This is a genomic window from Paenibacillus sp. LHD-38 (genome assembly GCF_031157315.1).
GTDB lineage: Bacteria > Bacillota > Bacilli > Paenibacillales > Paenibacillaceae > Pristimantibacillus.
Map to the genome: position 1 here is coordinate 115344 of NZ_JAVIFU010000002.1, position 56586 is coordinate 171929.

Here is a 56586-nt window from a genome sequence, read left to right on the forward strand (position 1 = left end):
ACGGGTGTAATGGGGATGCTCCAGCAGGCCCGTGCTGTAAGAATCCGTTACGGCTGAAGTCTCGTTCCCGAGCACCCCTGGAAGCAGCCTTACAACGCTATCTATAAGAACCATAGCCGGAATTTCTCCACCGGTAAGCACGTAATCTCCAATTGAAATCTCGTCGGTCACGAGATGCTCTCGAATACGCTCGTCATAACCCTCATAGTGGCCGCAGATGAGAACCAAATGCTTCTCTTGGGATAGTTCCTCTGCTTTCTGCTGCGTAAACTGCGCGCCTTGAGGACAGAGCAGAATGACACGGGGCTTTACGTCATTATCGAGTTTAAGATCCTCAACGGCAGCAAAAACAGGCTCTGGCTTCAATACCATGCCGCCTCCGCCACCGTATGGATAATCATCAACCGTATTGTGTTTATTGCCTGAATATGCTCGGAAGTTGATCGCTTGAAGGGAAACAATCCCTTTTTCTTTCGCTTTTCCCAGAATACTGGCGTTAAACACGCCATCGAACATTTCCGGAAACAGCGTTAGTACATCTATCTTCATCAGTTAAATCAATCCTTCCATCAAATGGACCGTCACGATTTTCTCTTTCTTGTCTACATTTAACAGGACATCGTCTATGACAGGCAGCAGAAGCTGCTTGCCAGAGCCTTTTGGACGGTCAACGACCCAAACATCATTGGCGCCAGGGCTTAAAATTTCGGAGATAACGCCCAGCTCTTCACCTTCATCAGAAATAACGCGGCAGCCAATTATTTCATGATAGTAATATTCGCCTTCGTCAAGCTCCAGCTGCTTGTCCTCCGACACCTTAAGCACCCAGCCTTTATATTTCTCGACTTGATTAATATCAGTGAAGCCTTCCAGCTTCAATATGTATACGTTTTTATTCGCTCGTGAGTTAATTATTTTCACTTCTAGCGAAGCTCCGGATTCCTCGTTCAGCATAAGCAGTTTGCTTCCTGCAGCGAAACGATCCTCTGCGAAATCCGTTTGCGATAGAATTTTCAGCTCGCCTCGAATACCGTGCGTATTAACAACCTTCCCGACTGTAAACCATTTCTCGTTCATGACAACCAGCCCTTCATAATGTGTATTGCCTTATTATACATGCAAAAACGGCATCGTTCCATGTTGGAGAACGAAGCCGCTATAATGAGCATAAGAATCGCCGTTAAAAGCTCATTTCACGGTGTTATATAAGCAGATTTATAAGTGAGATTATAAATTCTTATATAATGAAAAAAAGGCTAGGACATTCATCCTAACCTTCTCCCGTACGTGCATCATGACATAATGTCGACGATGACGCGCTTTTGCGATTTGACGGAAGCAGAAGTCACTACCGTACGCATAGCTTTCGCTATGCGTCCCTGTTTACCGATGATTTTACCGATATCCTCGGGGTGAACCGAAAGCTCGTATATCGTGCCACGGTCATCATCCTTCACATTGATTTGCACCTGTTCAGGATGATCAACCAATGCCTTCGCTATGACAAGAATCAATTCTTTCATCTCAAGGCCCTCCGCTATTCAACAGTTATTTCTGTTGCCGAAGCTCATGGAACTTTTTAAGAACACCAGCTTTGGAAAGCAAGTCGCGAACTGTATCAGAAGCTTGCGCTCCTGTTTGCAGCCATTTCAACGCTTTTTCTTCATCGATCTTAACTTGAGCCGGTTGTGCAACCGGGTTGTAAGTGCCGATCTCTTCGATAAAACGTCCGTCACGCGGCGAACGGGAATCCGAAACTACTACGCGGTAGAAAGGAGCTTTGTGAGCACCAATTCTTTTCAAACGAATACGTACTGCCATGAAAATTCACCTCCTTCAAAGAGTAAACGATTATTAAAACGGGAACTTCATATTTTTGCTGAGCATGCCCTTCAGGCCTTTCTTGCCGCCCTTCGGTCCTTTCGGCCCCATCATCGATGAGAATTGCTTCATCATTTTCTTCATGTCATCAAACTGCTTAATAAGGCGGTTAACCTCGACAATCGTCGTGCCGCTTCCTGCAGCAACACGCTTGCGGCGACTATGATTAAGCAGCTCGGGCTTTTGCTTCTCCTCTTTCGTCATGGAGCGAACAATAGCCTCGACACGGCCGATCTGTTTCTCATCGACCTTCATATCCTTCATACCCTTCATCTTGTTCATGCCGGGGAGCATATCCATGATTTGATCGAGCGGTCCAAGGTTGCGAACCTGCTCCATCTGCTCAAGAAAATCATCGAACGTAAATTCTGCTGTGCGCATTTTACGTTCCATTTCTTTCGCTTTGTCCGCATCGATATTCGATTGTGCCTTCTCAATCAGCGATAGCATGTCGCCCATGCCGAGTATACGAGAAGCCATACGCTCAGGATGGAACGGCTCCAAGGAGTCGATTTTCTCACCCATCGCTGCGAATTTAATTGGGCAGCCTGTTACGGCTTTGACGGAAAGCGCCGCGCCACCGCGAGTATCGCCGTCAAGCTTCGTCAATACGACTCCCGTAAGAGCAAGCTGCTCGTGAAAGCTTTGTGCTACGTTTACGGCATCTTGCCCCGTCATCGCATCCACAACGAGCAGTACTTCATCCGGCTTCGTAACCTGATGGATTTGCTTCAGCTCTTCCATCAGCTCTTCATCGATATGCAAGCGGCCGGCTGTATCGATAATGACGTAATCATTTCCGTTCTCTTTGGCATGCTGCAGTCCCGCACGCGCAATTTCTACAGGTGATGTCTGATCACCGAGCGAGAAGACCGGCGCATTGATTTGTTCACCAAGCACTTGAAGCTGTTTGATCGCAGCGGGACGGTAAATGTCACACGCGATTAGTAGCGGTTTGTTGTTGCTTTTCTGCAATAGCTTGGCCAGCTTTCCGGTCGTTGTTGTCTTACCAGCGCCCTGCAAGCCTGCCATCATAATAACGGTCGGAGGCTTGTTAGCCTTTGCCAGCTTACTTTGCGTACCGCCCATCAGCTCGGTCAGCTCTTTATTTACGATATCGATGACGACCATGCCGGGCGTGAAGCTCTTGGATACATCCAAGCCAATAGCCCGTTCCTTCACCTTCGCGATAAAGTCTTTCACGACTTTAAAGTTAACGTCCGCCTCAAGAAGCGCCAAACGCACCTCGCGCATTGCTTCGCTAACATCTTCCTCGGAAACCTTGCCTTTGCCCCTCAGCTTGCTGAACACATTTTGAAGCCGACTCGATAAGCTCTCAAATGCTGCCATGTACCGTCACCTCCATTCTTTATGTATTATTCGGCTAATTTAAATTGTGCTATAACATTCATGAGTACCTGCCTATCCTGCTCGGCAATGGCAAGCTCATTCACGCTGTTTACAAGCTGCACGGTTAATTGTTGAAGTGAATCATGTCTAACAAGTAAGCCTAGCTTGCTCTCGTAGCTCTCCAGCACCTGCTCAGCACGCTTTATATGCTCGTACACGGCTTGTCGGCTAATCCCGAACTCGGCTGCAATTTCCCCAAGGGAGAAATCATCATGAAAATAATATTTGAGAAACGTCCGCTGCTTCTCAGTCAAGAGCGGCTCGTAAAAGTCGAACAACAAGTTTATTCGGGTTGTTTTGGATAAGGCATCTGGTTCATTTGCTTTCATCCCCTCAGCCCCTCCTGGTATTTAGCTTGTTTCGCCGACAAGGTAAACACCTTTACACCTGACAACGTCTTTTATAATACATGACGCCATAGGCTGCTGTCAAGCATTTCCCCTTGTCACCTTTACGAACGGTTCTGACTGTCTGCTGCTTTTGCTCAAATCGGCATTATTCCGCCTTTTTTTCCGTTTCCTCTGCGTCCTCGCGTTGAATCAATCCCGCAAACAACGCATGGATAAATTGCTCTGAATCAAACTGCTGAAGGTCGCCCATCTTCTCGCCTAATCCAACCAGCTTCACCGGTAAGCTCAGCTCATTTCGAATCGCAATAACGATACCGCCCTTAGCCGTACCGTCCAGCTTCGTCAGAACAAGGCCGGTAACGCCGCTCTTCTCTCCGAACAGCTTAGCCTGGCTAAGCGCGTTTTGACCAGTCGTCGCATCAAGCACCAGCAGAACCTCATGCGGTGCTTCCGGCAGCTCGCGCTGAATCACGCGAAAAATCTTGTTGAGCTCTTCCATCAAGTTCGTTTTATTTTGAAGTCTTCCCGCTGTATCGCATAAGAGTACGTCTACACCGCGCTGCTTAGCCGCTTGCACTGCATCGAACATAACGGCTGCGGGATCTGAGCCAGATTGCTGCTTGATTACATCCACGCCAACCCGCTGACCCCATACCTCCAACTGCTCGATCGCTCCTGCACGGAACGTGTCGCCTGCCGCCAAAAGCACGCTTTTGCCCTCGCTCTTGAACTTGTGGGCAAGCTTTCCGATTGTCGTCGTTTTGCCGACACCGTTAACGCCAACGAACAAAATAACGGTGATACCGCTAGGTGCCATGCGCAAGCCGGAATGATCGTCACCCTTCATAAGGTTTATCAACTTTTCTGATAAGATTGGCTGCAAGTCAGATGCATCCTCGATCTTACGTTTTTTGACTTCGACACGGAGATCGTCAATTAGCTGCATAACCGTGTTGACACCAACATCCGCGCCGATTAGAATTTCTTCCAGCTCCTCGTAGAACTGTTCGTCAATTTTTTTGCGACGCGTAATAAGCTCTTCAACCTTTTCTACAAACGCCGTACGCGTCTTCGTCAAACCTTCTTTGAAAATATTCGTTACCGCTTCTGTTTTCGTCGCGATGCTTTCCTTCAGCTTCTTAAAAAAACTCATCGTTTCCACTCCCATCCTCACATTGCCGGCTTTTCTTTTCTTTATGCCGATACCGGCTCTTCATCCTCTAGGCGTACGGACACCAGCTTCGATACGCCGCCTTCCTCCATGGTAACACCGTACAGCACATCCGCTTCTTCCATCGTGCCCTTGCGATGCGTCACGACGATAAATTGTGTCAGCTCAGAGAACTCGCGTAAATATTGCGCGAAACGCGATACGTTCGCTTCATCGAGAGCTGCCTCAACCTCATCGAGCACGCAGAACGGAACCGGTTTTACCTGCAAAATCGCAAACAGCAAAGCAATTGCCGTCAAAGCGCGTTCTCCGCCGGAGAGCAGCTGCAGGTTTTGCAGCTTTTTGCCTGGCGGCTGAGCAACAATATCGATGCCTGTGTCCAGAACTCGGTCCGGCTCTACGAGCACCAGATCCGCCCTTCCGCCACCGAACAGCTTCGCGAATACGACGACAAAATGACCGCGTATCGCTTCAAAGGTCGCTCTAAAACGCTTCGACATCTCATCATCCATTTCGCGGATGACCTGATAAAGCGTCGTTTTCGCCTCGATCAAGTCATTTTTCTGCTCGGACAGAAATTCAAATCGTTCGCTGACTCGCTCGTACTCCTCGATTGCGCCTAGGTTTACATCGCCAAGTGAAGTAATTTGGCGCTTAATGTCCCTGACCTCATTTTGTGTACCCAGAATATCCTCTGGAATCGGATACTCTTCCTTAGCAAGCTCATAGCTCAGCTCATACTCCTCGCTAAGCTTGCGAAGCAAATTATCCAGCTCCACATCGAGCCGGTTCGCGGCAATTTCCGTTTGCCGCATTTGCTCTTCGACTTGTCTTAGCTGAGCGCGCTGCTCCTTCGTCTCACTCTCGCCAAGATCGAGCTCCGCAATACGCTGCGCGCGCGCAGAACGTTTCAAATCCGTTTGTTCCGCGCATTCTTGTTTCTTTATGCGCAGATGATTAAGCTGTTCAATTTGCTGAACCGACTCATTCGCGTGTCTAGCGATCTCTTCTTCCTGCTGCGCAGCCAAAGAGCGTAAACCTTCCAGTTCCTGCTTCGCCCGACCAATCTCTGCGCGAACCCGTGCCGATTGATCCTCGAACGAAAGCTTTTCCTGATCTGTCTTCGCAGCTGCGATCTTAATGTCGGTAAGCTGGCCTTGCAGCTCCTCTTTTGCCGATTCGCTCGCTTTGCGACGCTCCTCCGCCATACGAATCGCTTCCTGCAGCCTTGCCTCGTCCACGACAAGCTGCTCTAAACGCAGTTCAGCCGCCGCTGCCGTTGCTTGAACATCCTTCTGCTCGGATAAATGCGAGTTGCGATCAGCAGAATATAACTGTCGCTGCTCATCCAGATGCTTCGCTTCATTGTGAAGCTGCTGAAGCTCAGCCCGGATTTGCTGTTCTTCGATACGGCTTTTCTCTCCTTCCGCACGCAGCTCTTCAATGTTATGAGTACGGATGGAATGCTCCTTGCGCAGATCGCTTAGCTTATTTCGCAGCTGTTCAACCATCCTGCGCGCATCGGCAATTTCTTGATCCAGCGCATCAATCTGACGTTGACGGCCAAGCAAGCTGGCTCCCTTCTTCTGCAAGCTGCCTCCTGTCATTGAACCGCCGGCATTAACGACATCCCCTTCCAGGGTGACAACGCGGTAGCGGTACTGACACTTCGATGCGATTCGGTTCGCCTGTTCAAGCGTTTCAGCAAGCAAAACATTGCCGAGTAAGCTGTTTACAATCGCGGAATACCGGGCATCAGTGCTCACTAAGTCAGCGGCAACGCCCACGAATCCTTCAACGGATTCCGCAGTGCGCTTATCATGCTCTGGCACCTGCCTGCTGCGAATAACGTCAAGCGGCAGGAACGTAGCCCGGCCAAGCTGGCGCTGCTTCAGGAACGCAATTGCGGTACGAGCCGTTTTCTCGTCTTCCATGACGATATGCTGCAAGGCCCCGCCAAGGGCAGTTTCAACGGCAGTCTCAATTCTTTCCGGCACGCGAACGAGCTCTGCGACCGCACCATGGACTCCGCTAATGCCGCTATTCCCGCGTCTCGAAGCTTTGAGCACCTCTTTAACACCCTGCATAAAGCCGTCCAACGCATCCTGCATTTCCTTCATCGTGTCGCGCCTCGAAATATGGCTGTCGAGCTTTTGCTCCCACTTGCGAATCGCTAACGTAACTTCTTCCAGGCTTTGCGAAATCGTTCGTGTTTTCTCCGACTCGGTAAGCGTTTTGCTTCTAGCCTGTTCTAAGCGAGCCAGCGTCGCTTCAAGCGCCGTTGCAAGCTCCGAACGTCTCTCGTCCAATTTCGTTTGCTGCTCCAGCCACTTGGTTTCATCCTCGCTTATCCGTTCCATCCGACGTTGCAGCGTTTCTTGCTGTTGAGCCGCGTAACGAATTTCGTTCCGATGCTGCGCCATTGCGCTTAGCACTTCTAACAGCTCGCTCTTCAGTGTTTCCTCTGCATCAGCGACAGCGCCGCCAGCGACGCCTAATAAGCGCGCCTCCTCTTCCGATATCTTAGAGCGAAGATCAGCCAGCTGAAGCTGAAGCGCCGCTGCACGGCTGCGGAATTCTGCTTCCTCCTGCGTCATCGTAACGATTCGGGCGTCCTGCGCTGCAACCGATTCCTCAAGCTTTTGCTTGTTTTGTTCCAAATTGCGCTTGCGCTCCTTCAGAACCTCGCCATAACCCTCACATTTTTCAAAATCCTCGCTTATTTGAAGCATTGCCTCATGCAGCTGGTCGAGCACCAATTCCAAATCACGAAGCTGCTGACGATCTTTCTCTAAATGGGCATCATGCTTGCTGACTACAGTGGAAAGCTGAAGCTGTTCCTGCTGCAAGCGCTCAAGCTTACCGCTTGCTTCGGTCCATGAACCGTGAATCTGTTCAATGTTATGTACGTACATTGAAATTTCTTTCGTTTTCAGCTGCTCCTTAAGCGCCTTGAAATGAATCGCTTTCTCTGACTGCTTGCGAAGCGGCCCAACCTGATCATCCAGCTCCGTAACAAGGTCGTGAATACGCAGCAAATTTTGCTCAGTTTCGTCGAGCTTCCTCTGTGCTTCGCGTTTACGCGACTTGTATTTGACAATACCGGAGGCTTCTTCAAAAATCCCCCGCCTATCCTCCGAGCGCGTGCTTAAAATTTCTTCGATTCGGCCTTGTCCAATAATAGAGTAGGCTTCTTTACCGATACCGGTGTCCATAAATAGCTCGGTAATATCTTTTAGCCTGCATGGCTGCTTATTTATCAAATATTCGCTATCGCCGCTCCGATGTACGCGTCTTGTTACGGTAACCTCGTTATATTCCAGAGGCAGCGCATTATCCGCATTATCAAGGGTGAGCGAAACCTCGCTGTAGTTCACAGCTTTACGGGAATCGCTTCCCGCAAAAATAATATCCTCCATCTTGCCGCCGCGCAGGCTCTTCGCGCTTTGCTCCCCGAGTACCCAGCGTATGCCGTCAGAGATATTACTTTTACCGCTGCCGTTCGGACCTACTACCGCCGTGATGCCGGTTACAAATTCCATTTCAGTCCGATCAGCAAAAGACTTAAAGCCTGATAATTCTATCCGTTTCAGAAACATGTCTTGGTTTTCACCTCACCCCTCATTGTACCACATTTTATGGGCCTTGATAACCATTTCAGCCGCTAATTGCGACCTAAGAGCGTTAGTCATACGCCTTCAAACAACACAACATGCAGCTATTTTCAAAATATAGGATTTATAGTATTTAAAAGGTGTAATTTTCGTTAGTCATATACTAAAAAAAGAGAGCATCCCTTAGGCACGATGGCCGTACGGATACTCTCTTCGTTAATTAAGCTTGTTCCTGCGACAGCGTGCGCCATGCTTCCGCGGCAGCACGCTGCTCAGCTTCCTTCTTAGTTCTTCCGCTGCCAACGCCAAAGCGCTCTTCACCGAGATAGACCTCAACGACAAACTCACGGTCATGCGCAGGTCCGCGTTCTTCGATTATCCGATACTCGACTGCGCCAAGCCCATGATGCTGAGAACGCTCCTGAAGCTTGGATTTGGAATCCTTAACCAGAAGACCGTAATCATTAGATTCAACAAAAGGAAACATATGCTCGTTTAAAAAAGCTCTAGTCTGCTCAATCCCTGCATCCAGGAATATTGCACCGACAAACGATTCGAACAAGTCGGCTAGCAGCGCTTGGCGCTGCCTGCCTCCAAGCTGTTCCTCACCTCGCCCCAGCAATACATGCGAACCTAGCTCTAACCGTTCCGCAAACTGCGCTAAAGACGGCTCGCAGACGATTGATGCACGCATTCTCGTAAGTTCACCCTCAGGCCGCTGCGGGTATGTCGCAAACAAATATTCCGAAACCAGCAGTTGAAGAACGGCATCACCCAAAAATTCCAAACGCTCATTATCCTGAGCAGACCCGCGCTTATGTTCGTTTACATAGGAGGTGTGGGTGAAAGCCTGCTTGAGCAGCTTCGTCCGCTTAAAGCTGAGCTGCAGCCGCTGCTGCAGCTCATAGAAGGAATCACGCTTCATAAACTTTCATCACGATCGATGCATTATGACCGCCAAAGCCAAATGAGTTGGACAATGCCGTTCTCACATTTGCTTCGCGCGGTTTGTTCGGAACATAATCGAGATCACATTCCGGATCTTGATTATCCAAATTGATAGTCGGAGCAATGATGCCGTTTTTGAGCGTCAAGCCGAGTATAACCGCTTCTACGCCTCCAGCAGCGCCAAGCAAATGACCTGTCATCGATTTTGTCGAGCTGACCGCTACTTTATAAGCATGGTCTCCAAGCGCTTTCTTAATCGCCTTCGTCTCGGAGCGATCACCCACCGGCGTGGATGTGCCATGTGCATTGATGTAGTCGATGTCAGATGCTTCGACTCCAGCATCCTTAAGCGCCTTTACCATGCAGCGAGCAGCGCCGTCCGGATCTGGCTCAGTCATGTGGTGAGCGTCGCCGCTCATGCCGTAACCGATGACCTCAGCGTAAATTTTTGCACCGCGCGCTTGTGCATGCTCAAGCGATTCCAGTACTAGAACGCCGGCACCCTCACCCATTACAAAGCCGTCGCGATCAATATCAAATGGACGACTTGCCTTTTCGGGTTCATTGTTTCGAACGGACATGGCCCGCATGGAGCAGAAGCCCGCCATTCCCGTAGGTCTGATCGTCGCTTCGGCGCCGCCGGCAATCATCACATCGGCATCGCCGCGTTGGATTAATTTGAACGAATCACCGATGGAATGCGTTCCTGTCGCACAAGCGGTAACCGCCGTGCTGTTCGGTCCTTTAGCACCTGTAAGCATCGACACTTGGCCGGAAGCCATGTTAGCGATCATCATCGGTATGAAGAATGGGCTCACGCGCTTAGGGCCTTTTTCCAGCAGGATATTATGCTGATCCTCCCAAGTGCCAAGTCCGCCTATCCCGGAGCCGACCATAACGCCAACGCGTTCGGGATCGGCATTTTGACCAATTTGCAAATCCGCATCTTTAACCGCCAATTGGCTGGCTACTGCCGCAAATTGCACAAAGCGGTCCATTCTCCGTGCTTCCTTTTTATCTAAACCGTAATCCTCGGGATTGAAGTTTTTAACTTCTGCCGCAATATAAGTTGGGTAATCGGAGAAATCGAAAGCCTCAACAACCGATACGCCCGACTTTCCTTCCAGCAGGTTACCCCAGAATTGCTCCAAATCGGAACCTAGCGAAGTAATAACTCCCATACCAGTAACAACAACTCTTTGTTTCATTCGATTCACCTCTGTATCCAGCAGTATTGATGAGCGCGTGGCATCATCTCGTTATTCTAAAGCCATGGTGCTGTAATTCGTATACCCTGCTTATATTTCTCGGTAAATACAAGCAATGCCGTTCAAGGACGGTGAGCCTTTACACTTGAAATATAAGGAGGTATAAATTCATTGCGCTTGGAGCCATTTACCTTGTGTATGTAAAAGCTGTGACGCCTGCATAATTGATTTTACGAAAACGGTCTAGATGGAGAGAAGTCCCGTTTATTAAAAACGGGACTTGTCCTTCTTACGTATGAGATTGTATGTATTTAACTACTTCTCCCACAGTGGTGATAGTCTCTGCGTCTTCATCAGAGATTTCCATATCAAACTCGTCTTCTAGCTCCATGACCAATTCAACGACATCAAGAGAGTCAGCGCCGAGGTCATCTTTAAATGAAGCTTCTAGTGTAACTTCCGCTTCGTCAACGCCTAGTCGGTCGATGACGATACGTTTTACGCGATCTACTACTTCGGACATCCGGTTCACCTCCTCCATGGTATTATACGAGAATTAAAGATAAAATGCCATACGTAACCGTTTTAATTCCGTATCAGGGAATTATTTGGCGTTACATATACATGCCGCCGTCCACATGAATCGTCTGTCCAGTCATATAGGCTGAGGCATCAGAAGCAAGAAAACGGACCGCATTTGCGATGTCGCTCGGATCACCGAGACGGGCAAGCGGAATTTGACCAGATAAGGATTGGCGCATTTCTTCCGGCAGCTTGTCCGTCATTTCGGTTTGAATAAATCCTGGGGCAACACAGTTAACTGTAATGCCACGGGACGCAAGCTCGCGTGCACTAGCCTTAGTCAAACCAATTACGCCAGCTTTCGCTGCGACATAGTTAGCTTGCCCAGGATTTCCGAGCACACCAACGACCGAAGAAATATTGATGATGCGTCCGGAACGCTGCTTCATCATGGTGCGAGTGACCGCTTTAATGCCATTGAATACACCTTTGAGGTTTGTCTCAATGACTTGGTCAAACTCGTCTTCCTTCATACGCATGATTAAATTATCTCTTGTAATACCCGCATTATTCACTAAAATGTCAACCGTGCCGAATTGTTCGATGACTTCCTTGACCATCGCTTCAAATTCATCTGTTTTGCCAACATTTGCTTTAATGATAATTGCGCGTCTCCCGAGTGCTTCAACGGCTTCCGCCGTTTCAGCTGCCGCCGCCTCGCTGCCGGAGTAATTGATGGCAACATCTGCTCCAGCCTCAGCTAGCGCAATGGCAATCGATCTGCCGATTCCCCTCGACGCACCCGTTACGAGAGCTTTCTTGCCTTCCAAGCTAGCAAACATGGTATCCCCTCCATCCTAAAATTCATTCACCTGCAGCGCTTCAAGCGCAGAGATACTGTTTATTGAAATGACACGAAGATTTTTGTCGACTTTCTTAATCAAGCCGGCAAGCACCGTTCCAGAACCGATTTCTACAAAGGTATCAACACCCTGTTCGATTAGGTAACGAACGCTGTCTTCCCATAGAACAGGAGAATAAACCTGCTCCACGAGCAAATTGCGAATTTCGTCGGCTGAATTAACAGCCTTTGCGGTTACGTTAGCTACAACCGGAACGCTTGCGTCGAGCATTGCGATGCCAGCCAGTGTGGTTTGAAGATTGTCGGCTGCCGGCTTCATGAGAGACGAGTGGAACGGACCGCTTACTTCAAGCGGAATAACCCGTTTTGCACCAGCCTCTTCCTTGCCGCGCTGAACAACCGCTTCTACGCCCGCCGCAGTGCCCGATACGACAATTTGTCCGGGACAATTCACATTTGCAAGCTCAACTGCCGTACCTTCCGCCGTAATCGATGCGCATAGCGCAGCCAGGGTTTCACGCTCTGCACCCAGCACGGCAGCCATTGCGCCTTGACCGCTTGGAACGGCCTGCTCCATGAATTGTCCGCGTGCGCGAACCGTTCGCACGGCATCCTCGAATGAAAGAACACCCGCTGCAACAAGGGCGCTGTACTCTCCGAGACTGTGACCAGCTACATAATCCGGTTTCAATCCTCGAACCTGCAAGGCTTCTAACAGAGCAACGCTAACGGTAAGCAGCGCAGGCTGTGTATTGGCTGTTTGCTTCAGTACCTCATCTGGTCCCTCAAAAATAATATTACTTAAGGAAAAACCAAGCGCTCGATCCGCCTGTTCAAAAATCAAGCGTGAATGATCGAAAGTTTCGAATACATCCTTACCCATTCCGACAGCCTGTGCGCCTTGTCCTGGAAAAACAAATGCAATTTTACTCAAACGCGTTCCCTCCTTAACATTTATTACCATACAAGAACGGAAGCGCCCCATGTCAAACCGCCGCCAAAACCAACAAGCACGATGCGGTCGCCTTCCTTCACGCGGCCCTGCTCGACTGCTTCCGCAAGAGCAACCGGAATGGAAGCCGAAGACATATTTCCGTATTTATCAAGATTGATCATTGCTTTATCTTCTGACAGGCTCAGCCTGTTTAACGCGGACTGGATAATACGAATGTTCGCTTGATGCGGCACGAGAAGATCGACCTCTTCCTTCGCTATTCCCGCCTTCAGCAAAGCCTCTTCAGCAACGCTGCCCATAATTCTTACCGCGAACTTGAATACATCATTACCGGCCATCTGGATATAGTGCTGTTTGGTTTGAATGCTCTCTTCCGTTGCCGGTACGCGTGAGCCGCCTCCATTTACTTTAAGCAGTTCTCCTCCGCTGCCGTCTGCGCCGAGCTCAAACGACTGGAATCCGCGGCCCTCTTCAACTTGTCCTAGTACGACTGCGCCTGCACCGTCACCGAACAGAATGCAAGTATTGCGGTCTGTGTAATCAGTAATGCGCGACAGCGTTTCAGCCCCCACAACGAGTACGTTCTTGTACATGCCGCTAGCAATCATGCTCGAGCCTGTCGCAAGCCCGTAAATAAAACCGGAGCACGCAGCAGACAAATCAAATGCCGCAGCTTTCTTCGCGCCCAGCTTATCCTGAAGCAGGCATGCCGTCGATGGAAAAAACATATCGGGCGTTATCGTCGCTACGATTATTAGATCAATATCTTCCGCTGTTAGACCGGCCGCGGCAATTGCTTCACGCGATGCGTGCAGCGCAAGATCAGACGTCGCTTCCTCAGCAGCAGCAAGGCGGCGTTCTTTGATGCCAGTGCGCGTTACGATCCACTCGTCATTTGTTTCTACCATCGCTTCGAGCTCTTTGTTCGATAAGATACGTTCAGGAACGTATTTGCCCGTTCCGATAATCCCTACAGGATGTAACCCCATTTCGCACACTCACTTCCCGTTTATTTCTGCTGAAATCGTTTCAATCAGCTGGCCTTGAATCGCGCTTCTTGCTTGTCTTACCGCATTTTTTACGGCAAGCGCATCCGATGATCCGTGGCATTTCACAACAAGCCCGTTTAGCCCTAGAAGCGGCGCTCCGCCATGCTCCTTATAGTCCATTCTTTTCTTCAAGGGCCGCAGCTTAGGCAGCATAATCGCCGCAGCCAGCTTCGTCAGTAACGATTGGCTAAAGGCATCTTTAAGCGATGTAAAAATCGTTCCCGCCGCGCCTTCCATCGCCTTCAGCATAATATTGCCGGCAAAGCCGTCGCATACGAGCACATCGCAATTGCGGTTAAGAACATCCCTTGCTTCGACATTGCCAATAAAATGAACAGGCGCTTGCTCCAGTAAAGCATAGGCAGCTTTAGCCATTTCGTTACCCTTCATCGCTTCAGTTCCGACGTTCAAGAGCCCAACCCTTGGATTCTCAAGCCCGTGCACCTTAGCCCGGTAGATACTGCCCATAATAGCATATTGAAGCAAATGCTCCGGTTTGGCATCCATGTTCGCTCCCAAATCAAGCGTTAGAATACCGACATCATCCATTGTAGGCATCATAGGCGCAAGCGCCGGTCTCTCAATGCCATCCATTCTTCCGACTACAAGCAAGCCAGTGGCCATCAAAGCGCCGGTATTGCCTGCCGAGAGCATTGCGTCCGCTTGTTTCTCGCGAACGAGCTGTCCGGCAACAACCATGGACGCTCCTTTCTTGCGGCGCACTGCCTTTACCGGCTCATCATCAGGACCGATAACCTCATCCGCATGACAAATCGTCACGTTAGCAGGTTTCTGCCCTTTCATGAGCGGTTCAATCACAGACGTATCACCAACGAGCAGCAGCTCCGTATCCGGCCACTCCAGCGCCGCGTCAAGCGCCCCTTGCACAATTAGGCCAGGAGCATTATCCCCGCCCATAGCGTCAATAGCGATCCGCACGTTCGTCTCCTCCTTCTGTATCTGAATCTCCCGCGGACCGATAAATCACAAAGTTTCCTTGGAACACCATTTCATCGCCCACATACGTGAAGATTTCTACCTTTGCTTTGCTTCGTTCTCCCGAAATGGAGCGAACATAGGCCTTAGCGATGCACTTTTCTCCAAGCTTAACGGGACGAATGAATCTAATATCAGCTGTTACAGTAAGTGCAATTTCGTCATCTATAATAGCAACGGCAAGTGAATTTGCTTGGGCAAACACATGATGGCCGCGTGCAATGCCAGTCCTCGAGAACACATGCTCTTCCCGAATCTCAAACACCGAGATACCGCTCTTGTCCAGCTCCAAATCGACAATATCACCGATAACCTCATGCAAAGGCAGCGATCGAACAGAGTCGTAGGAGCGTTCGGCCATTAGCTTCAGGCGTTCTCTCAGCTCCGGTATTCCAAGTTCCATGCGGTCAAGGCGAATCGTCTGGATGCTTACTTTGAGCAGTCGCGTGAGCTCCCGATCGTTTATAAAAGGATTTTCATCAATATATCGGGCAAGCTGCTGATGCCGCTGCCGTTTGGGCATTCGTTCGATGTTCGGCACCACCTTCTACCTTAGAGTAACGGTTAGACCTCATTTACGCACCGCGGACTCCAAGGGTCATCAGTACGATTAGTATATGTATGTTGCTTGATATTATCACCTGGTACTAATTAAGTATATTAAAAAATGCGCCCGAGCGCAATGTTGCATCATAAAAATAGCACTCCATCAAATGATGAAGTGCTACCTCTGACATCAATTCACTATTGGGAAATGATCTCTTTTGTTTTGTAATATCCACAAACTTTGCATACGTGGTGAGCCAATTTCAGCTCGCCGCATTGCTCACATTTCACCATGCCCGGTACTGCAAGTTTGAAATGCGTACGACGTTTATCACGGCGAGTCTTGGATGTTCTACGCTGAGGTACTGCCATATTTAACACCTCCTTCAAAAAATCAATCGGCACTACGCTTATTCCTTAAATAGATCCTTTAGCGCCGCAAAACGGACATCAATCTTCTCCGTTGAGCAGCTGCATGTGTGCTCATTTAAGTTCTGTCCGCAAGTTTGACAGAGACCCTTACAATCATTGCTGCAAAGCGGTGCAAAAGGCATGAACAACTGAAGCGCTTCTTCCACATAAGGCCTCAAGTCCAGTCTGTCCGCATCTACTTCAATGAAGTCACTCTCTTCCTCTTCCATATCCTCATCGCGATCTACGTCAGACGCAGCCCTCTTGAATACTTCCGAGAAACGAATAACCGTATGATCCTTCACCGGTTCTAGGCAACGCGAGCAGGCGAGTTCGAGGTCAATGGCAAGTTTGCCATCCACTTCAATGAAGCCTTCGTGCCCAGTCACCTGAAGCATTACATGAAGAGGTCCCGTACGATAAACATCTTGGCGTCCTTTAAAGAGGTCACTAACATCCAACTCTTCGTCGATTGTCGTTTTCAACCCTTTGGACATTGTTTCTTGAATATGAAACTGCATCAGATCACCCCAAACAAACAAAGATTATTATATCTATCAGACTACTGTTTTGTCAACATTTTCACACTGTTTTTCCTTAATGCTTTAAGCAGGCTGTGATTGAGCTTGTTCTCTATGCTATAGTTAAACCACCAACATTTAACAGAGAGAGGATCCAAACGAATGCGTACAGTCGGACTTATTGTCGAGTACAATCCTTTTCATAACGGACATTTGTATCATTTGCAACAATCGCGAAAAATAACGCAAGCCGACGCAGTCGTTGCCGTTATGAGCGGCAATTTCCTGCAGCGCGGCGAGCCTGCCCTGCTCGACAAATGGTCTCGGACACGAATGGCGCTTGAAGGCGGCTGCGATCTCGTTATCGAACTGCCCGTCGCATACGCCACGCAAGCTGCCGAATGGTTTGCTTACGGTGCTGTGTCCTTGCTTGAGGCTACAGGTGTCGTTGACAGTTTCTGCTTCGGAACGGAGAACGGCGAGCTTGAGCCGCTGCTCTTGGCTGCAGATATCGTAGCACATGAGCCCCCTGCCTTCAAAGCTTTATTAAAACAGCTTATGCAAACGGGAATAAGTTACCCCAGCGCATACAGCAGTGCCATTACTGCTTATTTAGCAGATTTGGGACATGCTTCTGCTGCAAATTTCCCGTTTGCGCTGCCGAACCACACGTTAGGCCTCCATTATTTGCTTGCCTTAAAACGGCTGCAGGGCCAAATGGCGCCTTACACCATCACTCGCGAGAAAGCGCAATATAATCAGGAAACACCGTCAGACAGCCAGATCGCTAGCGCGACTGCCATTCGTAAGCTGCTGCTCGAACAACGCTCGCTTGAAGACGCGCGCGCATACGTTCCTGAGACTACGCTGCGTATCCTGAAGGAGGAATGGTCTTCAGGCCGCTGCCCGATCAGTTGGCAGCCCTTCACCAACGCCTTGCTTCATGCGATCGTAACCCGCTCGCCAAATGAACTGGCGGATTTTCATGAGATTAACGAAGGCTTGGAACACCGCATCCGCAATGCACTGCCCAGCCTTGGCTCTAGAAGCTTCGACGACCTGCTGGCAGCATTGAAAACCAAGCGCTACACGCGGACAAAGCTGCAACGGTCACTTCTCGCTATCCTGCTCGGACATCGCAAAGAAGATTTCAGCGCGGATAAGCTCGCTGCGGGTGTTGAATATATAAGAGTGCTTGGTTTTACCGAAAAAGGCAAGCATTTATTGCGCCGCATGCGAAATTCGGCCAAACTTCCCGTGCTGCTTAGCGCTGCAAGACCTCCAAAACCGTTTCGATTCCTCGAGCTTGACACGCAGGCCAGCAGTGTTTATATGCTTGGCGTTCCAGGAGTTGAGAATGTCCAATCGATGTTCCGGGATTTTACGGATAGACCGGTCGTAATTGAATCTGCGTTGAAGTAAAAATCTGCATGGCCGCTACTTCCCTGCCTCTGCCTGGAAGATTCCGACCTGTTCCACAGCTTCCTGGAGCGAAGATACGCTTACAACCTTTGTCGAGGAGCCAAGCGATTTCACTTTCGCCTCGGCTTCCTCGAAATTGTCAGCAGGCACCAGAAACAGCTGGGCGCCTTCTTCGCTTGCGATGACTATTTTTTGCTTAATGCCGCCGATCGCCCCAACCTTGCCATCAACCGTAAGGGTACCCGTTGCCGCGATGCGGCTGCCGCCCGATAAATCACCCTCCGTAAGCAAATCCAGAGCTTGCAGCGCAAAGACAAGTCCAGCCGACGGGCCTCCGATCTCATCGGCCGTTATGGTAATCCGCTTATCACGATACGCCGGCTCCAGCTCGTGCAGCTCCGTTATACTCCGTATGCCGAGCGCATCCAAAAGCTGCACGTTTGTCTTCACTGAAACAAAGCGATCCGCCGAAACGACTGCTTGACGTTGCTTACCGTTTCTTACAATATCGAAAGAAACGGATTCAGCAGCACCGCTAATCCCTAGCAGCGATTGAAGCAATTCATTTGTGCTGCGTGAAGGTTTTTCACCATGGATCCCTAGCAGCAAGTCACCTGCCTGAAAGGATACTTCACCTGCAGCCGCATCAGTTAGAACGTCGGAGACAACCATGCCATTCGGCTTGCTCTCATAGGGCACACCGGCAAAACGATACGCTGCTTCAATAGCATTATTTTGCGACCCCTGCATGATCACTTGCTGCCTTTCTGCATATTGCTCCTTCGTATATCCCCTAAGCACATCCCGTTTTGGGTGCACCTCTTTATTCGAGTTCAACATAGCCGAGATGGCATTCAGCAAGTTCGGCTCCGTTAGCTTCACTGCTGTGAGCAAGAAATCGCCATCACCAAGCTCGTCTCCCGCTTCAATCGCCAGCATCGGCTTAACAGGGACTGCAATTCCAGGCTCATAAACCACATAAGGCGTTGGAGCATATAACAGCACCCACATCAAAGCTGAAGTCGCTGCAACGACCATCGCTATTCTGCGCAAATCTGTTCGTTGCTTTCGCATCCGCCACTCCCCGATCAAGCAATTTATTCATTTCTTATTGAGTTCTCAGTCCTGCTGTCCTGCCGGGCAAAACATGACACTTGGTCTATCCAAGGACAAACATGCGTACTAATTAACGTATACGATTGTCCATTTCTTCATGACATTCGTCTGTCTGCGAACAATGTAACCCTACACTTATTTTCCCAATAAAATAAAGGAGTTGTGTAGCATTGGCTAAAACGGTTATGTTAGCGTTCCTGTCCATCCTGCTTGTCGTAGCCATCATCCTCCAGCCGGATGCTTCCTTCCAATCCTCCCTGCAAGGACTTACCGTGTGGTGGAATATTGTTTTTCCCGGCCTGCTGCCGTTTCTAGTATTATTTGAGCTTATTGCCTCGTTCGGCCTCGCTCACGCCGTCGGCTCTTTGCTGCAGCCGCTCATGAACCGGTTGTTCAAGCTTCCTGGGGAAGCGTCGCTTGCAATTGTCCTAGGCTGGATGGGAGGTTATCCTGCGGGTGCAGATGCGGCATCCTCCCTGCGCAAAAGAAACCTCGTGACAAAACAACAGGGCCAGCGGCTGCTCGCCCTTGCCCATATGCCTAATCCTTTATTTATGCTCGTGGTCATCGGCGCAGGCTTCCTGCATAAGCCGATAGTAGGTGTTATCATTGCAGCAGCCGTATGGATTTCAGCCCTGTGGGTGATGATTTTCATGACGCTGGTTCGGCCCAAAGATGACGCAGAGAATAACCAGGCTGCTGCAATTAAGACGGAAGAGAATCGGAGCAGTATCCTGCAGCGCGCAGCAGAGGCGCTTCGCCTCGGCAGGGAGCAGGATGGCCGAAGCTTTGGCAAAGCGCTTGGCGATGCCGTTACAGCCAGTGTTCAGAAGCTTATGATGATTGGCGGCTTTATGATCTTTGCAGCTGTTCTTGCTAAGTTATCGGAACCGCTTCTCTCTCCGCTGCTGGATAAGGCTGGGCTTAGTTTTATTAGTCAGGCTTTTTTCGAAGGCCATCTGGGGGCTTATTCGGCTGCTATTTGGGATGCGCCTGGAACCGGAACGCTCAGCAATGCCGCTGCTATCGCTGCCGTCCTTGCATGGAGCGGACTTAGCGGCATTTTACAGGCTGGCTATTCCATAACAGGTACCGATCTTAAGCTGCTCCCTTTCGTCGTATGGCGCGTCGTACATGCCTTGCACGCCTTGCTGTTCATGCTGCTCCTTTGGAAGCCCGCTCTATCGCTTCTGCGTCCTATTCTGGCCCCTGGGGCTCTGCCAGCCTTTGTCAACGCTGAATCATTCTTGCCGGAACATACGGTCGCAGTCGTCATTAAAGCCGGTGAGCTTCCGTTATTATGGCAGTTCTCGCTCTCGGCTTGTCTCCTGCTTGCACTACTCGGGTTATTTGTTTCTATAATCCTTCTTCCGTTTCGCAAAGCCAATAAATCGGTATAAAGCTTAAATTGAAAAATGGAATATTCCGGAGTTAAGATATGCTCTTTGTTTTATATTTCTCACGCAATTGCTGCTCAACGACGGGCGGTACCAGCTCATGCACAGCACCGTGGAATTGTGCAATCTCCTTCACAATGCTTGAGCTTAAATAGGAATATTTTGGATTCGTCATCATGAACATGGTATCGATTTCAGCATCGAGCAGGTGGTTTGTTGAAGCAAGCTGCAGCTCGTATTCGAAATCGGTAACCGATCGAATCCCCCTAATGATGACATTCGCCTGCCGCGATTTCATGAAACGGACGAGCAAATCCCGAAAGCTGTCAATTTCCACATTCGGAATATTACTCGTCACCTCAGTAAGAAGCGCCTTACGTTCCTCGACGCTGAACAGCGGATTTTTGCTTGAATTATTTAAAACGGCTACAATCAGCCGGTCAAATTGCTTTGCAGATCTGCGAATGATATCCAAATGACCATAGGTTACAGGATCAAAAGTACCAGGATACACCGCTACGCGCTCTTTTTTATTCATGAACATCGGCCTCATTTCCGTCATGGCTTTCTAAGCTGTTAAATTGATAGATTGTAACTGCCGTATCGCCGTATTTTGCATGCTTTAATTGGTCAAAATGCTCCATCTGCTCCGGGTAACGGTGCGAAGCATCATGCTCGACTACAATAATGGCGTCAGGTTCCAGCAGTTCATTCTCCATAAGCTGAGCCATCAAACTATCCATCGTGATCATTTTGTATGGAGGGTCAAGAAAAACAAGCCGGAACCTCTGTCCCCGCCTCGCTAGCGCTTTCAATGCGCGCTCCGCATCATTCCTATAAATTTCAGCAGCGCTTCCCATATTCGCCGTTTGAACATTGTGACGGATAATGTCGGTGCTTATTTTTTCACGATCAATGAAAACCGTACGCTCTATGCCCCTGCTCCAAGCCTCAATACCCAAACCACCCGTACCTGCGAACAGGTCCAGCGCCATTCCGCCATCGAAATAAGGACCAATCATGCTAAAAATAGCTTCTTTTACCTTGTCCGTTGTCGGTCTCGTATTCATGCCAGGCACAGCCTTAAGCGTGCGGCCCTTGGCCTCGCCCGCAATTACTCTCACTGCAATTGCCCCCTTCTATCTCATTCCCGCCTATCGTACCATAGAATCCCTTTCATAATAAAGTGAAGACCCGCGTAAAAATTGAGAGTCTACCGCTGTTTTACGTCCAACATTAAATTTTTTATCTCAATCGTGTATATTTACCATATAAAAGGACAAAATAACCTTATCGGCGTCGCAAGATGTCGTAGACAACCGCGGAGAAGACTTACGTTTCCCCATAAGCTCTTCGTCCGGTTTCTCCTCTCCCATGAAAAGGGCACCCCGCAAGGGGTGCCCGATTTTTTGTTTACAGCCATGTATATCAAGGGATTTTAGAGTGTTATTTACAAACTACTCATAGGTTGTCGCCCATTTGTCGCCCAAATTAAAGTTAAATATAAGATTAACATTTGATTGTTTCATGAGATCCTCCAAAATTATTTTCAAAAAATTATGCATGTAATATTTTCATGAATAGCATCAAGAAGCAGACGGATAAATGAATACCGTTCCAAAGTTCCTTATAATAGTCGGTATTGCGTTAGTTGTTATTAGGTTGATTTGGGCGGGGCTAGGAAGGTATATCAACCTTGGACGTCTACCTGGCGATATAGCAGTAGAAAAGGGAAACGTAAAATTTTACTTTCCAATAGTCACTTGCATAGTAATTAGCGTTGTTTTGTCATTGGTCACATTGCGAGATGGTTTTTCAAGTGATTCGAAAATCAGAAAGGCTTTGATTATTTTGACATACGAAGGGCGCCGCGATGAAAAGCATTGTTTAATGTAACAGACATACCTATGAGTTTAAGACCTGAGTATAAAATGAAGCTTTGTGACTAAAAATAAGCTCGATTTCAATCTAAATTCGAATGGAGCATGCATACTATGAAGAAAGTAATATTAATGATTAGTTTCATCGCATGTTTAATGATGTACACAGCTATACCTGCATCCGCAGATCGTTCCCATAACGGAACAACGGTGAACGCAAACAATTACAGAACAACTGCAGCAACTGATAATGATGGTTTTGATTGGGGATGGCTTGGTCTTTTGGGTCTGTTCGGTTTAGCAGGAGCGAGAAATCGCAATCGTGAACGCGATCGTGATCGTGCTTAACCATTGAATTTAATAAACAAACACCCTCATTCATAAAATGGGGGTGTTTGTTCTGCGTTTTCTTACTCTTTCTCATATAAACACACAAATTTCCGTCTCAATTGCACTTGTCCAATCCAATCTAGTATTTTCGAATATAGTAGATTATCTTCTAAGAGAGGAGATGATATGAATGATTCAAAAGAGCCGCAAACACAAAAAATCAGTTGTTGTCGTTGTTGTTGTTGTTGTTGTTGTGATCGTGAAGAAACGTCGTAAATTCAAACATTCTTGCTAATTTTTGCGGAGAGCCTGATCTTTCAGGCGCTCTTACATATGGTGATATCAATTCAATGTTTTCTGAACACTCTCCTCTACTCTGCTTTTCTATCCCATTCTCCTCCAAGGCTCCTCATCATTATTTCCGCCTAAAGCCATTCATCCAAACCCGATGGATTCCAATCCTAATAGGCCGATGACACGGATAAACTGTCGTGGTAACAAACACCCAATCAGAATCCTTCATCCCAACATAATCTACAATGTACTCAAAACGTAAGGAGGTGTAATGAACAATGTCCGGATACGTTGGTGGTGCATTTACGAATACTGGAACCATTCTGGTCCTTTTCATCTTATTGGTGATCATCGCATGCAGCTGCGGAATTTTTGGCGGCTATGGTAAAGGTTACTAAAAATAAGCGTTTAGCTTACTCAACATATAAGGAGGTGCAATGAACAATGTCTGGTCATGTTGGCGGTGTTTTCACAAACACGGGTACAATCCTGGTCCTTTTCATTTTGTTGGTCATTATCGCTTGTAGCTGCGGTGTTTTCGGCTACTAATATAAATTGATTTGATGTTTACGCAAGGGGCCCCGTTTGTGGGCCTTTTTCGATATATAAGAATTTATATGTTTTCACATATAAATATGCTTATATATCTCCGCGAAACGACTGCTTTTGCCACAGAGGACGGCGACAGCCGTTTACGCTTGTTTTCCCCTTTTCGGTGCTTTCGAGAGTGTAGTATGATAATTTCAAATACTGGAATGGAGATACATCATGAAATCATACTTAGCCGCAATTCTTATTTTGACATTAATCCTCTCCGGCTGCGGCGATTTATTAGCCACTACTGCTTCAAAGAGTACCGGATCGGAAACGGACTATGGTGAAACCATCCTTTTACCAACCGACCGCTATCCCGAGACGATGGCGCATATCGCTGCGGCGATTAAAGCCGGAGCTTCGGCTGTCTGCACCATCGATAGAAACGGCGCTGAATCCAACCGGGATGCTTCATTAAACGGTATTCCGGTAAAGAAAGGTTTTGATCGGGATGAATGGCCGATGGCTATGTGCAAAGAAGGCGGTGAAGGCGCGGATATTGCTTACGTGACGCCAAAGGATAATCGCGGGGCTGGCTCATGGATTGGAAATCAATTGGCAGATTTAAAGGACGGCACGCGGGTTTTATTCGTAGTTAACGGTGAAATTCAACAGATTCCGGCGGATAAAGAAGAGGTTTATTATGCTAATTGTACAGCCGCAAAAGAAGCGGGCGCAGCACCCTTACATAAGGGAGATCCTGGCTACAGCGATAAATTAGATCGTGATAAAGATGGTGTTGCTTGCAGTTAACTCATTCCTGAAATAGCTTATGTAATCAGTGACAGTGTTTTTAAATCAGAACCGATAAAACATAAAAAGTCACCCCATGCTTGTCAGACTAGAGCTTGGGGTGACTTTTTTCTTTTATGCAGGATCTCACTTAAAACCATATTTACGTCTGCAATAACTTCAGCGGTTCTTCCGCAGGACCCTCAATGACATCGCCGTTAATTGCAAATCTAGAACCATGGCATGGACAATCCCAAGTCCGGTCCCCGTTATTCCATTCGACCTCGCAGCCCATATGCGTACAAGTCGTATCGACGAGAAACAGTTTACCCGCTTCATCCTTATAGGCCCCCGCACGTTTGCCATGAAGCTTAACTACGCTACCTTCATCCGGCGCCAAATCCTCAGGACGCTTATGAACCATTTCAAGCTTGCCTGCGATAAGATGCTTCGCTACATCCGCGTTTTCTACGATAAAGTTCTTAATTGTCCCAAAGGAGACGGAGCGTGATGGCGCATAGAGGTTTTCGAATGCATTTTCCTTCTCCATAATTAAATCTTTAACGAGCAGAGCAGCCGCCGTACCATTCGTCATCCCCCATTTTCGATAGCCGGTAGCTATGTACACATTAGGGGAAGAAGAAGTGATACGACCGACAAACGGTATTTTGTCGCCGGTGACCAAATCCTGAGCAGACCAGCGATAGGCGATTTCTTGCACTTGAAAATGCCCTTCAGCACATCTCTGCAGCTCTTCATAATGATTGATCGTACAAATACCCTGACCGGTCTTATGGCTTTGACCTCCGATAAGCAGCAATTTGCCATGCTCCGCCGTTTCTGCATAACGAAAGGAACGTTTAGGATCCTCGACGCTTAAATACATCCCTTCCGCAAGCTCATCCGCAATACGAATGCCAAGGACGTATGAGCGGTCCGCATGCATTCTTGCGAAATAAAAGCCGAGGCCGTCATAAAACGGAAAGTGGGTACAGGAAACAACATGCTCACATTTTATCCGATGACCCTTACTTGTAATGACCTCCGGCAAGGCACCTTTCTCTACATCAACCGCCGTTGTGTTCTCGTAAATAGCTCCCCCTGCATCTATGAACTTCTCTACAAGGGCAGACAAATACTGCAATGGATGAAACTGTGCTTGATGCTGCATAATGACCGCTGCTTTAGCGGGTATTTGCAAGGGGATTTTATCGGCGTAGGCTCCGGGAATGCCAAGCGCCGTATACGCAGACATCTCCTTCTCAAGCTTTTTTATGTATTCATTTGAATTTGTATAAACATAAGCATCTTGTATTGAAAAACCACATTCTATTTTGTGCTTTTCTATCGTTTGCTTCATAAATTGCAGAGCTTCGTTGTTAGCTTTGTAATACAATGACGCTTTCTCTTCTCCTTCACTTTGAATAAGCTCGTCATAGATCAGATCATGCTGCGCTGTTATTTTGGCCGTCGTATGTGCCGTTGTACCGCCCAGAAGTTTGCCCGCTTCAAGAAGTACAACTTTAAATCCTTCCTGAGCAAGCAAAAAAGCCGTTGTTATGCCGGAAATTCCGCCTCCGACAACCGTTACATCCGCTTCAATATTTTGCTCGAGCGAGGGATAAGATGCAAGCGGTCTCGTTGAATCAGTCCAATAAGACTCAGGAAATTTCGGCATGCCGTTCGGTTTCATTTTGTTGATCTCCTCCTAAGAATAATACTCTTTAATTTGTACCATTTGGTTACCTTTCATTCCTAACCTCAAAGCTTACGAATAGAAACGACACAATGATTAGAATAACCCCCCAACATTAGGACAGTTTATAGAGGTATGTCATACAAAGGAGGCGGTTTACGTTGGAGAGCTCGTTTGAGAATTCTTTTATTCCCATTACGACCTTTGCAAGCGGAGAGGGACTTGCATATCGGCCTGATATCTATTGCTTCCCTATCCAAATCGTAAATGTGTGTTTCATCGGTGATCCAAAGGATCAACACGGAGGTTGGGTTTTGGTTGATGCCGGAATGCCCAGATCCGCGAAAAAGATTATAAAAGAAGCGGAGGAGCGTTTCGATTTTGCGCCTAAATCGATTATTTTGACCCATGGACACTTTGATCATGTCGGCGCCGTCATTGAGCTGATTGAGCATTGGAATGTTCCCGTTTACGCACACAAGCTGGAGCTGCCTTATTTAACTGGCAAGTCCGACTATCCGCCGGCTGATCCTACGGTACACGGCGGACTCATATCAGAGATGTCCCCCTACTTTCCGCATGACGGAATCGATCTCGACGACCGTGTACGCCCTTTACCTGAGGATGGAAGCGTTCCTGGTCTGCCGGACTGGAAATATATTCATACGCCGGGCCATACACCAGGCCATATCTCTCTGTTTCGCCAAGATGACGGCACTTTGATTGCCGGTGATGCTTTTGTAACCGTGAAGCAAGAATCGCTCTATAAAGTCATGACGCAAGAGCAGGAAATAAGCGGCCCGCCAAAGTACTTCACGACCGATTGGGTTAAGGCCGAGAAATCTGTAAAGAAGCTCGCTGCACTGAACCCTTATTTAGCGATTACAGGGCACGGGGAGCCGATGTTCGGCGAGTTCCTGAAAGCAAACCTGGAACTGTTAACACAGAAATTCAAAGAGATCGCAGTACCCGAGCAAGGAAGATATGTATCTGATAAGCCTCATTGACCAATCAAAAACCCTGCCAGAACTGGCAGGGTTTTTGTAATTTCAGATAACCAATTACGTGCGCTCCTGACGGCGGTTTCTTAAACCGGCTAATCCGATCAGACCCAATAAACCGAGCCAGCCCCAATCCATACCATTATCGTCATCCACTGCAGTTGTTCTGTAATTGTTAGCATTCATATCGTTGCGGTCATCTACGTCCAAAGCACGGGCCGCTTTATCGACTCCTCTTTCTACTCCTCTTTCGATATCTGAGCGCATGCCGGTATCTGGAACCGCGTTGCTCATACCTCTATTGTTGTAGTTCTCCATCGTTCCTGTCTTCGAATTATCAGCGAATGCAGGTACCACAAGCACAAAAGTCAAGCAAGCAGCTAAACAGAAAATCGACCAAAACTTTTTCATTTACTCGTCCCCTTAATTGTATAGTTTTTCGTTCCGGATTATTGTTTCTCCGCCGCATCAAATCTATACCGAACGGCAGCAATGAAGTCATCTCATCAAAAACATCGATAATTTGAACGCATAATCGTCCAAGCCGATTTGAACAACGGGGGCAGGCTGGTTGCAAATGTCTGATTCATAGGAACATGGGAGAAAAATTATCGGCAGGAACTGTGCAATGGGCAATGGGCAATGGTCTTGTTGGCTTGAAATCAGCAGCAAGCAACCTTTATGTAAGCGCCGATTTAAACAACAGAAGTGTACTTTACGCTAAACGTGCCACGGTTGGCGGCGCTTGGGAGCCGTTTATCTTTGCCTCAGCTCCATAATAGAAGCATCCATAAACCGCTGCTTATTTTATCATTTCAATATTCCGACAAAGATTTTTAAGGTCAAGTTAAGGTTCCTTATTTATACTTAAAGACATCAACCCCACTGTTGATATATAGATCTAGGACACAGGCCCGCAGCGATGCGGGCCATTTTTTTGTCTCCGTTACCTGAATTACTTTTCTTTAGGATTACCTATCCCCGCCGTAAAGCTTATTTTCCCTGTGCCGCTAATTACTTCATTTTATTTGGAACCATACAACCCATAAAAACGTTATTATCGAATATACTTTCAGGAAGTGGATGCTTACAAAGAAGGCATTGCATGGCAAAGCCTAAGCTTTAGGAGGCGATTGAGTATGGAAACATTCGGTAGAGGCTGTTTGTACATTATTCTCGGCGTCATCATCGTGATGGCTCTGGCATTTATTGTAGGAGGCACCATTACCATTCCCTGGTACATCCTGATTCCCCTTATCATTCTCGCCTTCTGGGCCGCATCCCGAAAAGGTAAATGACCTTTCCATTTAAGCACAGCAATGAAACCGGCACTCGAGTAAGTCGATTGTCGGTTTCACCTACTCCTTTTGGTCCGTTCCCTACCCTAACAATATGACTCTAGCTAAGGGGTCCCAGCTCGCCGTAAGCCCCAGTTCTGCCGCCAATGCCCGAATGGGTACATACCCCGTTGCTTCGGACAGAACGGACTCCAGCGCCCTCTGGTTGACGGTTACCTGCATTCCCGTCCAATCAATCTCTGCCCCGAGTGCTTCTCCCAGAAGTCTTGCTGGCACCCAGGTCACTCCGCCAATCAGATAGCCATCCGAAATTACTAGTCCTTGGTGCAATACAACAATTTGCTCTGCACCCTTCAGCTTCTCCGGCAGAGGAAATTGTTTGCTGCCTAAGGCGTCATATCTCTTTAAACCATACTGGTTAATAATCGCTTTTAATTTAACGGGATAAGCTGGATCTGTCGCATAGCCGCATGCAAAGAGCATGTCAGCTTGCCGCTCTGGCGTCAAAGCCTTCCGAACCCGTTCATAGCGAGGGGTTGCCAGTAATAAATCCAAGTCTTTGTAAAAATGATAAACGCTCTTGTAGGCGCGGAATGCGGCCCGGGTATTTTCGCTTCGCCCGTCGAAAACCTCCCATGTCCCCTTCACGACTGCTTCTCCTTGCCAGTACGCGTTTGTTTGTCCGCCGCCCACCTTGATGCCGCCTAAATTGTACCACGAATGAATAACGCCGCCGGTTTCAAGCAAATTTTGCGCCAAACGGACGGACGGAAACATCATCGACCCCTCACGCCTAATCCTTATGACTGTAGGGGCCAGAACTGCAAAAAATTGATTCCTAGTCAGATTTGCCATTGTCTCACTCCCTTCTGCCGCTTGCCGCAGCTTGTGATCGCACCCTGTCCTTATCTTTGTATGCAGCAGGCTAGCAAATGGCAATGGACATTAGGGCACGAAAAATCGGGTTCCTGCATTTCCGTTTCTTAATTTTGATACGAAAATAAATGCAGCGGCAGCCAGGACGGATTAAAAAAGTCCCAGACTGCCGCTGCATCAAAACATTCGATTGCAAACTTTGCTTTCACTGCGTTTATTCAATGGCTCCTTTTTCTATTAGACGGGCGGCCACTTTGGAATTGCCTTTTTCTTCTGCCAAGGTTAATGCCGTTATCCCGCCTTCGGCCTTCGCCTGGATGTCTGCTCCATGCTCGATCAACAAATCGATTAATTCAATTTGGTCATCATGGAATGCTGCCGAATGCAAGCTGGTATGGCCATTGCTGTCAAAAATGTCCGTCTTCGCATCATGCGCGAGCAGCATTTTTATAACCTCCATTTCCCTTTCTCCGGCGATAGCCGCATGCAAGGCCGTATTAGATGGGATATAGCTTATTTTGGAATGCGATAAAGCATTAACATCGGCGCCATGCTCGAGCAGCAGCTGAACGGCATTGGCTTGACCGTAATGCGCCGCATAACCTAAAGGTGTCATCCCGTCGTCATTCTCCCTATTGGAGAACAAGGGATTCATTTCTAGAAGCCCCTTTAATTTCGTCGTATCTCCCTTGCTGGCTGCCGCAAAAACATCATTAATCATTTGTCGTTGACCTCCGTCATTCCCCTTATTTCATCACACGTATCTCGTTAGATGATGGATATCTTTTAATAGTGGTTACAAAATCATTTTGTTAAAGGATTCGCTGTCACACAAAAATTTCCTGCTTCGAATGGAATCAGCCGCAAAGCAAAAAAAACGCCCCGCTAGAGAATTCCTCTAACGAAGCGACGCTCGGCAAACCTTATTAAATACCGTAAAATCGGCGAGTATTCGCAAGCAATAGTTCCGTAACCTGTGGAGCAGGCAGCTGCTTAATGCGCGCAATATGCATCGCTGCGTCTGCTGCCATTTGCGGCTTTGTCGGATGGCCCTCATACGGCCCTTCGAAGGGCCACGGTCCATCCGTTTCGACCATCAGCTGCTCGATGGGATACTGCACTACAAGCAGCTGGATTTCTTCCTCGTAGGCAACATCTGGCGTTACAGACACCATATATCCGCTTGCAGCCATTCGGCTAATAACGTCCGCACTGCCCTTGAACCAATGAAAATGTGCTTTACGAACGCCGTGTTTCTCTAAAATATCACAAGCCTTTTCAGCATCCTCATACACAGCGTGTAGAATAATCGGTCGATCCAGCTCTGCTGCTAACGCGGCGAACCGCTCAAGAAGCTCCAAATACGGCTTTTCGTCAAAAGCTGTACCTTCCCGGGCTGCCTCTGCCTCCGACCGCGTATAATAGGGAAGTCCTACCTCCCCAATCGCGAACCGTTCACCCTCGGCATGACGCATACGAATCCAGGCGAACAGCTCATCTGCTTCTGCGCCGGAAGGTATCGGCTGCTCGGGATGGAAGCCATATGCCGGATGTACGCGTCCAGCGTAACGATCGGCGATTTCCCGATTTATTTTTGACGATGCCAGATGCATCGAGACCGCAACCACCGCTGCAACACCTTCAGCAAAGGCATTCTCAAGCAATGCTGCTCGCTCCTCTTCCGCATACAGATCCACATGAATATGTGCGTCAATGCATCCGTCGGTTTGTAAATTTGACTCCGCGGTCTTCTGTTTTCTATCCATATCGTTCACCCTTATCCGCTCCCTTCCCTTGTGCCAACCTTAAGGAGCTCATAAATGCGCTGCTTCAGCGCATTGAACCGCGGATCCGTCCATAAAGCCTCATGGCGCGGTCGCTCGAAGGGAACCTGAAACTCTTCCAGCACCTCCGCCGGAGACGCAGATAGCACAATGATCCGATCCGACAGAAATAAGGCTTCCTCTATGCTATGTGTGACGAGCAGCACCGACCTCCGGTTCTGCTCCCAGATTGACATGAGCCACTGCTGCATTTGCATCCGGGTTAAAGCGTCCAACGCGCCAAACGGCTCATCCAGCAGCATCAAACGCTGCGGCGCAAGCAGCGCGCGCAGAAAGGAAACGCGCTGCTGCATACCGCCGGAGAGCACATGCGGGTAATCATTCGCATATTCATCCAAACCGATTCGCTCCAGCCACTCTTCCGTCCCCAGCTTCGCCGTTTTGCGGTCAATGCCCGATATCTTCAGCGATAGCTCGATATTGCCTGCAACGGTCTCCCATGGCAGCAGCGACGACTGCTGCGGCATATAGGAGATATGTCCGCGCTCGCCGGTCGTATGCTTCCCATTGATCCAAATTTCTCCTTCCGACGGCTGCTCCAAGCCGCCAATAACTTGGAACAACGTCGTTTTCCCGCTGCCGGATGGTCCCACAATGGATACGAATTCTCCATCCGCTACAGCAAAGGACAAACCAGCAAGCACCTCTTTGCTTGACGCTCCCTTGCCATACTTCTTCCGGATGTTCTGCACCTGCAGCGTAGCCGAATGCTTTCCTTCTGTGTAACCCATCCGCTACCTCACCTCTTTCTCAGGACGCCAACGAATGATAAGGCGCTCTGCCAGTGTCACTAGACCAAACAGCGTTAAGCTGAGTCCGACGATAATAAAAACAGCCGCAAACACCCGGTCCGGCATAAAGCCTTTGGACGAGATGAGCATAAATGCCCCAAGACCTTTGTTTGTGCCAAGCCATTCAGCTACAATCGCGCTCAGTACGCTATAGGAGGCAGCAATTCTTAAGCCGGCAAATAAATGAACGATCGCATGCGGAAGCTCCAGCCGCCAAAACAGCTGCAGCTTGCGAATACCGATCATTTGCAAATAATTGCGAAGCTGCGCATCGGTATTCATGAGTCCGCTCAGCATAGCCACCGTAATCGGGAAGAAGCAAACCATGATGACAAGCAATGCCTTCGGCAGCAATCCATAGCCAAGGAGCATCGTCAAGATAGGCGCAATCGCGATAATGGGAATATTTTGCGACAGGACAAGCAGCGGATATACTGCCGTTCGTACGCCGGGAATTAAATGCAGCAAAGCGGCGAGCACGAAGCCCACCGCCGATCCTCCCGCGAAGCCGAGCAGCGTAAGCTGCACCGTCGCTTCCGTATGTTCCATTAGCCGCGGCCAAATTTCAATCGCTTCCTCTACGATAGAAATTGGCGATGGGATCAGCCATTGATCAAATAATTCAAACCATGCCGCAGCCTGCCAGCCAGAGAGCAGTACGATAAGCAGTACGGCAGGCGGCCATATTCTCGCCCGGAAGCTTCTCTTATTGCCCATCTGGATATTTCTCCAGCAGCCTGCCCATTGAAGCGCCGTTTGCCGGATTATAATAAATTTTAATTTGCGAAATAACGGATGGACAGCCCATCTCTGTCATGGCCTCGCTCATCGACTGCACCACGCCAAGCAAATGGCTAAGCTCGCCTTCCATCGTGGTTTCGAGCGGTGCAACGCGGTACGGCACTCCCGCTGCCTTAATGATTTCGATTGCCTTGTCTACATAAGGAATGACGCTCTCGCCGCCTGGCGTTGTCGGTAAAATTTGAATGCTTACTAATGCGTTCGCCATTTATATTCCCTCTCTCTCATCGTTGTCAAAGACAGCGGTCAATGCCGCCTTCTCCTCTTGCTTTAGCCTTTATTCCGGCAAAAACTCATTCGTAAATGCTTTGTCCGCCTCAAGTTCTTTCTCCAGCAGCTTGTGCTCGAACATCCAGCTCGCGTAATTCTCCCAAACGCTCAGCTTCTGCTCGCCCCAGCGCGGCGCATCATCCTTGTATTTTGGACTCAGCCATTTTTGGCTTGCGCGCACGAGCTCCGCGTTCAGATCCGGTTCTGCTTTGATCAAAATCTCCGCTGCATCGTCCGGGTTGTCGATTGCGTATTGGTAGCCTTTTGCCGCAGCAGCCGTGAATGCTTTAACGATCTCCGGCTTGTCCTTGATCATCGCCTCGCTCGTAGCAAGAACTGGCGTATAATAATCCAGCTTGTCGCTATAATCCGTCAGATAAAGCATGTTGATTTTCTCGCCGCGAAGCTCAGCCTCCACGCCTGTCCACGCATAATAGATCCATGCAAAATCAATGTCGCGTTTTACCGCCGTGAAAAAGTCGCTGTCGCCGATGCTGATCATGTTCACCTTGCTAACGTCTGCGCCCTTTTCCTGCATAAGCGATTGTATAACCGCCTCTTCAACGGGAGCTCCCCAGCCGCCGTAGGTTTTGCCTTCGAATTTCTCCGGCGAATCGATCCCTTTGGCTAGCGGCGACGCAAAGCCTGAGGTGTTATGCTGGATAACGGCCGCGATCGATACTAACGGAACCCCTGAGATACGTGCCAACGTAATCGACTCTTGGTAGCTTACGCCGAATTGCACGTTACCCGAAGCGACCATTTGATCTGCCCCGCTTTGGCCCGGTTGAATAATTTCTACGTCCAGTCCCTGTTCCTTGAAAAAGCCTTTATCTCTAGCGACATACAGTCCAGTATGGTTTGTGTTCGGCGTCCAGTCCAATACGACCTGTACCTTCTCAAGCGGCTTATCCGCTGCTCCCTCTTGCTCTTGCGGTTTCTCAGTTGCTGCCGGCGCGGTATTATTTGCGCCGCAGCCTGCCAGCGCCATGACGAAGACGAGCATAGCGGCTGTCAGCCTCCATGACATTTTCCCTGCTTTTTTCGGATTCATGATGTCTTGTTCCCCTCTCACTGCTTCTATATTGTATAAGGCGACGAATCCTCGTAATATCCGGAGCCAAGCTGCAACCTTCGCGCTGCAACAAGCGTAAACAGCTGTCGCCGTCCTCAGTGGCAAAAGCTATCGTTTCGCGGAGATATATAAGCACATTTATAAGTGAAAACTTATAAATTCTTATATATTAAAAAAAACGCCCTCCTAATCCGGAGGACGCCATATAATCGGCTTTGCAGCTGTTTGAGCCAGCAGAGCTTGATCGAATCGACCAGCCGGCTTTCTAAACAGAGCTTCTGTCCCTACGCTGGCATTATCCAGATCAGGTTTAACGGGTCGGAATTGTACTGATAACTCCCTCTCAGCCGGCCTAACCAGCTCCCCGGAACATATTCGGTTTTCGTCAACAACATCAATTGTATAGCAAAACCCGAGTATAATGCTAGTTTTTTTTTGAAAATGATTATCATCAGATCTGTTTTCGTTCATCTCGCGCAGCCACGGCATCGCGGAAACCATGTATCATCGAAAGCATTCTGTTCAAATAAAGCCTCCATCGCATAATGCTTTACAAGCTCGGCAATCAGCTCAGCTCACTTGTAAACGGCACATCATTTTGCTCGGGCAATGCTACCGGCTCCCCCTGCGAAGGCCATTTGCGCAAGGCCTCATTTAAGAGCACTGCCGGTTCCTCTCGTTGCTCTAAGCCACCATCCAGCGCTGCATCCGCTCCGGCAGGCTCTTCATTTTCATCTTCATCCTGCTCACTGGCTGCAAGCGCGACGCGTCCGTATACAAGGAGATAGGCGGCGGTCAGCTCCTTCGTTATCGCTCCATCCGTTAGCTGCTCCAGCGATTGAATATATGCCAGCTGATCCTCCGGTTTATTTTCGGCGAGCGTGACCTTTACGTAGGAGAAGCCGGCCTGCGCAAATAACTGGCTGACCTGCTGCATCGTGTACTGGATAATCACTTGGCGCTGGGCTGTACCATTCGAAGGATCTAAATACTGCCTGATGTTCTCAAAATAAAAACGGTTCGCGAAGCAGCCGATAATCCAGCCTCCCGGCTTCAGCAAACGGACAAGCCGATTCATTGCTTGCGTCGTCCCGTAAGCATGGGCATCACTGATCATAATCCCGTCGAGACCTTCAGCTGGAATCATCCATTGTGCCGGGTCGTTTGACCGGAATACCGTAATGCCCGATGCCTCAGCTACTTTAGCCGCCAGCTCATTGCCTTCGACGCCGAACCATTTGGCAGCCGGGAACTGCTGCTTCAAATGGAGCAGCGTCGCCCCGCAGCCGCAGCCGATTTCCAGGATGGAGCAATCCTCGCGCCTGTACCCATGAGATTCCCGTTGGATGACGGTATTGAAATCCATCCGTATATGCGCAGCTTCTTCTGGATGAAAGCCCCATTTTTCCATAAAAAGATTCTCGTTTTTCCTGAAGGTTCGTTGAAACAGCTCCGGCTCTGAGCCAAAGGTAATGCTGCCAAAATGATGAATAAAGACATCCCCGCATAACATGAGCTTATATCCCGCCAAGCGCAGCCGCAGTCCGTAATCATCATTCTCAAAGCTGCCGATGCCGAAGCTCTCATCAAGCGGTCCGACCCGCTCCCAAGCCTCGCGACGCATAAGCAGGCAGTAGCCCGCCAGCTTCACGCGTTCCTCCCATCTCGTACGGTCGGGTATCGCGTGCAGCGCGGACGCGAACAGCTCCATTTCCTCCACCGTTTTATACGTAACCGGAATTGACGTCCAATAGGTGGCCGAGTTCGTAACGGGGCTGACTGCTCCGATTCGATCGTCGCTGAACAAGCAGCGTTTTAAACCGTCAAGCCAGCCCGGCGTAACAATTGTATCGTTATGGAGCAGCAGCAGGAGATCGCCCGAAGCCGCTGCAAGACCTTGATTGCAGCCTTTCGGGAAACCTGCATTGCTTTCGGTTTCAATAAATATGATGTCGCTTTCACTTTTTGCCCAATCCACCATTTTATCCGTCGACCCGTTATCTACAATAATCAGCTCATAGCAGCCCCGCTGCGTATGTCTCCGAATGCTCTCCACGCATTGCTTCGTGTACTCGAGTTTATTGTAGGTAACAAGAATGATGCTTGTTATGCATCCTCTGGCATCGTTCACGCGCGTATCCCCCTCAAGCAAGCGTAAACGGCTCACGCAGTCCTTTGGCGGCAAAAGCTCGTTTCGCGATAAAACATAGGCTTGATAAAACACACTTCGTTTTATAAAGCCTATATTTCAAGCTGTACCCATAAAATATGTCGGCACAGTCTTTTCGGTGAGAAATGCATGATGACGACGAGCCTATCCAGCTGATTTATATTTCTTCCGTATACCTACCACTAGCATAAGCAATGGCAGCACAACCTGAAATAGGGGAGCGATCTTCAGCGTAATATCGAGCCCGATCCAGATATGGTACGTGTTATTTGGCTCCAGGAATGAAGCCCCATAAATGGCGAGACCGATCGGCAGCACGCAGTAGCGGTACGCTATGCCTGTTACCGTCTTCAACGTGAAGACAGATGCCATGTACAGCGCCGTCATTTTCACGTAGAGACCGATAAACAAAAGCAGCGTCACAATAACATCAAGCCGCTCCAAAAAGTTAGCGAGCCTAATCAATTGGACGACCTCAAGCAGCGGCAGTGCCGTAATGGAGGCAAGCTCTGGGCCTAATACGCACATGGTGAGTGAATTCATCAGGATAAGAAATGCAGATACCCCGATATAAGCCCAATAGGAGCCTCGTCCGATGATTTTTTTCTCGCTTACATGCTTCCAAAAAACGAGAAAAATGACCATTTGCCCGAAAGGAAAGGCCATTAAATCCGGAAAGGCCGCCTTTATGACCGGACCGAAGCCATTTTCTAAAATCGGCAATAATAGTGATAATTTTGGTAATCTCGAAATAAAAAGCAGTAAAAGAACGGACGCATAGCTGATGGCCACGATCGGAAACAACAGCTGCACGACGCGGACAAATACTTCAATTCCTTTACTTACGGTATAAGCCGCAGCGCTCAGGATGAGCAGCATAACAATCCACTTTGGCGTAAAGGTCAGAAGCGCCATCATCGTAAGCTCGCCGACATCCCGTACATTTCGCATCGATTCGTAAGCAAACCATACGGCGTGGAGAAATCCGATAAAACCGCCTATCCACCGTCCGAAATGCATGATGTAAAGCTCGGCAAGCTCCGATTCAGGAGAACGCTTTTGTATGCGAACGTACATTACCGTAAGCAGCAGCCCAGCAAACGCAGCAAGCGTCATCGCCATCCAAGCATCCTGTTTTGCCTTAATGCCGAGCTCGAACAATGGCGTGCTGCCGATCAAAAAAACGACGATCAGAATAGAAAGCTGATTTTTCCCGATCTGCTGCATACGTTCTCCTTTCCGCCTATGAGCTGCTCTTTTTCTGTTCCTTTTTAAACCCGCTTCCGCTCATGCCTGCTGAATTCAGCCTCACCTTTACCGAAACCTTTACTTCCGTGTTCGGAAACAACTCCGGCCAGCTATCGTTTACTTTTGACCATTGCTTCGGATATTTTTGATGAATCGCGCTGCCAAAGCCAATCACATCGGTCCGGTGCTTGCGTACTGCCTTCCAGCCTTGCTCCATTATGGAGGTTATCTCACCTTCAATAAGCCGCTCAACCGTCTCTATCTGCTTCGGCTTAGCGAGGTCGCCTTCGCAATTGTATTCCATCAGCGTCCCGTCCGCATGCGCATTCACATGCATAATCCACTTGCCGCTTGAAGGTTCAGGACTCAGCTTAGTCTTCGCATGTATAATACGAACAGAGGAGCTCTTCTCCTCTCCGTCCTCCGAGCATGCAAAGGCGATTGTCGTTCTCTTCACATGATTGGTAAGCCACATAACGCCTTGACTCTCCTCATTGTTAATCCAGCCTACCAGCTTATCGCCTGCAATCAGCGCCAGATCAAACAATCTAACCTTGCTGGGCGTGCTGGTATGCGTCAGCTGCTCAGCCCTGTCAATATTTTCATTCGCTCCTGACACAACCAGGCCAGGTATGCTGGTCGCGTGCGTCGTACCCAGCAAATCGAGCAGCACTTGATGGATGGTCATTTGACGGAAGGTAGAGCTGTTCATTTCTTCATTGGTAATCATGCGCTGAATGGCTGCGCCTGGAATTTTCTCCAGCGGGATCAACTGCTCCAGCATGCGGCGCGCGGTGCCCTTCGCCATATAAACGCTTACGGTCTCGCGAGAGTCATGATTGCGCAAATAGGTGTCGAGGAGCGGGCCCAGCCCTTTGCGTGCAGCCTCTTGACCTATGATGATGATTTGAGTATGCGAGAAATAAAGACGGCGCGAGGTCTCTTGGCTCGCCTTGCTGACCGCGCTTCGGAAGCTCTCGCCTTTCGTTGAGAATACATTGACCGCGGCCGAGTTGCCCGCAGCGCTCTGGCTGGAAATCGCCTGCGGAATAACGACCTGGTACGAAATCACCCAATTCCCATCCTTCCAGTCGAAGCCGGATGCGGAAATAACCGCTATATCGTTCAGCTCCACGCGGTTCCAGCAGCCTGTTGTCAGCAAGCATACAAGCAGCGGCAGAAGCAGCCTCCATTTATTCATTGCCGTTCCTCCCTCCCGTTAAGCCTTATCGGAATGACGCTGAGCCGGCGGCTTTTTCCCGTTCGGCCTCCGCTTTGGATTTCGCAGGTTTAAATCAAGCGGCCGAAGGACAATCGCCCACCATGGCAGCCTTATGAATACGTCTCTCCATGGTCCTTGCTTGGTTGGACCGGGCGCCATCGGAGACATATACGGCACTCCGAAGGAGCGCAGCGACGTCAGATGAATCAGCATAAACAGCACCGAGATAAAAATACCGAAAAAACCAAAAATACCGGCCATAATCATGAACAGAAACCGGATAATACGTGAGGTGGCCGCCATATTGAATTCCGGCATAACAAAATTCGAAATCGCCGTAAAGGATACAATGATAACCATCCCCGCAGAAACAATGCCCGCCTGTACGGCCGACTGCCCTAACACGAGAGCGCCGACGATCGAAATAGCGGGCCCGATTGCGCGCGGCATTCGCAGTCCCGCTTCCCGCAGCACCTCGAACGTCAGCTCCATCAGAAGCGCTTCGACTAGACCTGGGAATGGAATGCCTTCGCGCTGTGCTGATAAACTAATAAGCAGTGTTGTCGGAAGCATCTCCTGATGAAAGGTCGTTACTGCGATGTACAGGGCTGGCAGCACAATGGAAACGACATAGGCGCCGTAACGAATGAGTCGGACGAATGTGGCAATATCGAACCTTTGATAATAATCCTCTGGCGACTGAAAAAAGGTAAAAAAAGTGGTTGGAGCCATTAAGGTCATGGGCGAACCGTCGACCATAACCGCTACTCTTCCTTCAAGCAGCGCTGCTGCGACCGTATCCGGCCTCTCCGAATTCAACAGCGTAGGAAATAGTGTAAAGGTCTCATCTTGAATAAATTCTTCGATATAGCCGCTCTCGAGCACACCGTCGATTTCGATAGCCGCTAATCTGCGGTAAACCTCCTTTACAATCCCTTCATCCACTATACCGTGCAAATACAGTACAGCCACGTTGGTATGGGTTTGCTGGCCGATCTTATGCATTTGCACATGAAGGTCGGAGGATCGAATAATACGGCGGATCAAGCTAATGTTAGTTCGAACGCTTTCCACAAAGCCGTGCTGCGGCCCCCGAATGACTGTCTCGGTCTGCGGAATCGTGACACTGCGCTGCTCCCCCCCGCCCACATCCGCAGTTAATGCTTCGGCGCTTCCGTCCGCCATAATAACGCAAAGTCCGTCCGTCATATATTGCAGCGCTTGTTCCAATGTATTTATGATTTGCACCGATCCGATTGAAACGACGCAGCTGCGCAGCGCATCCAGCAGCTTGCCGCCCTTGACGTAAGCATGCGGAGGAAGCTTCATCGACATTAACGGCTCCATGACGCTTTCGTTAATCGTCTCCGTATCTACGATTCCATCCACATAGATTATCGCAATCTCACGTTCTGGAGCCGCGTCGCTGCGGAACATCCGGATAACGATGTCTGTGCTGCCGCCGAAGCGTTTACGAATCGTATCGGCGTTCGCATGCAGCGATGGGCTAAACGGCGTAAGCGTACCTGCGTTTTGTTTGTTCATAACGGCACCTTTCGTTTCCATGTTGCTTCTATTTTGGCGCATTATGGGTTTAAATATGTACGGTATTATCCAAGGCATACAGGAAAGAGGACAGTCCGTATTGAACTGCCCTCTTCCTCGTATGATTTCATTCGCACCCGGCAGCATACGAATTGCATTCTTACCCTCAGGAAACTTACCCCCTCGGAGATCGAATCCGGACTTATATCCCTCGTCGAGTACGCAAATTGGCTTCCTGCTGTCCCGATGAACCAACAACCAGCCCTTGTCAAAAATAACCACAAAAATCCTGTAGTATACGAACTCATGTTCTGTATATAATAAGAACAAACGTTCTTACCTTGAAGGAGGAGCATCATGACATTGGAAAAATGGTTCAATACGATCGGTTGTGTCGTTGATGTCATTTATATAAGCAAAAAAGGAGTGTTTACGAAGCGGAGAATTCGGGTTCTCTCGGTCAGAGACGGCTATATCAGAGCCTTTTGTCTCGACTCCGGCGCACAGCGCGTCTTTCTCGCAGCTAATGTATTAGCGGCAGAGCTGGTGAGCCGCGATGTCTCCTAATAAAGTGATTATGCTTGCAGATTGCCAATCCTTTTATGCATCCGTCGAGAAGGCGGAGCATCCCGAGTACCACGATTTTCCGCTTGTCGTTGCGGGGGATCCCGAGCGCCGATCAGGCATTATTTTGGCAGCTTGCCCCATCGCCAAGTCATTTGGGGTAACGACGGCCGAGCGGCTCGGCGATTCGCTTGCGAAATGCCCGAATTTAGTCATCATCCGGCCGCGAATGCAGCTGTACATTGACATTTCGATGACGATTACGCGCATTTACCAAGCTTATACCGACCTCGTTGAGCCCTATTCCATCGATGAGCAGTTTCTCGATGTGACAGGCTCGCTCCATTTATACGGCTCGCCGGAGGAGCTGGCGCATCACATCCAAACCCGCATTCAAGCCGAGCTTGGCATATACACCCGCTTCGGCATTGCGGAGAACAAAATGTTAGCGAAGACGGCCTGTGACAACTACGCGAAGAAAAACGATTCCGGGATCTATATTTTGACAAAAGAAAAGCTTCCTGAAACACTATGGACCCTGCCCATTTCCAAGATGTTCATGGTCGGCAGCCGGATGACGAGGCATTTTCAGTTCATGGGGCTGGAGACAATCGGCAAGCTCGCCGCGACGCCGCTTGATAAGCTGAAGCTGATGATGCGCCGCAAGCTTGGCAAAAACTCTGATATCAACGCGGAGTTATACTGGAATATCGCCAATGGAATCGATAATAGCCCCGTTACCCCGGGGACGCATGAGGTCGCTCCGAAGGCGGTAGGGCATATGATGACGCTGCCGCGCGACTATGGAACGCTTGAGGAAATCAAGGTCGTGCTGCTCGAGCTGACTGAGCTCGTATGCCAGCGCTGCCGAGGCAAAGGGTATATGGGGCATGTCGTTTCGGTTGGCTTGATGGGCGCCGATTATGATCGGCCGACCGGCTTCAGCCGGCAAATGAAAATGGACGATCCAACGAACATCACCAATCAGGTTTATCGCGCCGCCATCCAGCTGGTGCTGCGGCACTGGGACGGCTATCCGGTGAGGAAGGTTGGCGTCAGCCTGTCGCAATTTTCCCAGGATGACGAATATCAGCTTTCTTTATTCGACACGCAGCGCGAGAAAACAATGGCGCTTGAGAAAGCGACGGACGCCCTGAAGCAAAAGTACGGAGACGCCGTTATTTTGAGAGCGGTGTCCGTTACGCCGGCCGGTCAAGCGCTCCATCGCTCGGAGAAGATCGGAGGACATTACAAATGAGAAAAAAGCTTGTAGGAAACGGGCTTTGGGAATCTAGCCGCATGATGCTGCCCGAGCACAAGGTCGCGATTAATGAGCATGAGAAGAGTTTACGGCTGCGGGAGCGCGTGGAGCTTGACGAGCAGGAATGGGAGCATGTGGCCCGCTCCGTGACGGAGTCGCTGCAGCTGCAGCAGCCGATTGCGCTCCGTTTGTTCCACCCGCTCGAAGAGCTCGCGGTCATCGGCATCGTAGAACGGATTGACCAGCTGAAAGGCCGCTTCATGGTCGATGGCGAGTGGTTCTCGATTCAGGATATTGAAGGCGTGTCTGTTCAGGAATAATAAGTCTGACCCATTTTATAAACAAAGCGGCAGCCTTGGCCTGATTAATCGGGCCAAGGGCTGCCGGAATGAATGGAGTATTATGGCTACAAACTTTTATCAATAAAATTTTTTTGACGCAGCATAAGGATGGCAGGCACTAATGCGGCAAGGAAACAGCCAGCGGCAAGAACGGGAAGCAGGGACCACTCAAAAATAGAATTTCCAAGATACGTTTGCCAGCCGGTCAATGCTAATCCAAGCAAATAAGTGGCACCGGTTATATGAATCGACGTTCGCCGAACGGGAGAAGTAAGCGATTGGCGTTCAGTCAGCCAGGCTACAAAAGGCAGAGCCTGCAGCGCATGGAAACCGAGCCCATGGAGCCAAATAATATTTCCGTGCAGGCCAACGAGCCGCCCTTGGTTAAAAGAAATCCAGAGCCCCGCCGCAAAGGAGACCATGATCGCAATCATCGCATAACGAATACTGAACACAAGCTCCGGACGGATCAAGTAAGCTTTTTTACGGAAATATTGAATAGCCAAGAAGCCATAAAACAATACCAGCAAAAGTGCAACTAATGTAAAGATTGAACCGACAGCTACATCAAAAGCTGTTCCGTTCTGTACGAACCTCGGATTTACTCCGCGGAAATTTTGAACGGTTTCTGCAAAATAGGAATAAAACGCCAGTACAATATAGGACCATCGAAAAAAACCTTTACTCTTCTTCCCCATTCCCGAAAATGGAAGGACTGCCGCCGTGGATAGCAAAAATATGCCCAGAGCAGCATTAAAGGAAAATGCTTTCAATACATCCCCGTCCGGGGCTACGGCTCCCCCGTTCAGCATTCCCCATACCCCGCATATCCCCGCAAGCAAAAATCCGAGCAGTCCGGTAAGCACCAAGGACTTCTCTCCTTCAAAAAACTTGACTGCCGGATGCAGTCCGCTACCTGTTTGATTATTCAATTTAAACACCCTTCCTGTCATGAGTTGATGACTCTCACTTTACAGGAAGGATATTACATCTTTAACGGACGCAGGTTTGATTTCTATTTGAACCTGCAGGATGGTTTTGTACTCGACTTAAGTATAGGACTTCATTTCCCCCGCTGCATCGCGAGCACCGCCAGTTCGATCTTGTTCAGCATGAGACCGTATTCATTCGTAATCTCGAAGGAATGGGGCAATGGCAGCTTTTGGAAATACGGCCACACCTCGTTTACCGATTTGAACCAATCGCCAGTATCCGGGGCCTCTAGCGGCTGATCGCTCCACGCTGCGCCCAGCTCCGGACTGTACAGCGGTTCCGCCCCCAGCCTCAATCGCCCGCCAAGCAGGCGCTCCTTATAGATGCTCTGAGGAAGCTGATGGCGCACGCGTGAGAACATATGCGGCGCATAGTCCGCACGCGATCCTGTATGCTTTACGGCGCCTGCAAAGCATCTCGCGCCTTCATACACACGCGGAATGCCAAACAGCATCGCATACAGGCGCTTGCCGAATTCAATCCGCTCCGGTAAATTTTCGAACTGTTCCAGAATAAGACCTGAGAGCTTCAGTACGGAGACTCCTTCGCCTCTTGCTTGCCCTGTTCCATAAGGAAAAATAACGCCGTTCAGCTGAAGCAGGGACTGCAGTCCAAAAAATAACGTATGCAGCACTTTTTCGCGATAATACGGATGCTGCACGACCCGCTGCTCGATATAATGCTGCTCATTTACGATTAACGCAATCGTTAGCGGCACTGCGTCTCGATCTCGCCAGAACTGCTTCCAGACAGGTGCCATGAACACCGATACGCCAAAGGCAGGCAGCAAATGGAACAAGCTCCTTCCCTCGCGCCGGCTCCACTCGTACAACAGCAGCTGAGGATATGCATCTTGAAAAATCAAAGCGTTTGCCTGCTCTAAAAATCGGAACACCGCCTCCCTCTGCTCTGCATTCAGCAGCCAAGGAAGCCACTCTCCTTGCAAATCTGTCATATTCCAGCCGCCATTGCGGGATACCATATGGGCAAGCAGCGCCCAATGCAGCTCTGGCGTACGGAAGTATACGTTACGGTAAGCTTCTGTACGCGTCACATTATTACGGTTGCAGGCAGCCGTCTCCGCGCGGATTCGCGCAACGAGTGCGTGGTCCCGTTCTTTCCAGCCTTCTGCCGCCGCAGGGTCAGGGAATACGCTCTGTTTAGACCATGCATGCTTTAGCTTCGCAGCAGTCGAAATCGAGAGCTGAAGCGGAATCGCCTCCGCCATCATCGCATGCGATGCACTCATGGCCGCCCATTTTCCCGCCGCATAGTCAAGCGCCGCGCCAGGAAGCGCCAGCAGCTGCCGGAGCCAGTAGCCGAATGACCGGCGGTATGTTCTTACCCCATTCTTATTGCCCATCGTAAGCGCCCCTGTTCAACGTCATTGACTATATGAAGCTTGATGCTCGCATCATCCTATATAACCAGTATTTGCCACCATACTGATCGTCATACCGTGTATGCAACATATGCGCCGCAGCTGACCGCGTTGTATAATAAAAGCAAGCATAAGGGAAGGAGACAGCAGTCATGTGCGGAAGATACACACTCACCGTCACGCTGGAGGAGCTGATGGTTAGATATATGATCGGGGAGACAATGGTGCCGTTTCACCGTCCAAAATATAATATAGCTCCGAGCCAGCAGGTGCTGACGATCATAAACGATGGGCAGAGCAACCGATTAGGAGAGCTAAAATGGGGACTTGTTCCGCCTTGGGCTGACAATCCAAAGATTGGCTTTCAGATGCTTAACGCTCGCTCTGAGACGGCGGCCAGCAAGCCAGCCTTCCAGAAGCCGCTGCAGCGCAAGCGCTGCCTCATACCGGCCGACGGGTTTTATGAGTGGAAAGCGACGGCGCAGGGGAAGCAGCCTATGCGAATCGTGCTGAAGAGCCGGGCACTGTTCAGTATGGCCGGTCTCTTTGAGACATGGATATCGCCTGAGGGAACAAAAATCAACAGCTGCACGATTTTAACAACAACCCCCAATGAGCTCGTTGCCCCTATACATGATCGTATGCCGGTTATTTTGCGTCCTGAGGACGAGCAGCTCTGGTTAAATCGCGCGGTAACTGACATCGCAGCGCTGACGCCCTTGTTTAAACCCTACAGGGCAGAAGAGCTCGAGGCGTATACGGTTTCCGCTGCTGTCGGAAGTGTCCGCAATGATGAGCCTTCATTAATTGAACCTTATAAAGCCGATGAGCAGCTGGAGCTATGGTAGCCGCCAAGAACAGCGCTGAGGCCGCTGCACGGAACAAAAAAAATCGCTGACCTCAAGCGGTCAGCGAAACATTCCCCAAAGCTTCAACAAGTGAAACGTGTTGTTGGGATCGATTTTTTGCCCCATGACAAAAGCAACGATCTGGTCCTCCTGCGTATCGGTAAGCTGTTCCTGCAAAATAACCGCTGCTGCCTTCACAAGCTTCCTCACCTTTGGCCGATCCTGCAAATCATACTTCGTCACATTTCCCAGCAGCTGCCTGATACGATCCTTAACAACTGGGTTTTTCATTTTGTATTTGATGCGCTCGACCAACTGCGGCCGAATTCCATAGTTTTGGTAACTCACTGCCTCGACACCTCCATCCGGCAATCCCGTCACATTGTTAAACTATATGCCGAGAGGAGGGAATTATTGCCTAGTCCAGCTGTTCGCCTTGAAAAAATTGATCCTTACGCAAAACGCTTCGTACTCTCTCAAAGGAGTCATTTGACCAAAAATCATCGCGTTCGGTCATTTCAGCGGCATCTTCCCTAGCAAGCTCGAGCATCTCATAGTCTGCTACCATATCCGCTAAACGGAATTCAGGCAGCCCGCTTTGCTTCGTGCCAAAAAAATCACCAGGACCGCGAATTTCCAGATCGCGCCTAGACACTTCAAAGCCATCATCCGTATCCGTCATGACCTTCATGCGCTCACGCCCGGTTTCCGACTTCGGATCGGCTACCAGAATACAATGCGACTGATGCTCGCCCCGGCCAACCCTCCCCCGCAGTTGATGCAGCTGGGACAAGCCGAAGCGCTCCGCGTCCATAATGATCATGAGCGTCGCATTAGGCACGTCCACGCCAACCTCGACCACAGTTGTCGCCACCAGCACATGCGTTTCGTTTGCGCCGAAGGCGCCCATGACCGTTTCCTTCTCCGCTGCCGATAACCGGCCGTGCAATAAACCGACGCGCAGATCTGGAAACGACTGCTGTGTCTGCACGTAAAGGTCAATCGCATTTTGAACGTCAAGCTTCTCTGATTCTTCAATCAAAGGACAAATAATATAAGCCTGCCGGCCTTTGTTTACCTCTTTCCGAATAAAGCCCAGCACACGCTCCATCATGGTGTGCTTTACCCAATACGTCTTGATCGGCTTACGTCCATGCGGGCGCTCGCGAATCGTCGACACATCCATATCTCCAAACGCCGTAATCGCCATCGTTCTCGGGATTGGTGTAGCGGTCATCGTAAGCACATCGGGATTCATTCCTTTTCGGCGCAGAACGCTTCGTTGGTTGACGCCGAAACGATGCTGCTCGTCAACGACCACGAGTCCCAAGCTGCGAAAAAAAACATCATCCTGAATAAGCGCATGCGTGCCGACAACGATATCGATAATTCCCATCTGCATCCCGGCGAGTACATCCCTCCGTTTGCGATCAGTCAGACTGCCCGTTAGCAGGGCCACCTGGATACCGAGCTCTGCAAACATTCTCGTGAGCGATCGCATATGCTGATCGGCCAGTATTTCGGTCGGCACCATCAAAGCGCCTTGATGCCCGGACTTAACCGCACAATAAAGAGCAATCGCGGAGACGACCGTTTTACCTGAGCCAACGTCTCCCTGCAGCAGACGGTTCATGCATGAGGGCCTTCTCATATCGACGCAGATTTCATTAACGACCTTCTTCTGCGCATCCGTCAGTTCAAACGGCAATGTAGCGGCAAATTGACGGATCGTCTCGCTCTCAATACGGTGTGCAATACCGTCATTGCGCTTGCGGTTAAGCGCTCGGTAAGCTTGCAGCTTAAGCTGGAACAAGAAGAGCTCCTCATAAACCAGCCTTCTGCGGGCCTCCTGCCCTTCCTTCGTATCATCGGGTAGATGAATGCGCTGCACGGCGTCCCGCCTAGCCATCAAATCATGCTGGCGGACAAGCACCTGCGGCAGCAGCTCTTCTATCATCATTCCATATTGTGTCAAGGCTTGGCGGACCGTTTTCCGCATCCAAGGCTGCGTAATGCTTCCCCCGACGGAGTATACAGGCTGAAGTGTTCCCGTCTTCGCAGCACCGCCGCTGCCTGGAAATTCCGAGTCTGATACCGTCATTTGCAGGCGCTGCTGTTCCCACTTGCCGGTCAGCATAATCTCTCGGCCAATGGTCAGCTGATCCTGCAGAAAATGCCGATTAAACCAGACTGCCGTAACCAGCCATTGCCCGATCTCTACTTTACAAGTCAGTCTTGATTTGCTTTTGCCATAGCGCTGCAATAAGGGAATGCCCCTGACATGCCCCAGCACCGTCACTTTTTCGCCTTCCTTGACATCTGTCAGCTCGCGAATTCGATAATCCTCATAACGAAACGGAAAATAATCGAGGATATCAGCAACAGTTTTAACGCCAAAGGCGTGAAGCTCCTGTTCCTTAGGAGCACTCACGCCTTTGATTTGCCGAACAGAAATTTGATCCAGCGTCATCATAATATCACATCCTGTACATAAACACGGCTGATGCGCCTGGTCCGGTGTGTGTTCCGATAACCGCGCCAATCGTCGTCCAGTTAATCGCTTGTACATTGAATTGGCTCTTTAGAAGCTCACAAAGCTCCTCTGCCGTATCCTTGCGGAAAGAGTAAGCCATTGTTATGCCAACCGGCTCATCGCCGTACGTCTGCTTCAGCAGCTCTATGATACGCGCCATCGCTTTCTTGGTACCGCGTACTTTATCAACCGCAAGCACGACACCTTCCGAATCCAATGACAAAATAGGTTTAATATTAAGGATCGAACCGATCAACGCCGAGGCTTTCCCGATCCGACCGCCCTTCTGCAAATATTCCAATGTATCAACAAGAAAATATAAATTCATATCGCGCTCAAGCTGCTCGATCGCCGCTATAATCCGTTCCTTTGATTCCCCTGCTTGCGCCATTTCCGCCGCTTTTACGACACGCATCCCAAACCCGTAAGACGCCGACCTGGAGTCCAGAATCGTAATATCAGCTTCTTCCTCCAGCATAGAATGTGCGATGACCGCTGACTGAAAGGTCCCGCTGAGCGCCGCTGATAAATGAAGTGAAATAATAGGGGAATCAGCGTCTTCTGCGAGCAGCCGCCCGTATACATCTGAGAACTCAAGCGGCGATGGCTGCGATGTGGTGGGGAGCACAGCAGACTGTGCTAGCTTTTCATAGAATTGCTCCGATTTTATCGTCACCGAGTCTAGAAATGTCTCTTCGCCAAAGAGCACCTTGAGGGGAACAATGGATATCCCCAAACGCTCTTTAACTTCATCCGGAATGTCGGCCGTGCTATCCGTTACGATTCGGACCTTCCCCATTGTCATACCCTCCCAGCATTATACGTATATAGCTTTATTCCAAGGCAAAAACATAAGGATAGAGCGGTTGTCCGCCCTTTTGCACTTCTAGCTCCAGCTCAGGATACTGCTCCCCTACCCATTCGCAAAGCGATGCCGTCTCCGCAGCATCCGCTTCCTCGCCGGATAGAATCGTTAACAAATCTCCGGAGGAATCCATCATGCTCGCGATAAGCGTTTGGCAGGCTTCCAGTAAGCTCGCATTCGATACAACGATCGTTTTCTCCTTAATGCCGATATAATCGCCTTCGTGGATGTCCACGCCTTCAATGGTCGTATCCCGTACAGCCTTCGTTACCTGCCCCGAGATAACTTGTTCCGCGGCATTTTTCATCCAAACACTGTTGCGCTCAGCCGTTTCTTCTTCTTTAAAAGCAAGAACCGCCGCCAAGCCCTGCGGAATCGTACGGGTTGGGATTACGGTAACGCTTCGCTCGCTAAGCTCAGCAGCCTGTTCAGCCGCCAAAATAATATTTCCGTTATTCGGAAGTATGTAAATGTGATCCGCTGACAAAGCCTCGATTGCTTTTACAAAATCCTCGGTGCTCGGATTCATCGTTTGGCCGCCAGACAACACCGTATCTACTTCATTTTCCAGGAAAATATCAGCAATCCCTTCGCCTAACGCGACTGCGATAATGCCAAAAGGCGCCTTTTCGAACACTTGTCCCGGCGGAACCCCTTGAACCGCTTGACCTGCAAGCAGCTCAGCCGCAGAAAAGTCTGCAACGCTCGTATCCAATTGCTCATGCTCGAGCAAATCACGATGCTGCTCACGCATGTTGAGGATATGGATATCGGTTAATTCTCCGTGAGGAAGTGATAGATTAAGAACATCCCCCGGTTTGCGCGAGTGCACATGCACCTTGATAATATCGTCTTCCGTAATGACTAATATAGAATCGCCGTCTTTGCTAAGCGCGCGTTTGTAAGCGGATTCATCAAAAAACGCTCCCGCTTGGCCGGACAGCTTGCGATTAATAAAAAATTCCATGTCATATAAAAATTCGATAGCTTCCGTCGATAAACGTGATTGCGCCGAGGTTGGCTCTTGCTTACGAACGGGAGGAGCAGTAGTAGGAACAGCTACCTCTTCAGGCGGAGCCGCTTCTGAAGCCATGGAAAAGGAATCAAGCTGCCCGTCAACATCGATAAGGCTGCGTAAGAAACCTTCATAAATAAATACGAGACCTTGTCCGCCAGAATCGACTACGCCAACCTGTTTTAGCACTGGCAATAGATCAGGCGTACGCTGGAGTGCCTCATATGCCTTATGGTGAACCTCCTGCATCAGCTCAGCGACATCGTTTGTTCTGCGGGCATACTGTACGGCATGCTTGGCAGCTTCCTTGGCAACGGTAAGAATCGTTCCTTCTACTGGTTTTACGACAGCTTTATAAGCGAGGTCAACACCGTATTGCAAAGCAGCGGCAAGCTGTACCGTTCCAGCCTCTTCAAGACCGGCAAGCGATCTGGAGAAACCTCGGAACAGCTGCGACAGAATAACGCCAGAGTTTCCGCGAGCGCCCATCAGCAGCCCTTTGGATAAAGCCTCTGTCGCCTTCCCAATGCTGTTTGACGGCTTGCTGCGGAGCTCGCGAACGCCGGAGGACATCGTTAAATTCATGTTTGTTCCCGTGTCGCCATCCGGCACTGGAAATACATTTAAGGCGTTAACGTGCTCTGCGTTACGCTGTAAATAATCCGCGCCGAGCAGTGCCATTGCGGCAAAATCAGATCCGTTTATAAAGCGCTTACTCAACGAAAGTTCCCTCCCTGTTACTTAAGTACCCTGACATCCTGCACAATTATATGGACTTCTTCCACTTGTAGACCGATCACGTCATTCAGCACATATTTTACTTTGGATTGAATATTATGCGCTACCTCGGAAATTTTTGTTCCATAGCTTACGATGATGTAGAGGTCAATATGCAATTTTTCATTTACCCGTCTAACTTCAACGCCGCGAGTTAGATTATCTCGTCCGAGCAACTCGGCAATTCCGTCCTTCAGCTGTTTGCGAGAAGCCATTCCGACAAGTCCATAACAATCCATGGCCGCAGAGCCGGCAATAATGGCTATGCAATGGTCAGAAACATGTATGGAACCGAGTTCGGTGCTTAGCTGCAGTGACATGGAAATACACTCCCTTACTGTATATATTATGGACTAAGTATCATTGTACTATAAACGGCTCCTTTATAGAAGTCCGATCAAAAAATCCAGTCTTTCTGAGGGTTTGCAAGCTATAAATGCCATGAAAAAAGGCCTTGTCTGTATATTTAGGTTGAACAGAACCAATGTTTATGATACGATATTCAAGTGTGTTTAAATGTTATTTCGCTTACGAATGAAGTTTTCCTCACGCATAACGAGCCATACTTATGGAATCAGTTTTGCTCACGCAAGATTTAAAGGAGGTGTAGTCATGTCCCGCAAATGTTTTCTTACAGGTAAAGCACCTGGTAAAGGTAACAACGTTTCCCACGCAAACAACAAAACTCGTCGTTCTTGGGGCGTAAACGTGCAAAAGGTTCGCATCTTGGTTGACGGTAAACCGAAACGTGTTTATGTTAGCACTCGCGCACTGAAAGCCGGTAAAGTTACCCGCGTATAATGATGGCTTTGGCCATAGACAAAAGCACCTGAGCGCTCAGGTGCTTTTCTTTTACTTTTACACGATCACGGCCGAAGGGTGCCCTGCAGCATCTGACCTAATTTTTTTGGAAGGTATTCAAAATCGCCTTTACGAATCCGCCCAAAAATTTAGGCAGTTTGATTGTATAAAATTTCATGCCTCATCCCTCCTCAGACACGCTCATCGAATTTATCCGTGACAAAATTCCTACGCTCATGTAAACATCCTATGCGTCATCAGTTCGTCCTATTCCAATGAGGGCCTGCGGGGAAAGCGTATTAAGCGCCCGTTATTGTGTCCGAATGATCTCTTAAAAAGATAAAAGCAGAAACGACAATAGCGAGTAACAAATAAAAAATAATCGACAATACAAAAAAGGTTATGCGAAGTCCAAGCGTTTCGAATCTCCGAAAAAAACGTATGCCTATGTATAAAGCTAACAATGAAAAGAGATACCGGTAAAAATCCTCGATAAGAGAAAAAACCGTCAGCATAAGGCCTGCTAAAAACGTGTAGCCCAAAAGCCAAAACGTCGTTTTTAATCGCTCATTCATCATTCCGGCCCCTAACGCAATACCGCGATTGCTGCTGCACGGTCCTCTTCTGAAAACACCGCATTCCCAGCCACAAGAACGTTGGCTCCAGCTTCGCGAATGACTGCTGCCGTCGTTGAATTCACGCCTCCATCAACCTGTACGTGAACGTCATCCAGCCCCTGTTCCTCAAGCATGGCACGCAGCTGCCGCAGCTTTACAAGCGAGTAAGGGATAAACTTCTGACCGCCGAATCCCGGATTAACCGTCATGATAAGCACAAGGTCAAGATCATGCAAAATCGGCTCCAACACAGAAACAGGTGTTGCCGGATTTATGGCTACGCCAGCCGGCAAGCCCTTTTCCTTAATATAATGAATGGTTCTATGCAAATGCACGCAGGCCTCGGCATGCACCGTAATTCGATCCGCTCCCGCTGCAATATAGTCTGCGATGGATAGCTCTGGACGCTCAATCATAAGATGCACGTCAAATGGCAGCTTGGTCGCTGATCTTATCGCGGAAATGACCGGCGGTCCAAAGGTTAGATTGGGAACGAAATGTCCATCCATTACATCGACGTGAATCCAATCTGCTCCTGCCGCTTCCACGGCTTGAACTTCCTCTCCAAGCCGTGCGAAATTAGCCGATAATATGGAAGGGGCAATAATTGTCATAGTTGTTAGTACCTCCGTTTTTTCTCTTTCATCTCTGCTAAAAACAGCAGATAATGATCATGTCTGCTTTTCTCGATTTCTCCGTTCTCAACCGCAGCCAGCACGGCGCAGCCTGGTTCTTGGACATGCGTGCAGCCGCGAAACTTGCAGCTTGGTGAAAGCTCGCGCATTTCAACAAAGCAGTAGCCTAAATCTTCAACACCCAACTCCTGGAAATCCAGCTGGCTAAACCCTGGCGTATCAGCAACCAAACCGCCGCCGATTTCAATCAGCTCGACATGCCTGGTCGTATGTTTGCCGCGCCCCAGCCTATTGCTGATTTCATTGGTCTCAAGCTGTAGGCCTGGAACAATGGCATTAAGCAGCGATGACTTACCTACGCCTGATTGACCGGCAAATACGGCCATATGGCCCTGCAGCCGCTCTTGAAACGGAGCAATGCCCTCGCCTAGGCGAGAGCTTGTCCCATATACTTCATAACCAAGCGGACGGTAAATACGGTTAACGGAGGCAGCCGCAGCTTGCGCCTCCTCCGTTTCCAAACCGTCATTTTCTAGATCCTGTTTGCTTAAACAAAGTACCGCAGGAATACCTGCATGCTCGATATGAACAAGAAACTTATCGAGCAGCTGCAAATTCAGCGCAGGTTCCGTCACCGAAAATACGAGAATGGCAAGATCAATGTTAGCGACTGGTGGACGAATAAGCTCCGACGAGCGGGGTAGAAGCTCCTCTACGGTGCCCTCCCCGTTCTCCGTTAAGCTGTACATAACGACATCGCCAACTAAGGGCGACAGTCCTTTATTCTTAAACACACCGCGTGCCCGGCATTGGATCGTTACGGAATCCGATGCTGTGTCATCCGCTCGTACATAATAATAGCCGCTCAACGCTTTTACTATCGTGCCCTTAAGATGACCTTCTTTGCTATTATGGCTGCTGTTCTTGTTGCTGCTCTTCTTCAATTGGCTCATCGCTATCGGTAACCTCCGCTTGTGCTGGCTCATCTGTAGCCTGCACTTCTTCACCCGGAATGGTCAAGGTGGATGAATTTGAACCCTGCTTTAGTTCTTCATACGTGATCGTCTTGGTATCGATAAACTGGTTGTCGCGATAGACCGTCACTCTCGCTTCCGTATCCGGCGCAACGACAACAGTCACAGGGAAGGTCTGCGTATCGGTAATTTGGCGTTTATCCCATTCGATATTCTCACCGCGCGCGTCGGAGTATTCAATTCGAATTTCACTGGTTTTGCCTGCTTCCGCAGGTGAAATCGTAATATTGAATTGATGCTCTAACGCATCAGCCGGCGGTCCAGAACTTACCCGAATGGACAACTTCGCCCCTTTGGAGACTTGATCCTTCGGTTTATATGGATCTTGGCTAATGACATAATTTTTCTGATGCAAATAGCTCGGCTCATATAAAATATCAGCGTCATCGAGCGTCAGTTCGTTTGCCTTAATCAAATCCTTTGCCTCATCTAGGCTCTTGCCTATCAAATTCGGCATCGGAACGGTCTCGCGGCCCTTGCTGACCATGAAATTGAATTCAACCGATTCAGGATTGTACTGTTCACCCGCCTTTGGCGACTGTTGAACAATCATATCCGGAGATTCCTCGCTGAACACCGTATCAATCACGATCTGATCCTCGGTGATGCCCAATGCGCCGAGCTCATCAATCGCTGTCTGAAGTGATTTCCCGACATAATTGCCAAGCTCCTCCAGCTTCGGACCGTCGCTGACCGAAATTTGGATCAACGAACCTTCCTTGACCCTCATATTCGCCTTCGATTGACTAATTACCTGGTCCTTCGGTATTTCTTTATTATGCTCATGAATAACAGGATCTTCCACTTTAAGCCCTGCGCCTTCAATCATCTCCCGAGCTTCGGTTTCAGTCTTGCCCACGACATAAGGCACGTTTACCTCTGCGACATCCAGAACACCGAGCAGCCAGATAAAGCCCCAAATGATTAACCCCAGAATACCGAGCGTGACGCCAACAACAGCGAGCGGTTTTTTCCAGCCCTTCGACTTCAGGGCTTGCTCGTTCTCATGCTCCCCCTCGACTGCCGCAACTTTCGGCCGTTCGCGCTCTTTGGGGTCTGCTGGCCTGATATCGCCGCGAATAGCGGGCATTACACGCGTTTCTTCCATATCGTTAACATGTATAAACGTTATTTTGGGTTCCTTTAAACGTTCAGGACGAAGACAGGTATCCAAGTCGAGCTGCATTTCATGGGCTGAGCCATAACGCTCGCTCGGATTTTTGCGCATCGCTTTTAGGATGACATTTTCCACGCTTTGCGGAATATGCGGATTAACGACCCTTGGCTCCTCGAAATTTTCCTGCAGATGCTTCAAAGCTACGCTGATCGGGCTTTCCCCCAGAAACGGCAGCTTTGCCGTCAGCATCTGATAAAGCACGATGCCTAGTGAATATAAATCCGATTTTTCTCCGGTATTAACCCCTTTGGCATGTTCTGGAGAAAAATAGTGAACCGATCCGATAACCGATCCCGTCTGTGTTATGGTCGATGATGTAACCGCCCGTGCGATACCGAAATCGGTTACCTTCACTCGTCCGTTTTTACCTATGAGTATATTATGAGGCTTAATATCACGATGTATAATATGATTTTGATGGGCATGATCAAGCGCATCAGCAATTTGCATGGCAATACGCACCGATTCATCTGTCTGCAACGGCGCACGCTCTTGTATAATTTCGTTCAAATTGTGGCCTTCAATATATTCCATAACGATATAATGCGTATCATCTTCTTGTCCTACATCATAAATGCTGACGACGTTCGGATGAGATAGCGCAGCTGCCGACTGTGCTTCACGACGGAATCGGCGAATAAATTCCTCGTCATGCACAAATTGCTGCCGCAGCACTTTTACCGCGACCTTTCGATTCAGCAGCACATCATGCGCTTTATATACAAGCGCCATTCCGCCTCCGCCGATACGTGTCAAAATTTCATAACGTCCGCCTAAATCCTGTCCGATCATCCTTGTCACCCCTCTCGATTCGTGCTAGGCGCTTCTTGCAGCAGAACGACTGTAATATTGTCGTCTCCGCCGGCATGGAGCGCAAGCTGAATGAGATGATCAGCTTTTGCTTCAAGCTCCAGCTGCTCCGTCGAGACCGTCTGCAGCATTTGCTGCTCGCTCACCATATTCGATAAGCCGTCGCTGCATAGCAGCAGGACGTCATGCGGGGACCATTCCACGGATTGAACCTCGATGTCCACATGGGAATCCGTTCCGACTGCGCGAGTCAGCACGTTGCGTCTTGGATGATGTGCCGCTTCTTCGGGGCTAAGCTGGCCGGATTTGACCAATTCATTTACAAGCGTATGGTCATTCGTGATTTGGGTAATAACGCCTTCCTTAATTTTGTAAGCGCGGCTGTCGCCTACATGTCCGATAATAGCGTTGTCCTGCTTTACCAATGCTGCAACAATCGTGGTCCCCATATTGTGGTAATTTTCATTACGGGATGCCAACTCAAATACAGCTTCATTCGCTTTCGAAATCGCTTGACGAATCAGCATTTTCCCTTCTTGCAAGGACAAATCAGCTTTCGCTGCACTCTGCTCCAGCATGCTGCGAAACGCATCAACGGCCTTCTGGCTAGCTACGTCCCCAGCCTGATGACCGCCCATGCCATCGGCTACGATGGCAAGGGTTACCCCGTTATTCAATTGACTTACCCATGATTGGTCTTCATTGACATGACGAACCCGTCCGATGTCACTGCGGTTAGCCGTTAACAATCAATCATCACCTCGCCTGAGACTCCATATGTTTCGCTCTTAATTGGCCGCAGGCAGCCGCGATATCATGGCCTTGCTCCCTGCGAATCGTTACGCTCACTTTATTCCGCTCCAGTACGCGCTGGAATTCAAAAATATC

Annotated in this window: 60 protein-coding genes, 2 pseudogenes and 1 riboswitch (2 of these 63 running past the window's edge); of the genes and pseudogenes, 15 read left to right on the plus strand and 47 right to left on the minus strand. The window is 49.2% G+C overall.

The features are described from left to right. The 18 genes from trmD to RCO25_RS02635 all read right to left on the minus strand — a co-directional run. Window positions 1-549: the 5' portion of a tRNA (guanosine(37)-N1)-methyltransferase TrmD gene (gene trmD / locus RCO25_RS02550; RefSeq protein ID WP_308994579.1), read on the minus strand. It extends 204 nt beyond the left edge of the window; the window shows 549 of its 753 coding nt (coding positions 1-549); it begins with the start codon at window positions 547-549; its stop codon lies off the left edge, out of view. 3 nt (window positions 550-552) lie between these two features. Beyond that, on the minus strand, window positions 553-1077 hold the full coding sequence (gene rimM / locus RCO25_RS02555; protein ID WP_308994580.1) for a ribosome maturation factor RimM: 525 nt from the start codon (window positions 1075-1077) through the stop codon (window positions 553-555). 215 nt (window positions 1078-1292) lie between these two features. After that, on the minus strand, window positions 1293-1523 hold the full coding sequence (locus tag RCO25_RS02560) for a KH domain-containing protein (RefSeq protein ID WP_308994581.1): 231 nt from the start codon (window positions 1521-1523) through the stop codon (window positions 1293-1295). Between the two features lie 25 nt (window positions 1524-1548). Beyond that, the gene (gene rpsP / locus RCO25_RS02565) at window positions 1549-1821 is read right to left on the minus strand and encodes a 30S ribosomal protein S16 (RefSeq protein WP_056637034.1); all 273 of its coding nucleotides are present in this window, start codon (window positions 1819-1821) and stop codon (window positions 1549-1551) included. A gap of 33 nt (window positions 1822-1854) precedes the next feature. Beyond that, window positions 1855-3231, minus strand: coding sequence for a signal recognition particle protein (gene ffh, locus RCO25_RS02570; RefSeq protein WP_308994582.1), 1377 nt, complete (start codon window positions 3229-3231; stop codon window positions 1855-1857). Between the two features lie 26 nt (window positions 3232-3257). Then, a complete protein-coding gene (gene ylxM / locus RCO25_RS02575; protein WP_308994583.1) occupies window positions 3258-3620 on the minus strand; it encodes a YlxM family DNA-binding protein in 363 nt (120 codons plus the stop codon). Between the two features lie 166 nt (window positions 3621-3786). Continuing rightward, a complete protein-coding gene (gene ftsY / locus RCO25_RS02580; RefSeq protein WP_308994584.1) occupies window positions 3787-4794 on the minus strand; it encodes a signal recognition particle-docking protein FtsY in 1008 nt (335 codons plus the stop codon). Window positions 4795-4835: 41 nt separating this feature from the next. Further along, the gene (gene smc, locus RCO25_RS02585) at window positions 4836-8411 is read right to left on the minus strand and encodes a chromosome segregation protein SMC (RefSeq protein ID WP_308994585.1); all 3576 of its coding nucleotides are present in this window, start codon (window positions 8409-8411) and stop codon (window positions 4836-4838) included. 235 nt (window positions 8412-8646) lie between these two features. Continuing rightward, window positions 8647-9351 carry a ribonuclease III gene (rnc, locus tag RCO25_RS02590; protein ID WP_138751618.1) on the minus strand — a complete coding sequence of 235 codons (705 nt, stop codon included), beginning with the start codon at window positions 9349-9351 and terminating at the stop codon, window positions 8647-8649. After that, window positions 9341-10582: a beta-ketoacyl-ACP synthase II gene (fabF, locus tag RCO25_RS02595; RefSeq protein WP_308994586.1), complete on the minus strand. Its 1242-nt coding sequence runs from the start codon at window positions 10580-10582 to the stop codon at window positions 9341-9343. The genes rnc and fabF overlap by 11 nt, the downstream gene beginning before the upstream one ends. Window positions 10583-10871: 289 nt before the next feature. Beyond that, window positions 10872-11105 (minus strand): acyl carrier protein, encoded by a 234-nt coding sequence (locus tag RCO25_RS02600; RefSeq protein WP_053375686.1) that lies wholly within the window; start codon window positions 11103-11105, stop codon window positions 10872-10874. Between the two features lie 91 nt (window positions 11106-11196). Further along, window positions 11197-11946 (minus strand): 3-oxoacyl-[acyl-carrier-protein] reductase, encoded by a 750-nt coding sequence (gene fabG, locus RCO25_RS02605; RefSeq protein ID WP_308994587.1) that lies wholly within the window; start codon window positions 11944-11946, stop codon window positions 11197-11199. A gap of 15 nt (window positions 11947-11961) precedes the next feature. Next, complete coding sequence (gene fabD, locus RCO25_RS02610; RefSeq protein WP_308994588.1) at window positions 11962-12900, minus strand: ACP S-malonyltransferase; 939 nt, start codon at window positions 12898-12900, stop codon at window positions 11962-11964. A 23-nt stretch (window positions 12901-12923) separates the two neighbouring features. Further along, window positions 12924-13910 carry a beta-ketoacyl-ACP synthase III gene (locus RCO25_RS02615; RefSeq protein WP_308994589.1) on the minus strand — a complete coding sequence of 329 codons (987 nt, stop codon included), beginning with the start codon at window positions 13908-13910 and terminating at the stop codon, window positions 12924-12926. 9 nt (window positions 13911-13919) lie between these two features. Next, window positions 13920-14909, minus strand: coding sequence for a phosphate acyltransferase PlsX (gene plsX, locus RCO25_RS02620; protein WP_308994590.1), 990 nt, complete (start codon window positions 14907-14909; stop codon window positions 13920-13922). Beyond that, window positions 14893-15489: a transcription factor FapR gene (gene fapR, locus RCO25_RS02625; RefSeq protein WP_308994731.1), complete on the minus strand. Its 597-nt coding sequence runs from the start codon at window positions 15487-15489 to the stop codon at window positions 14893-14895. Before fapR ends, plsX begins: the two co-directional genes overlap by 17 nt. A gap of 221 nt (window positions 15490-15710) precedes the next feature. Beyond that, window positions 15711-15884 (minus strand): 50S ribosomal protein L32, encoded by a 174-nt coding sequence (gene rpmF, locus RCO25_RS02630; RefSeq protein ID WP_006036546.1) that lies wholly within the window; start codon window positions 15882-15884, stop codon window positions 15711-15713. A gap of 38 nt (window positions 15885-15922) precedes the next feature. Further along, window positions 15923-16444 (minus strand): YceD family protein, encoded by a 522-nt coding sequence (locus RCO25_RS02635; RefSeq protein ID WP_308994591.1) that lies wholly within the window; start codon window positions 16442-16444, stop codon window positions 15923-15925. Between the two features lie 162 nt (window positions 16445-16606). Here RCO25_RS02635 and RCO25_RS02640 point away from each other — a divergent pair, with 162 nt between their 5' ends. After that, the gene (locus tag RCO25_RS02640) at window positions 16607-17866 is read left to right on the plus strand and encodes a nucleotidyltransferase (RefSeq protein ID WP_308994592.1); all 1260 of its coding nucleotides are present in this window, start codon (window positions 16607-16609) and stop codon (window positions 17864-17866) included. A gap of 15 nt (window positions 17867-17881) precedes the next feature. On the opposite strand, the gene RCO25_RS02645 is transcribed toward RCO25_RS02640, so the two are convergent. Beyond that, a complete protein-coding gene (locus tag RCO25_RS02645) occupies window positions 17882-18940 on the minus strand; it encodes a S16 family serine protease (protein WP_308994593.1) in 1059 nt (352 codons plus the stop codon). 212 nt (window positions 18941-19152) lie between these two features. Between RCO25_RS02645 and RCO25_RS02650 the strand changes: the two genes are divergently transcribed. Then, a complete protein-coding gene (locus RCO25_RS02650; RefSeq protein WP_308994594.1) occupies window positions 19153-20382 on the plus strand; it encodes a nucleoside recognition domain-containing protein in 1230 nt (409 codons plus the stop codon). A 31-nt stretch (window positions 20383-20413) separates the two neighbouring features. On the opposite strand, the gene coaD is transcribed toward RCO25_RS02650, so the two are convergent. Together coaD and rsmD are read right to left on the minus strand one after the other, a co-directional pair. After that, window positions 20414-20923 carry a pantetheine-phosphate adenylyltransferase gene (gene coaD, locus RCO25_RS02655; RefSeq protein WP_308994595.1) on the minus strand — a complete coding sequence of 170 codons (510 nt, stop codon included), beginning with the start codon at window positions 20921-20923 and terminating at the stop codon, window positions 20414-20416. Then, window positions 20910-21503, minus strand: coding sequence for a 16S rRNA (guanine(966)-N(2))-methyltransferase RsmD (rsmD, locus tag RCO25_RS02660; protein ID WP_308994596.1), 594 nt, complete (start codon window positions 21501-21503; stop codon window positions 20910-20912). The genes coaD and rsmD overlap by 14 nt, the downstream gene beginning before the upstream one ends. A 481-nt stretch (window positions 21504-21984) precedes the next feature. On the opposite strand from rsmD, the pseudogene RCO25_RS02665 reads away from it, so the two are divergent. The 5 genes and pseudogenes from RCO25_RS02665 to RCO25_RS02690 all read left to right on the plus strand — a co-directional run. Further along, window positions 21985-22173 (plus strand): annotated as a pseudogene (locus RCO25_RS02665) (DUF2905 domain-containing protein); the annotation flags it as partial. Between the two features lie 200 nt (window positions 22174-22373). Beyond that, window positions 22374-22607: a WGxxGxxG family protein gene (locus tag RCO25_RS02670; RefSeq protein ID WP_308994597.1), complete on the plus strand. Its 234-nt coding sequence runs from the start codon at window positions 22374-22376 to the stop codon at window positions 22605-22607. 554 nt (window positions 22608-23161) lie between these two features. Beyond that, window positions 23162-23281 (plus strand): YjcZ family sporulation protein, encoded by a 120-nt coding sequence (locus tag RCO25_RS02675; RefSeq protein WP_308994598.1) that lies wholly within the window; start codon window positions 23162-23164, stop codon window positions 23279-23281. A 370-nt stretch (window positions 23282-23651) separates the two neighbouring features. Continuing rightward, window positions 23652-24074, plus strand: a pseudogene (locus RCO25_RS02685) (NucA/NucB deoxyribonuclease domain-containing protein); the annotation flags it as partial. Between the two features lie 18 nt (window positions 24075-24092). Then, on the plus strand, window positions 24093-24230 hold the full coding sequence (locus tag RCO25_RS02690) for an excalibur calcium-binding domain-containing protein (RefSeq protein ID WP_308994732.1): 138 nt from the start codon (window positions 24093-24095) through the stop codon (window positions 24228-24230). Window positions 24231-24372: 142 nt separating this feature from the next. Here the strand turns inward: RCO25_RS02690 and RCO25_RS02695 are convergent, their stop codons facing one another. Then, complete coding sequence (locus RCO25_RS02695) at window positions 24373-25902, minus strand: FAD-dependent oxidoreductase (RefSeq protein WP_308994600.1); 1530 nt, start codon at window positions 25900-25902, stop codon at window positions 24373-24375. A 164-nt stretch (window positions 25903-26066) separates the two neighbouring features. Between RCO25_RS02695 and RCO25_RS02700 the strand changes: the two genes are divergently transcribed. After that, on the plus strand, window positions 26067-26912 hold the full coding sequence (locus RCO25_RS02700) for an MBL fold metallo-hydrolase (protein ID WP_308994601.1): 846 nt from the start codon (window positions 26067-26069) through the stop codon (window positions 26910-26912). A 54-nt stretch (window positions 26913-26966) separates the two neighbouring features. Here RCO25_RS02700 and RCO25_RS02705 read toward each other — a convergent pair whose 3' ends face one another. After that, on the minus strand, window positions 26967-27317 hold the full coding sequence (locus RCO25_RS02705) for a WGxxGxxG family protein (protein ID WP_308994602.1): 351 nt from the start codon (window positions 27315-27317) through the stop codon (window positions 26967-26969). Window positions 27318-27502: 185 nt separating this feature from the next. Here RCO25_RS02705 and RCO25_RS02710 point away from each other — a divergent pair, with 185 nt between their 5' ends. Both RCO25_RS02710 and RCO25_RS02715 read left to right on the plus strand, forming a co-directional pair. Then, on the plus strand, window positions 27503-27685 hold the full coding sequence (locus RCO25_RS02710) for a hypothetical protein (protein WP_308994603.1): 183 nt from the start codon (window positions 27503-27505) through the stop codon (window positions 27683-27685). 360 nt (window positions 27686-28045) lie between these two features. Then, the gene (locus tag RCO25_RS02715; protein ID WP_181425935.1) at window positions 28046-28204 is read left to right on the plus strand and encodes a hypothetical protein; all 159 of its coding nucleotides are present in this window, start codon (window positions 28046-28048) and stop codon (window positions 28202-28204) included. A gap of 81 nt (window positions 28205-28285) precedes the next feature. Here RCO25_RS02715 and RCO25_RS02720 read toward each other — a convergent pair whose 3' ends face one another. The 11 genes from RCO25_RS02720 to RCO25_RS02770 form a co-directional block, all read right to left on the minus strand. Further along, a complete protein-coding gene (locus RCO25_RS02720) occupies window positions 28286-28984 on the minus strand; it encodes a glucosaminidase domain-containing protein (RefSeq protein WP_308994604.1) in 699 nt (232 codons plus the stop codon). Window positions 28985-29294: 310 nt separating this feature from the next. Beyond that, window positions 29295-29801 (minus strand): ankyrin repeat domain-containing protein, encoded by a 507-nt coding sequence (locus RCO25_RS02725; protein ID WP_308994605.1) that lies wholly within the window; start codon window positions 29799-29801, stop codon window positions 29295-29297. Window positions 29802-30006: 205 nt separating this feature from the next. Further along, the gene (locus RCO25_RS02730) at window positions 30007-30846 is read right to left on the minus strand and encodes a TatD family hydrolase (protein WP_308994606.1); all 840 of its coding nucleotides are present in this window, start codon (window positions 30844-30846) and stop codon (window positions 30007-30009) included. An 11-nt stretch (window positions 30847-30857) separates the two neighbouring features. After that, window positions 30858-31655 carry an ABC transporter ATP-binding protein gene (locus RCO25_RS02735; protein ID WP_308994607.1) on the minus strand — a complete coding sequence of 266 codons (798 nt, stop codon included), beginning with the start codon at window positions 31653-31655 and terminating at the stop codon, window positions 30858-30860. A gap of 3 nt (window positions 31656-31658) precedes the next feature. Then, the gene (locus RCO25_RS02740) at window positions 31659-32432 is read right to left on the minus strand and encodes an ABC transporter permease (RefSeq protein ID WP_308994608.1); all 774 of its coding nucleotides are present in this window, start codon (window positions 32430-32432) and stop codon (window positions 31659-31661) included. Beyond that, window positions 32422-32724, minus strand: coding sequence for a thiamine-binding protein (locus RCO25_RS02745; protein ID WP_308994609.1), 303 nt, complete (start codon window positions 32722-32724; stop codon window positions 32422-32424). Before RCO25_RS02745 ends, RCO25_RS02740 begins: the two co-directional genes overlap by 11 nt. Before the next feature lie 69 nt (window positions 32725-32793). Beyond that, window positions 32794-33840: an ABC transporter substrate-binding protein gene (locus tag RCO25_RS02750; RefSeq protein ID WP_308994610.1), complete on the minus strand. Its 1047-nt coding sequence runs from the start codon at window positions 33838-33840 to the stop codon at window positions 32794-32796. 285 nt (window positions 33841-34125) lie between these two features. Then, window positions 34126-34238, minus strand: a riboswitch (TPP riboswitch). 188 nt (window positions 34239-34426) lie between these two features. Next, window positions 34427-35992 carry a glycosyltransferase gene (locus RCO25_RS02755; protein WP_308994611.1) on the minus strand — a complete coding sequence of 522 codons (1566 nt, stop codon included), beginning with the start codon at window positions 35990-35992 and terminating at the stop codon, window positions 34427-34429. 183 nt (window positions 35993-36175) lie between these two features. Then, window positions 36176-37258: a GerAB/ArcD/ProY family transporter gene (locus RCO25_RS02760; RefSeq protein WP_308994612.1), complete on the minus strand. Its 1083-nt coding sequence runs from the start codon at window positions 37256-37258 to the stop codon at window positions 36176-36178. A gap of 16 nt (window positions 37259-37274) precedes the next feature. Next, window positions 37275-38480, minus strand: coding sequence for a Ger(x)C family spore germination protein (locus RCO25_RS02765; protein WP_308994613.1), 1206 nt, complete (start codon window positions 38478-38480; stop codon window positions 37275-37277). 18 nt (window positions 38481-38498) lie between these two features. Beyond that, window positions 38499-40046 (minus strand): spore germination protein, encoded by a 1548-nt coding sequence (locus RCO25_RS02770; protein WP_308994614.1) that lies wholly within the window; start codon window positions 40044-40046, stop codon window positions 38499-38501. A 357-nt stretch (window positions 40047-40403) separates the two neighbouring features. Here RCO25_RS02770 and RCO25_RS02775 point away from each other — a divergent pair, with 357 nt between their 5' ends. From RCO25_RS02775 to RCO25_RS02785, 3 genes are read left to right on the plus strand one after another with little or no spacing between them, the layout of a single operon-like run. After that, on the plus strand, window positions 40404-40613 hold the full coding sequence (locus RCO25_RS02775) for a hypothetical protein (RefSeq protein ID WP_308994615.1): 210 nt from the start codon (window positions 40404-40406) through the stop codon (window positions 40611-40613). Next, window positions 40603-41868 (plus strand): DNA polymerase IV, encoded by a 1266-nt coding sequence (locus RCO25_RS02780; RefSeq protein WP_308994616.1) that lies wholly within the window; start codon window positions 40603-40605, stop codon window positions 41866-41868. Before RCO25_RS02775 ends, RCO25_RS02780 begins: the two co-directional genes overlap by 11 nt. Further along, on the plus strand, window positions 41865-42191 hold the full coding sequence (locus RCO25_RS02785) for a YolD-like family protein (protein WP_308994617.1): 327 nt from the start codon (window positions 41865-41867) through the stop codon (window positions 42189-42191). The genes RCO25_RS02780 and RCO25_RS02785 overlap by 4 nt, the downstream gene beginning before the upstream one ends. An 86-nt stretch (window positions 42192-42277) precedes the next feature. On the opposite strand, the gene RCO25_RS02790 is transcribed toward RCO25_RS02785, so the two are convergent. Together RCO25_RS02790 and RCO25_RS02795 are read right to left on the minus strand one after the other, a co-directional pair. Then, on the minus strand, window positions 42278-43144 hold the full coding sequence (locus RCO25_RS02790) for a hypothetical protein (RefSeq protein ID WP_308994618.1): 867 nt from the start codon (window positions 43142-43144) through the stop codon (window positions 42278-42280). Between the two features lie 131 nt (window positions 43145-43275). Beyond that, window positions 43276-44568, minus strand: coding sequence for a DUF2515 domain-containing protein (locus RCO25_RS02795; protein WP_308994619.1), 1293 nt, complete (start codon window positions 44566-44568; stop codon window positions 43276-43278). A 170-nt stretch (window positions 44569-44738) separates the two neighbouring features. On the opposite strand from RCO25_RS02795, the gene RCO25_RS02800 reads away from it, so the two are divergent. Beyond that, entirely contained in the window at window positions 44739-45434 is a 696-nt protein-coding gene (locus tag RCO25_RS02800; RefSeq protein WP_308994620.1) for an SOS response-associated peptidase, read from the plus strand. A 60-nt stretch (window positions 45435-45494) separates the two neighbouring features. Here the strand turns inward: RCO25_RS02800 and RCO25_RS02805 are convergent, their stop codons facing one another. From RCO25_RS02805 to RCO25_RS02825, 5 genes are all read right to left on the minus strand, one after another. After that, window positions 45495-45782 carry a stage VI sporulation protein F gene (locus RCO25_RS02805; RefSeq protein WP_183561882.1) on the minus strand — a complete coding sequence of 96 codons (288 nt, stop codon included), beginning with the start codon at window positions 45780-45782 and terminating at the stop codon, window positions 45495-45497. A gap of 70 nt (window positions 45783-45852) precedes the next feature. After that, a complete protein-coding gene (recG, locus tag RCO25_RS02810; protein WP_308994733.1) occupies window positions 45853-47904 on the minus strand; it encodes an ATP-dependent DNA helicase RecG in 2052 nt (683 codons plus the stop codon). 7 nt (window positions 47905-47911) lie between these two features. Next, entirely contained in the window at window positions 47912-48766 is an 855-nt protein-coding gene (locus tag RCO25_RS02815; RefSeq protein WP_308994621.1) for a DegV family protein, read from the minus strand. 34 nt (window positions 48767-48800) lie between these two features. After that, window positions 48801-50528 (minus strand): DAK2 domain-containing protein, encoded by a 1728-nt coding sequence (locus RCO25_RS02820; protein ID WP_308994734.1) that lies wholly within the window; start codon window positions 50526-50528, stop codon window positions 48801-48803. Window positions 50529-50584: 56 nt separating this feature from the next. Next, a complete protein-coding gene (locus tag RCO25_RS02825; protein ID WP_308994622.1) occupies window positions 50585-50944 on the minus strand; it encodes an Asp23/Gls24 family envelope stress response protein in 360 nt (119 codons plus the stop codon). Window positions 50945-51236: 292 nt separating this feature from the next. Between RCO25_RS02825 and rpmB the strand changes: the two genes are divergently transcribed. Continuing rightward, window positions 51237-51425, plus strand: coding sequence for a 50S ribosomal protein L28 (gene rpmB, locus RCO25_RS02830; protein ID WP_053375639.1), 189 nt, complete (start codon window positions 51237-51239; stop codon window positions 51423-51425). A 97-nt stretch (window positions 51426-51522) separates the two neighbouring features. Here rpmB and spoVM read toward each other — a convergent pair whose 3' ends face one another. From spoVM to rlmN, 6 genes are all read right to left on the minus strand, one after another. Then, window positions 51523-51603: a stage V sporulation protein SpoVM gene (gene spoVM / locus RCO25_RS02835; RefSeq protein ID WP_010345573.1), complete on the minus strand. Its 81-nt coding sequence runs from the start codon at window positions 51601-51603 to the stop codon at window positions 51523-51525. Window positions 51604-52011: 408 nt separating this feature from the next. Then, window positions 52012-52656: a ribulose-phosphate 3-epimerase gene (rpe, locus tag RCO25_RS02840; protein WP_308994623.1), complete on the minus strand. Its 645-nt coding sequence runs from the start codon at window positions 52654-52656 to the stop codon at window positions 52012-52014. 5 nt (window positions 52657-52661) lie between these two features. Continuing rightward, a complete protein-coding gene (rsgA, locus tag RCO25_RS02845; protein WP_308994624.1) occupies window positions 52662-53630 on the minus strand; it encodes a ribosome small subunit-dependent GTPase A in 969 nt (322 codons plus the stop codon). Next, window positions 53587-55680: a Stk1 family PASTA domain-containing Ser/Thr kinase gene (gene pknB / locus RCO25_RS02850; protein WP_308994625.1), complete on the minus strand. Its 2094-nt coding sequence runs from the start codon at window positions 55678-55680 to the stop codon at window positions 53587-53589. The genes rsgA and pknB overlap by 44 nt, the downstream gene beginning before the upstream one ends. A 5-nt stretch (window positions 55681-55685) precedes the next feature. Continuing rightward, window positions 55686-56447, minus strand: coding sequence for a Stp1/IreP family PP2C-type Ser/Thr phosphatase (locus tag RCO25_RS02855; RefSeq protein ID WP_308994626.1), 762 nt, complete (start codon window positions 56445-56447; stop codon window positions 55686-55688). A gap of 7 nt (window positions 56448-56454) precedes the next feature. Continuing rightward, on the minus strand, window positions 56455-56586 hold the 3' portion of the coding sequence (gene rlmN / locus RCO25_RS02860) for a dual-specificity RNA methyltransferase RlmN (RefSeq protein WP_308994627.1). 915 nt of this gene lie beyond the right edge of the window; the window shows 132 of its 1047 coding nt (coding positions 916-1047); its start codon lies off the right edge, out of view; it ends in the stop codon at window positions 56455-56457.

What these genes read in the sequence shown, in the direction of transcription:
- rimM (WP_308994580.1), bottom strand. Translation starts at nt 1,077, where the DNA reads ATGAACGAGAAATGGTTTACAGTCGGGAAGGTTGTTAATACGCACGGT.
- RCO25_RS02560 (WP_308994581.1), bottom strand. Translation starts at nt 1,523, where the DNA reads ATGAAAGAATTGATTCTTGTCATAGCGAAGGCATTGGTTGATCATCCT.
- rpsP (WP_056637034.1), bottom strand. Translation starts at nt 1,821, where the DNA reads ATGGCAGTACGTATTCGTTTGAAAAGAATTGGTGCTCACAAAGCTCCT.
- ffh (WP_308994582.1), bottom strand. Translation starts at nt 3,231, where the DNA reads ATGGCAGCATTTGAGAGCTTATCGAGTCGGCTTCAAAATGTGTTCAGC.
- ylxM (WP_308994583.1), bottom strand. Translation starts at nt 3,620, where the DNA reads ATGAAAGCAAATGAACCAGATGCCTTATCCAAAACAACCCGAATAAAC.
- ftsY (WP_308994584.1), bottom strand. Translation starts at nt 4,794, where the DNA reads ATGAGTTTTTTTAAGAAGCTGAAGGAAAGCATCGCGACGAAAACAGAA.
- smc (WP_308994585.1), bottom strand. Translation starts at nt 8,411, where the DNA reads ATGTTTCTGAAACGGATAGAATTATCAGGCTTTAAGTCTTTTGCTGAT.
- rnc (WP_138751618.1), bottom strand. Translation starts at nt 9,351, where the DNA reads ATGAAGCGTGATTCCTTCTATGAGCTGCAGCAGCGGCTGCAGCTCAGC.
- fabF (WP_308994586.1), bottom strand. Translation starts at nt 10,582, where the DNA reads ATGAAACAAAGAGTTGTTGTTACTGGTATGGGAGTTATTACTTCGCTA.
- RCO25_RS02600 (WP_053375686.1), bottom strand. Translation starts at nt 11,105, where the DNA reads ATGTCCGAAGTAGTAGATCGCGTAAAACGTATCGTCATCGACCGACTA.
- fabG (WP_308994587.1), bottom strand. Translation starts at nt 11,946, where the DNA reads ATGTTTGCTAGCTTGGAAGGCAAGAAAGCTCTCGTAACGGGTGCGTCG.
- RCO25_RS02615 (WP_308994589.1), bottom strand. Translation starts at nt 13,910, where the DNA reads ATGGGGTTACATCCTGTAGGGATTATCGGAACGGGCAAATACGTTCCT.
- fapR (WP_308994731.1), bottom strand. Translation starts at nt 15,489, where the DNA reads ATGCCCAAACGGCAGCGGCATCAGCAGCTTGCCCGATATATTGATGAA.
- rpmF (WP_006036546.1), bottom strand. Translation starts at nt 15,884, where the DNA reads ATGGCAGTACCTCAGCGTAGAACATCCAAGACTCGCCGTGATAAACGT.
- RCO25_RS02635 (WP_308994591.1), bottom strand. Translation starts at nt 16,444, where the DNA reads ATGCAGTTTCATATTCAAGAAACAATGTCCAAAGGGTTGAAAACGACA.
- RCO25_RS02640 (WP_308994592.1), top strand. Translation starts at nt 16,607, where the DNA reads ATGCGTACAGTCGGACTTATTGTCGAGTACAATCCTTTTCATAACGGA.
- RCO25_RS02645 (WP_308994593.1), bottom strand. Translation starts at nt 18,940, where the DNA reads ATGCGAAAGCAACGAACAGATTTGCGCAGAATAGCGATGGTCGTTGCA.
- coaD (WP_308994595.1), bottom strand. Translation starts at nt 20,923, where the DNA reads ATGTTCATGAATAAAAAAGAGCGCGTAGCGGTGTATCCTGGTACTTTT.
- RCO25_RS02670 (WP_308994597.1), top strand. Translation starts at nt 22,374, where the DNA reads ATGAAGAAAGTAATATTAATGATTAGTTTCATCGCATGTTTAATGATG.
- RCO25_RS02675 (WP_308994598.1), top strand. Translation starts at nt 23,162, where the DNA reads ATGTCCGGATACGTTGGTGGTGCATTTACGAATACTGGAACCATTCTG.
- RCO25_RS02695 (WP_308994600.1), bottom strand. Translation starts at nt 25,902, where the DNA reads ATGAAACCGAACGGCATGCCGAAATTTCCTGAGTCTTATTGGACTGAT.
- RCO25_RS02705 (WP_308994602.1), bottom strand. Translation starts at nt 27,317, where the DNA reads ATGAAAAAGTTTTGGTCGATTTTCTGTTTAGCTGCTTGCTTGACTTTT.
- RCO25_RS02710 (WP_308994603.1), top strand. Translation starts at nt 27,503, where the DNA reads ATGGGAGAAAAATTATCGGCAGGAACTGTGCAATGGGCAATGGGCAAT.
- RCO25_RS02715 (WP_181425935.1), top strand. Translation starts at nt 28,046, where the DNA reads ATGGAAACATTCGGTAGAGGCTGTTTGTACATTATTCTCGGCGTCATC.
- RCO25_RS02720 (WP_308994604.1), bottom strand. Translation starts at nt 28,984, where the DNA reads ATGATGTTTCCGTCCGTCCGTTTGGCGCAAAATTTGCTTGAAACCGGC.
- RCO25_RS02725 (WP_308994605.1), bottom strand. Translation starts at nt 29,801, where the DNA reads ATGATTAATGATGTTTTTGCGGCAGCCAGCAAGGGAGATACGACGAAA.
- RCO25_RS02730 (WP_308994606.1), bottom strand. Translation starts at nt 30,846, where the DNA reads ATGGATAGAAAACAGAAGACCGCGGAGTCAAATTTACAAACCGACGGA.
- RCO25_RS02735 (WP_308994607.1), bottom strand. Translation starts at nt 31,655, where the DNA reads ATGGGTTACACAGAAGGAAAGCATTCGGCTACGCTGCAGGTGCAGAAC.
- RCO25_RS02740 (WP_308994608.1), bottom strand. Translation starts at nt 32,432, where the DNA reads ATGGGCAATAAGAGAAGCTTCCGGGCGAGAATATGGCCGCCTGCCGTA.
- RCO25_RS02745 (WP_308994609.1), bottom strand. Translation starts at nt 32,724, where the DNA reads ATGGCGAACGCATTAGTAAGCATTCAAATTTTACCGACAACGCCAGGC.
- RCO25_RS02750 (WP_308994610.1), bottom strand. Translation starts at nt 33,840, where the DNA reads ATGAATCCGAAAAAAGCAGGGAAAATGTCATGGAGGCTGACAGCCGCT.
- RCO25_RS02760 (WP_308994612.1), bottom strand. Translation starts at nt 37,258, where the DNA reads ATGCAGCAGATCGGGAAAAATCAGCTTTCTATTCTGATCGTCGTTTTT.
- RCO25_RS02765 (WP_308994613.1), bottom strand. Translation starts at nt 38,480, where the DNA reads ATGAATAAATGGAGGCTGCTTCTGCCGCTGCTTGTATGCTTGCTGACA.
- RCO25_RS02770 (WP_308994614.1), bottom strand. Translation starts at nt 40,046, where the DNA reads ATGAACAAACAAAACGCAGGTACGCTTACGCCGTTTAGCCCATCGCTG.
- RCO25_RS02775 (WP_308994615.1), top strand. Translation starts at nt 40,404, where the DNA reads ATGACATTGGAAAAATGGTTCAATACGATCGGTTGTGTCGTTGATGTC.
- RCO25_RS02780 (WP_308994616.1), top strand. Translation starts at nt 40,603, where the DNA reads ATGTCTCCTAATAAAGTGATTATGCTTGCAGATTGCCAATCCTTTTAT.
- RCO25_RS02785 (WP_308994617.1), top strand. Translation starts at nt 41,865, where the DNA reads ATGAGAAAAAAGCTTGTAGGAAACGGGCTTTGGGAATCTAGCCGCATG.
- RCO25_RS02795 (WP_308994619.1), bottom strand. Translation starts at nt 44,568, where the DNA reads ATGGGCAATAAGAATGGGGTAAGAACATACCGCCGGTCATTCGGCTAC.
- RCO25_RS02800 (WP_308994620.1), top strand. Translation starts at nt 44,739, where the DNA reads ATGTGCGGAAGATACACACTCACCGTCACGCTGGAGGAGCTGATGGTT.
- recG (WP_308994733.1), bottom strand. Translation starts at nt 47,904, where the DNA reads ATGACGCTGGATCAAATTTCTGTTCGGCAAATCAAAGGCGTGAGTGCT.
- RCO25_RS02815 (WP_308994621.1), bottom strand. Translation starts at nt 48,766, where the DNA reads ATGGGGAAGGTCCGAATCGTAACGGATAGCACGGCCGACATTCCGGAT.
- RCO25_RS02820 (WP_308994734.1), bottom strand. Translation starts at nt 50,528, where the DNA reads ATGGCACTGCTCGGCGCGGATTATTTACAGCGTAACGCAGAGCACGTT.
- RCO25_RS02825 (WP_308994622.1), bottom strand. Translation starts at nt 50,944, where the DNA reads ATGTCACTGCAGCTAAGCACCGAACTCGGTTCCATACATGTTTCTGAC.
- rpmB (WP_053375639.1), top strand. Translation starts at nt 51,237, where the DNA reads ATGTCCCGCAAATGTTTTCTTACAGGTAAAGCACCTGGTAAAGGTAAC.
- spoVM (WP_010345573.1), bottom strand. Translation starts at nt 51,603, where the DNA reads ATGAAATTTTATACAATCAAACTGCCTAAATTTTTGGGCGGATTCGTA.
- rpe (WP_308994623.1), bottom strand. Translation starts at nt 52,656, where the DNA reads ATGACAATTATTGCCCCTTCCATATTATCGGCTAATTTCGCACGGCTT.
- rsgA (WP_308994624.1), bottom strand. Translation starts at nt 53,630, where the DNA reads ATGAGCCAATTGAAGAAGAGCAGCAACAAGAACAGCAGCCATAATAGC.
- pknB (WP_308994625.1), bottom strand. Translation starts at nt 55,680, where the DNA reads ATGATCGGACAGGATTTAGGCGGACGTTATGAAATTTTGACACGTATC.